Raw genomic sequence first — 57,671 nt, forward strand, 5'->3', positions numbered from 1 at the left:
TTAAAGCAGGGGATGTCATCACTGGTATTAATGGAGTAGCTGTTGCTACAAGAGATGAATTAATGGCATACCTGAAAGAAAATCCTCTATCAGATAAAGCAATTACCGTTTCGTTTTTACGAGATGGTGCTGAGAATACCGTTTCAGTTACTCCGGAGCTCTCAGGACAGGGATATGACCTTGGCCTTTCTTTAGATAGCAGCATAGTTAAGGTTAGTGGTCTGGATGTTATCAAATACAGTTATATAGAAGTGAAGTATTCGATTGTCAGTACCATTGATAGCATTGGTTTGCTGATCAGGCAAAAAGTATCGGCTGATGAGCTGGCAGGTCCCGTTGGCATTGTTGGTATGATAGGTGACATCGTACAAGGTACAAAAGACAGCGGTTTCACAGCAGTCTTTTTAAGTCTGGCAAGTTTTAGTATTCTTCTTAGCGCTAACCTAGGTGTTATGAATCTTCTGCCTATTCCGGCCCTGGATGGTGGCAGACTGGTATTCCTGCTGATTGAAGTATTCAGAGGAAAACCGATAGACCAGACCAAAGAAGGAATCGTGCATATGATTGGTTTCATAGCTTTGATGATTCTTATGGTATTTGTAGTATTTAATGATTTAAGCCGTATATTCTAATTATTAGGATCTGCAACTAGTACAGCAGTAGATCATGGTTGAATTTTAGAAGGGCTGCTGCTGATACAATTTGCAGCAGCCCTTTTTTGTGGTAGCTTAAGTCTGTCCAGCATATGTTAAAGAGGGGGATAGCATAATTTGGACTTCTGTAAGACTTGCGGTATGACGAGGTATAAGGTATAATGAAGTTCATTTTTATTTGCTTAACCATAGTGACCGCAGAGAAAAGCCAAAATACAACATATGCTGATTACCAGAAGAGATGGTTTAAGAGTAAAAGATGTGTATAGAACATTTGTGTTTACATGTGCGCTGTAGCACACAGACAGGAGTTTATATGAGAAAAGAGACAAAAGTTATAAGGATTGGCAATAAAGCCATTGGCGGAGGCAATCCGATTCTTATTCAGTCTATGACAAATACAAAAACAGAAGATATTGCAGCTACCATAGAACAGATAAATAAGCTGGAGGCTGCAGGCTGTGATATCATACGTTGTGCGGTACCTACCCTGGAGGCAGCAGAAGCGATAAAAGAAATCAAGAAAAGTATACATATCCCACTGGTTGCGGATATTCATTTTGATTACCGTCTTGCTATTGCCGCAATAGAAAACGGTGCGGATAAGGTAAGAATAAATCCAGGCAACATAGGTGGCACTGAGAAACTAAAAGCAGTGGTGGATGCTGCAAAGCTTAAGAATATTCCAATCAGAGTAGGAGTAAACAGCGGTTCTCTGGAAAAAGAGCTGGTAGAGAAATATGGTGGGGTAACGCCGGAGGGACTGGTGGAGAGCGCACTTGATAAGGTACATGCCATTGAAGCCATGGGTTATGATAATCTGGTAATCAGTATTAAATCTTCGGATGTCTTAATGTGTATCAAAGCGCATGAATTGATTGCAGATAAGAGCAGCTATCCTCTGCATGTTGGTATTACAGAATCCGGAACCTTGTTATCGGGAAATATCAAATCAGCGGTGGGACTTGGTGTAATGTTATATGAAGGTATCGGTGATACCATCAGGGTATCTTTGACCGGTGACCCTGTTGAAGAAGTAAAATCAGCGAAACTGATACTGAAAGCCCTTGGTCTTAGAAAAGGCGGTGTAGAATTGGTATCCTGCCCTACCTGTGGAAGAACCCAGATCGATCTGATAGGTCTTGCAGGACAAGTAGAAGCAATGATACAGGAATTCGACCTGGATATAAAAGTTGCAGTTATGGGGTGCGCTGTAAATGGACCCGGTGAGGCGAAAGAAGCAGATATTGGAATTGCAGGAGGCCGGGGGGAAGGAATTCTGATTAAAAAAGGTAAGGTAATAAAAAAAGTTCCTGAAGATAAGCTGTTAGAGACCTTACGGGAAGAGTTACTGGCCATGAAAGCAGCTTTATAATAAGTTCAGCAATTTAGCAGGAAAGAGGCGTAACACATGGGAATGCTTTTTTTTGAAGTATTCGATCAACTTCATGATATCCCGCAGGAGTACACGAACCTTTTCAAAGAGGTTACCGTCGAAAAAGTCTGCGTTTCCAAATCAAGGTCTGAAATAAAAATATATTTGGACAGCAGCAGACTGATCCAGCGAAGAGAGATAAAGCGAATGGAGCAGCTGGTGAAGCAAAGATTGTTTGCTTCAACACCGGACGCTGTCTGTTTTCAGGAGAATTACCAGCTGTCGGCACAATATACTCCCAAGAATCTCTTTGACGCATACAAAGAGAGCATATATTCGGAGTTCAGGGAGCGAAGTATCCTGGAATACAATATCTTTGAATTGTCTGAGATTAATTTTGAAGACAATAAGATAATTTTTACTTGTGAGGATAATTTTCTGATAAGGAAAGTAGCTCCTGATTTTCAAAAGCATTTAACCTGTATTTATGAGAAATTCAATCTGAAGGTAGCAGTCGTATTTGATTATTATGAACCGGCAGTCAAAGAAAAACAACAAGCCTACGAATTTGTTAAGGTAGCAGGCGTTTCGGTAAAGGATAGCCAGGATGATGATAATGAAGCAAGTAGCAATCATGGAAATAACAGTGACGGTCAGGCGATGGAGCCGTCAAATGATAAAGCTGTTAAAGCCGTAAAAGAAGAAAGCAAAGGCGAAAAGAGTAAGAGCGGCGGCTTTCATTTCGGAGAGAAAGAGAAGCCTAAATATACTCCCAAAAAGGTTATCAATGATCCTGATATTATCTTTGGAAGAGGTTTTGAAGGCGAGGCAATTCCTATTGCTGACATCCAGGATGAAATTGGTGAGGTAGTAATCAGAGGTCAGATTTTAAATACAGAAGTAAGAGAGCTTCGAAATGAAAAGACACTATTTATATTTACGATTACAGATTTTACGGATTCCATCTCTGCTAAATTATTCTTAAAAACAGAAGAAGCTGCAGAAGTTACCAGTGTTATTAAAAAAGGAAAATTCTTCAAGTTAAAGGGTATGGCTTTGCTGGATAAATACGACAGAGAGGTATCCTTAAGTTCCATCGTAGGTATCAAAACAATTCCTTCCTTTACGGTAAAACGAATGGATACCAGTACGGAAAAACGTGTTGAACTTCATGCCCATACAATGATGAGCGATATGGATGCTGTTGTGGATGCCAAAGAATTAGTAAAAAGGGCATTTGAATGGGGACATAAAGCTATTGCAATTACAGATCACGGTGTGGTTCAGTCTTTTCCAGAAGCCAATCATGCTCTTAGCAAGTGGGATTATCCGGAATCTGAATGGGACAGATTAAAGCAATTTAAAGTAATTTATGGTGTTGAAGCCTATCTGGTAGATGATTTGAAAGAAATCGTCGTTCATCCAAGAGGGCAGACATTATCCGATACATATGTGGTGTTTGATATTGAAACCACTGGTTTCGGACCGGTCAAAGACAAGATTATTGAAATTGGTGCTGTCAAAGTAAAAGATGGTTCCGTTATTGATAAATTCAGCACTTTCATAAATCCGGAAATCCCTATTCCACAGAGAATAGAGGAATTAACAGGAATAAATGACGACATGGTTATCGGGTATCCGACAATAGATGCAATCTTGCCGGAGTTTCTTGCCTTCTGTGAAGGAACGGTTCTCGTAGCCCATAACGCTTCCTTTGATGTGAGTTTTATTCATAAAAAAGCGGAAGCACTTGGAATTGAAACAGATTTTACTGTAATTGATACGGTGGGAATGGCCAGGATGCTGTTGCCTAATCTGAATAATTATAAATTGAATACAGTTGCCAAAACCTTGAGCATTTCACTGGAAAATCATCATAGAGCAGTTGATGATGCAGGAGCAACAGCTGAGATATTCATGAAATTTCTTCCGATGTTAAAAGAAAAAGGTGTTACGGTCTTGGATGAAATTAACCCCTTAGGCAAGCTTACGCCGGATGCTATCAAAAAATTGCCGACCTACCATGCAATTATCCTGGCCCAGAGTGATGTGGGAAGAGTGAATCTATATAAACTTATTTCCTTATCACATATAGATTACTATCAGAAGAGACCGCGTATTCCCAAGAGCTTATTTATGGAGAACAGGGAAGGGCTGATTATTGGCTCTGCCTGTGAAGCCGGTGAGTTATACCAGGCGATACTAAGAGAGCAGCCCCAGGAAGAAATAAATAAGCTGGCAGAGTTTTATGACTATCTGGAAATCCAGCCCTTGGGCAACAATGAATTTATGATTGAGAGTGAGAAAATCAACATAAATTCCATGGAAGAGATCATGGATATAAATCGCCGAATCGTCAGACTGGGTGAAGAGTTCAATAAACCGGTGGTGGCTACCTGCGATGTGCATTTCATGGATCCGGAGGATGAAATCTACAGAAGAATTCTGTTATATGGAAAAGGAATGAAAGACGCGGATAACCAGGCGCCCTTGTTCTTTCGCACTACAGAGGAAATGCTTGAGGAATTCGCTTATCTGGGAAGAGAGAAAGCATATGAAGTGGTCGTAACCAATACCAATCTGGTTGCAGACAGAATTGAGAAGATATCTCCGGTGCGTCCGGATAAATGTCCTCCGGTAATTGAGGATTCCGATAAAACACTTAGAGATATCTGTTATAACAAAGCACATTCCATGTATGGTCCCAATCTGCCAAGACAGGTGGAAGAAAGACTGGAGCATGAACTTCGCTCTATTATAACCAACGGTTTTGCCGTTATGTATATCATAGCACAGAAACTGGTATGGAAATCCAATGAAGATGGTTATCTGGTAGGTTCCAGAGGTTCGGTAGGCTCCTCCTTTGTTGCCACCATGTCCGGTATTACGGAAGTAAATCCTTTGGCAGCACATTATTATTGCAGTCACTGTTTTTATTCTGATTTCGAGTCCGAGGAAGTAAGAGCCTACGCAGGCAGCAGTGGCTGTGATATGCCGGATAAAGCCTGCCCTGTATGCGGAAATCCGCTAAGCAAGGACGGACATGATATCCCCTTTGAGACCTTCCTTGGGTTTAACGGCGATAAGGAACCGGATATCGATCTTAACTTCTCTGGAGAATATCAGAGTAAAGCCCATGATTATACAGAGGTCATCTTTGGTGAAGGTCATACTTTCAGAGCAGGGACGATTGGTACACTGGCAGATAAGACTGCCTATGGTTTTGTACTTAAATATTATGAAGAGCATAATCAGCATAGAAGAAAAGCAGAAATTGAACGCATAGTTGGCGGCTGTGTAGGTGTAAGACGAACCACCGGACAGCATCCCGGAGGAATTATCGTACTTCCCCATGGGGAAGAGATCTACTCCTTTACCCCGGTACAGCGTCCTGCAAACGATATGACTACGAAAACCATAACCACTCATTTTGATTACCATTCCATTGATCATAACCTGTTAAAGCTTGATATTCTGGGGCACGACGATCCGACCATGATTCGTATGTTAGAAGATCTTACGGGAGTGGATGCGAAAGGGATAAGGCTGGACGAGGAGAAAGTACTTTCTCTGTTTGACAACCTGAGTGCCCTGGGGATCAAGCCGGAGGATTTAGGAGGCTGTGATCTAGGATGTCTGGGCGTTCCGGAATTTGGTACAGATTTCGTTATGCAGATGCTTCGTGATACAAAACCGAAGAATTTCTCAGATCTGGTGCGTATCTCCGGATTATCCCATGGGACGGATGTATGGCTTAACAATGCTCAGACCCTTATTACAGAAGGAAAATGTACCCTTGGTTCTGCAATTTGTACCCGTGATGATATTATGACTTATTTAATCAATACGGGTGTGGACAGTGGTCATTCCTTTAAAATAATGGAGAGTGTACGTAAGGGTAAGGGACTGACAGCAGAAATGGAAGAGGAGATGCTTGCAGCCGGAGTTCCTGATTGGTATATCTGGTCCTGTAAAAGGATTAAATATATGTTCCCCAAGGCTCATGCGGCAGCTTACGTTATGATGGCCTTCCGTATTGCATATTTTAAGGTATATTATCCTTTGGCTTATTATGCAGCTTATTTCTCAATACGTGCCTCGGCTTTTAACTATGAATTGATGTGCCTTGGCAGAGAACGCCTGGAACGTCATATGGCAGATTATAAGCGAAGAGGAAATGAGCTGAGCAAGAAAGAGCAGGATACCTATAAGGATATGAAGATTGTTCAGGAAATGTATGCAAGAGGATTTCAGTTCGTTCCAATTGATATCTATTCGGCAAAAGCTCATCATTTTCAGATTGTAGACAACAAACTGATGCCTTCCTTAAGTACCATTGACGGTTTGGGAGATAAGGCAGCTGATGCGGTAGTAGAAGCAGCTAAAAATGGTAAATTCCTCTCCCGGGATGATTTTAGAAGCCGTTGTAAGGTAAGTACCACAGTAGTGGATTTAATGAATGATTTGGGGCTGTTTGGAGATCTTCCGGAGAGTAATCAGATATCCTTAATGGATTTCCTTCAATAAAAGTTTAATCCATGGCTTTGGAACAGCAAGAAAGGCTGTTTAAGCCATGGGTTTTTTAGTACTGTTTTTCAGCTGTCTGTCGGTTAAAAAAAGGTTGTATAGTGCTATAAGAAGAGCGATTACTACAATAAGAGAAGCACTTATCGTGAGATTGGCATTTATAAAGTCCGTAAAATAGTTTATCGTCACCAGGAGAATTCCCAGAATACAAAGAAACATACCTGTACGTGTAAAAATAAGAGCTTTTTTCATTATAAACCCAGCCTTTCGCAGTTTTTTTCGTTGATAAAAAACGGAAATGAAGTATTTCAATAAATGAAGATGTGTTAAGAATACCATTATATGGAATGAAATGCAAATGATTTCATATTCTTCAGTGCGTCTTATGGTGTTCTTTAGAAAAGCTGTGATGGAATAACATCAGCATCGGATTGTAGCCTTTTGATTTTATTGACAAAGAACTAATATCTGCTTATAATAAATTACTAGTACTACCTTGCATAAATTTCACATGATTCAGCACCCTCTGTTTGCACTGATTTTGCGTTATCGTCAATCAGTGTTGGAATTGCTGCGCCTCATTCCTCTGCCTTGCATTAACTAAAAATCAGGTATTGTTATGAAGTGGAATTTACGCAAGTCAGTACCAGCGGACTTATATTTGCTGAATTCAGTTTATTTTCGGAATAAACGAAAACCAGGCTTATATACAATTATAAAAAAACATAAATGAATTAAGAACCATTATTTATACACAGGAGGCAAATAGTGTGAAGGCTTACGGAGTAAATGAACTGAGAAAGATGTTTCTGGATTTTTTTGAAAGCAAAGGTCATCTTAAAATGGACAGCTTTTCTTTGGTTCCCCAGAATGACAAAAGTTTATTATTAATCAATTCAGGTATGGCACCTTTAAAACCATATTTTACAGGTCAGGAGTTACCGCCAAGAAATCGTGTAACCACCTGCCAGAAATGTATTCGTACCGGTGATATAGAGAACGTTGGTAAAACTGCAAGACATGGTACGTTTTTTGAAATGTTAGGAAACTTCTCTTTTGGTGATTATTTTAAAACAGAAGCCATTCATTGGTCCTGGGAGTTCTTAACAGAGGTGGTTGGTATAGATCCTGACCGATTATATCCTTCTGTATATGAAGAAGATGATGAAGCTTTTGAAATCTGGAACAAAGAAATCGGTATTGCACCGGAGAAAATATTCCGCTTTGGTAAGAAAGATAATTTCTGGGAGCATGGTGCTGGCCCTTGTGGTCCCTGTTCTGAGATTTATTATGACCGTGGTGAGAAATATGGATGCCACAGTGAAGACTGTACGGTAGGCTGTGATTGTGACCGTTATATTGAAGTATGGAATAATGTATTTACCCAGTTTGAGAGTGATGGCAATGGTAAGTATACAGAGCTGGTACAGAAAAATATAGATACTGGTATGGGGCTTGAAAGACTTGCAACAGTAACACAGGATGTGGATTCCATATTTGATGTAGATACGATCAAAGCCCTTCGCGATAAAGTATGTGAAGTAGCAGGCGTTACTTATAAGAAAGATCCTAAGACAGATATATCTATACGTCTGATTACTGATCATATTCGTTCCGTGACTTTTATGATTTCTGATGGTATTATACCCTCCAATGAAGGCAGAGGTTACGTTCTTCGCAGACTTTTAAGACGTGCAGCCCGCCATGGAAGGCTTCTTGGAATCAAGGACCGATTCCTTGCAACCTTAAGCACTACTGTAATTACTGAATCCAAGGATGGTTATCCAGAGCTGGAGGAGAAAAAAGACTATATCTTAAAGCTTCTTACCATTGAAGAAGATAATTTTAATAAAACCATTGACCAGGGACTTAAACTTCTTTCTGATCTGGAAGAAGGCCTTGTAAAGGATAAGAAGAATATCCTTTCCGGAGAGGACGCTTTCAAACTCTATGATACTTATGGATTTCCTCTTGACTTGACAAAGGAAATTCTTGAAGAAAAGGGATTTGCTATAGATGAAGATGGTTTTACAGCAGCTATGAATGTACAGAGAGAGACTGCTAGAAGTGCCCGTGCTGTTACGAATTACATGGGAGCGGATGAGACCGTTTATTTACAGCTGGATCCCGGACTTACTTCAACTTTTGTGGGATATGAGAAAGATGAAGCAGATTCAAAAATTAATGCTCTTACAACGGAAACTGAGGTTGTTACGGAGCTGGTGGCAGGTCAGAGAGGTACAATTTTTACAGCAGAAACTCCTTTTTACGCAACCAGTGGCGGTCAGGCAGCAGATGCCGGGCTTATTACAACTGCCGATGCTGAGTTTGAAGTAGAAGATACCATTAAACTTCAAGGCGGTAAATTAGGTCATGTGGGCGTTGTGACAAAAGGTATGTTCAAAACGGATGAAACTGTTCATCTTGCTATCAGCAAGGAGAAACGAGGTGATACCAGAAAGAACCATAGTGCTACCCACTTGCTTCAGAAGGCACTTCGTCTTGTACTTGGCTCCCACGTTGAACAGGCTGGCTCCTTTGTAAATGAAGAGAGACTTCGCTTTGACTTTACGCATTTTTCTGCTCTTACAAAAGAAGAAATTAGTAAGGTAGAAGCTCTTGTAAATGAACAGATACAAACAGCATTGCCTGTAAATACCAATGTTATGACCATAGAAGAAGCTAAGAAGACCGGAGCCATGGCGCTGTTTGGTGAAAAATACGGAGACAGTGTAAGAGTTGTGACCATGGGTGAGTTCAGCAAAGAGCTTTGTGGTGGTACCCATGTTGCCAATACCAGCTCTATTCTGATCTTTAAGATTATTTCAGAAACAGGAGTAGCTGCCGGTGTAAGACGTATTGAAGCTCTTACCGGTAAAGGTGTATTTCGTTTCTATGAAGAGCTTGAGAGTGAGCTTATGAAAGCTTCCAGGACGGCTAAGACAGAGCCTGCACAGCTTTCAGCCAAGATTGAAAGTCTTCAGGAGGAAATGAAGGCACTGCAGTCTGAAAATGAGAAATTAAAAAACAAACTTGCCAAAGATGCACTGGGAGATGTTATGAGTCAGGTGAAAGAAGTAAGCGGTGTGAAACTTCTTGCTGCCAGAGCAGAGGGTGTTGATGTTAACAACCTCAGAAATCTTGGTGATCAGCTGAAGGATAAATTGGGTGAAGGCGTGATTGTTCTGGCTTCCCCTGTGGAGGATAAAGTAAACCTTATTGTTATGGCTACCGATACAGCTATCGCAAAAGGAGCTCATGCGGGTAATCTTATCAAAGAGCTTGCTGTACTTGTAGGCGGAGGCGGTGGCGGTCGTCCAAATCTTGCACAGGCAGGGGGAAAGAATCCTGCAGGTATTGACGCATTGATTGAAGCAGCGCCTAAGGTGCTTGAAAAACAGATACACTAAATATAATGGCTTTGTTCGGGGGTTTCTGAACCGGACAGGGCCATTTTTTATGTTTTATGTAATAAGATTTGATGTCAGAATGAGTTTTTCGCAAGGGGACGGCGAATGGCACAAAGCAGAAAGAACTCATGCTTCAATTCCAAGGTATAAGAAGTCCTAATTCTCTGAAGATTTTGTGCTGGTCATAATGTAAAACAGATAACTCGCTGCGCTCAGACAATCTGTTTTACATTATAGCACAAAATCTTCAGAGAAAAGGACATCTAATACCTTTCCATAGGCGCATTCGTTCTTTCTGCTTTGTACCATTCGCCTGACTTTATTGAGAAGTAAGCCTTTTATACTTGGTTTGTTATAGGTTAATGGAGCTGGTTATTGCAGCAGAAAATGTAAAATATTAACAGTATAAAATATAATTGTTACCAGCAGAAAATAAGAGTTGTTACCAGCAGAAAATAAGAGTATTAAGCAGCTAGACAGTAGGTAGTACATAGTAGATAGTAATAGTGTTACACAGCTGACACTAAGGTTGTTACTTTGCGCATTAAGAGGTGGTTGACAAAGATATAAAATTACCATAATATTTTATTTGGGACAGAAGGCACTATATAGAAGAGAGAAATTACATACTGTTCCGCTATATGGAGGATAAGAGTGAAAGATAAGCATAAGCACTTTCACTCCCTTGATTTTTACACACGATAAAATACGCAGATGGGAGTATAAAGTGAAAGTAGATTATAATATCAAGAGGGTCAACAAGTTTAATGTATTGCTAATATGGGGTTTGTCAACAATACTGACCGGACAGGCATTTATTTCAGTGGGAGCAGATTATGGTATTAAGGTACTTATTGCAACCTATGCGGCAGTTGCATTTTCCACTTTGATTGGGTTTATCAGCAGCAGATCCCCGAGTATGGAGAATATTTGCGGTGTTTTGATTCCTTTCTCCGTTGTTTTGTCAGCCAGTTTTCTTTGCCATATAATGGATGGTGCAATAACCATGAGAGTCTTCCTGATATATACGGGGACTTTTGCTATGGCAACGCTATATTTCAAAAGATCAGTACTTCTTTTCTTCGGCGGATTATTTAATATATTTATTATAACATTTTTCATCTTTGATCCCCAGGGATTATTAGGTGACTCACATTCAGTAACAGAATTTATTACAAGAATATTTTGCTTGAATCTAATGATGTTTATATTTTTCTTTCTTACAAAATGGGGCAGCGGTTATATTGATTCTGCGCTGTTAAAGGAAAAGGAAGCACTTTTGATGGCAGAAAGACTGGAAGAAACGCTTTCTGTTATTGAGAAAAATACACAGTTGCTGGATGATTCCGTTGCCAAGGCATATAAACATATGCAATCCATTGAAATGGTTAGCGGTCAAACTACCCATGTAGTAGAGAAAATAGCGGATGGAGTATCAAAGGAAGCTGAAAGTACCAGTGATATAGCAGGTAAGGCTGCCGTTGCTACTGCGGTTGTAAAAGAGACAAAAGAAATATCCCTGCGGGCAATGAACTATTCCAGCGAAATGAAGGATATCATAAGGAAAAATTCTGAGGGTATTGATGAAATGCTTCAGAATATGCAGACTGTTGAAAATGCAGTAGGTACTGCTATGAGTACCGTTGTAGACCTGCAGACAAGTATGGAACAGATTAATCAGTTTATGTCAAATATTACAGCGATTGCAAGACAAACGAACCTTCTTGCCTTGAATGCAGCCATTGAGGCTGCCAGGGCAGGAGATGCTGGTAAAGGTTTTGCAGTAGTAGCAGAGGAGGTAAGAGACCTTGCTGAAATGAGCTCAACGACCGTAAAGGAAGTGCTCCTGGTAGTTGACAAGCTGACAGAAGCGGCAGTTCAGACATATGATAAAGTACAGGATGGTAAAGAAGCCGTAACCGCCGGTACAGAAATAATTGTCGAGGTAAAAGAACGTTTTGATGTACTTGAAGAGAATTCCATGCATATCAATAATGAAATAACAGAGCAGGATATTAAAATTACAGAGATTAATAATACCTTTGCCTCTATTTTATCAGAACTGGAAAACATTTCTTCACTTTCTGCAGATCATGCTGCATCTACAGAAGAGATACTTGCTTCTATGGAAGAACAGAATCAAAGCATTCGAATAACCAATGAAGAAATGTCTGCTATGAGTGAATTGAGTGAGAATCTTCGCAATCATTTAAAGAAGTGATTAAATCGATTATAGTATTAAAATTTAATCGAAAAGTGTTGTAAACACTGGTATTATAAGGTATTACACCATCCCAGCAGGACTGTAAGATGTCAGTGGCAGTGAAAGTAATTGTTCGAATATTAAAAAATATATTGACAAAACATGAAGTAACCAATATAATTATCCTAGTGCTATTCAAAAATATACCCAAACAGTTGTATAGGCACAATACACAACTGGAGGGAGGTTAGGTGTGAGACTATGTCAAATGTTATTGTAAAAGATAATGAGACTTTAGATAGTGCTCTACGTAGATTCAAGAGAAACTGTGCGAAGGCAGGCATTCAGCAGGAAATCCGTAAAAGAGAGCATTATGAGAAGCCGAGCGTAAGACGTAAGAAAAAGTCAGAAGCTGCTCGTAAGCGTAAATTCAAATAAGTAGAATATCTAGTAGATTTATCTGCTTAAATAACCCTTGAACAGGCGTTCAGGGGTTTTTATTTTGCCCAAAATTATAAATAGAAACATAAAACTGTTTCTATTATCGGATATATGGCAGCAAAAGACGCTGCCTTTTATCAGAAATTTGAAAAGCAATTTCTGATAAGTCATATAATAGAAACCAAAAGCATGTTTCTATTATCGGATATACGGCAGCAAAAGGAGCTGCCTTTTATCAGAAATTTGAAAAGCGTTTTCTGATAAGTCATATTATACGTATATCTCTGCCATTTTACCCATATATTCTATCATAATCCAGAATAATATGGAGTCTTTGAGATGCAGCATAAATTCAAATCAAAGCATGATAAAAACAAAGAGAGCTTAAATAAAGAGCTTTACAGCCATATAAATAAAAGTAAGAAGAAAGAAGAGGCAGAAAGGAGAACCTTCCTGGAGGAGGTTTCTGAACGGTTGAAACTACCAGCCGATATCCTCGCAGGTGCCCCTATCGTAACTGCCATGGGAAGAAATGAGGTATGCATCGAGAATTATAAGGGGATTCTTGAATACAATGACAAATTGATCAAGATTCTGTCCAAAGTGGGTACCATTCGTATAGAAGGTAAGAATTTAAATATTTCATATTTTACAAATGACGAAATGCGTATAACCGGTCTGGTATCCGCCATAACATATATAACACAGAAAGACTCTTAGTACATAACCATTAATAGACGGCAGTCTATGAAATCAGGAAGGATAACATATACTGTGTAAAGATGCAAAAGATGTAATAACAATATCGGAGGGTGTCAGATGGTATTATTGTTTATTCGTTGGCTGCAGGGATATCTGTTGGTACGGTTAAAGGGTATGTCTACGGAACGTTTTATAAATCTGTGCAGTAATCGTTTTATTTTCTTGTGGGATTTAAAGGTTACAGATAATGAGTATGAATTTAAGATCAGATTGAAGGATTATTATAAGCTGAAACCTTTTGCCAGAAAAACAGGTACATTACCTTATATAAGAAAAAGATATGGTCTGCCTTTTATTATACATACTTATAGAAAGAGAAGCGGTTATGTGGCAGGATTTCTGCTTTTTGCAGTTATGCTATACATATTATCCCTGTTTATTTGGGATATTAATGTTTCGGGTGGATATACCTATACACAGGAAGCAATGGTTAAATTCCTAAAAAACAATGAGATATACCCGGGACTTCAAAAAAAGCATATCAACAGCCAGGCAATTGAAGATCTTATAAGACACAGCTATAATGACATAGGCTGGGTATCTGCAGAAATAAAGGGTACAAGGCTGATAATCAAGATTACTGAGACAAATATGCCGGCACCTGCAGTAACAGCCACAGAAAACTGCCATATCGTCGCCTCTAAGGATTGCATTATATCACAGATTGTCACCCGCACCGGAGACCCTTTGGTTGGTATCGGAGATGTGGTAAAAAAAGGTGATATAATTGTATCTGGAGTGGTTAATATTATAGGTGATAATGAAACCCTGGTTCGAAAAGAACCAGTTATTGCAGATGCTGATGTTATTGGTAAGACTTTTTATGAATACAAAGACAAATTTTCCCTTAATTATATTGATAAGATTTATACCGGTAGTGAAAAGAAGTCTTACAGTTTATCATTTTTCCTGAAAAAAATAAATTTATACAGACCTAGAATTCCCTATGAGAAGTATGATATAATTGGGAATGAGTTTACGCTTCATTTAAATGATGAATTCTATCTTCCTGTTTCGCTGACAGCAAATCGCTATCTTGCATATAATGAAGAAAAGAAAAAATACACAGAAGCAGAAGCAAAAGCATTAGCAGAAATAAAATTAAAAAGATTTATAAAGAAATTAGAAGAAAATAATGTTATAATACTGGAAAATAATGTTGAAATAGCCGTCAAAGGGAATGTCTGTACAGCAAATGGCAAACTTGTGGTATTAGAATCTGTGAAAGATTTTAAAGCTATTGATGACAGTGAGTGGAGGATTATTGATACGGATGAGTCTGATAGAAACGATAATTGATGTGCCTCTGGAGCATGAAAAAAATGTATTCGGCCAGTTCGATGCTTATGTAAAGATGATTGAAAGAACACTAGGTGTAACTATTATAGTCCGTGACAGTGAGATTAAACTAATCGGAGAAAATGATAATGTAGCCAAAGCAAAAAGTGTATTTATGAATCTGCTGGAATTATCCAAAAGAGGAAATGTTATAACAGAGCAAAATGTCAGTTATGCGCTGTCCCTTAGTCAGGATAATAAAGAAGCAGCTATAGTAGAGATTGATCAGGATCTTATTTGCCATACCATATCCGGGAAACCGATAAAGCCTAAAACCCTGGGACAGAAGGCATATGTTGACCTGATCCGAAAAAAGATGATCACTTTCGGCGTTGGCCCTGCTGGTACCGGTAAGACCTATCTTGCCATGGCTATGGCAGTAACTGCATTTAAGAATGATGACGTCAGTAAAATCATTCTTACCAGACCAGCCATTGAAGCAGGAGAGAAATTAGGCTTTCTTCCCGGAGATTTGCAGAGCAAGGTGGATCCTTACCTGAGGCCTCTTTATGATGCGCTGTATCAAATTATGGGAGCAGAAGGATATTTAAAAAATACAGAAAAAGGATTAATAGAAGTTGCTCCTCTGGCATACATGAGAGGACGTACCTTAGAGAATGCCTTTATTATTCTGGATGAAGCTCAGAATACAACACCGGCGCAGATGAAGATGTTCTTGACCCGTATAGGCTTTGGTTCGAAAGTCGTGATAACCGGTGACTTATCCCAGAAGGATTTGCCGAGTGGAACCCAGTCTGGATTAGATGTAGCTCTAAAGGTGTTAAATAAGATCGAGGATATTGGTTTTGCTTATTTAACCGGCCAGGACGTTGTAAGGCATCCTCTTGTGCAGAAAATTGTTATGGCTTATGACAGCTATGAAAGTAAAATAAGCAAAACTGAGCTGAAAAGTGATAAATATGCAAAGAGAGGCCCGAAAGGGACCATAGCCAGAAATTCTGAAAAGCCATACCGAAGAAAAAGACAGAACTAGTACTGCCGTACAAAGCAGGTGAATAGGTGAATATATGACATCTGATAAGAAACGAAGCAAAGGTAAACCTGATGGAATGCCAATCTATCTGATAGCAGCTATCGTTGCGATAGCTGTGCTGTCAGTGGCATTTCATATTCATGTACCGCTCATAAGCATTATTAGAGGAAGTATTTATGCAGTTCTTATTGTTATACTGCTTATCTTGTATATAGACAGTATCAAAGAGAAAGACAGATATAGTTCCCGCATTACCGAAATCTTTATAGGAACTGTTATGGTATCATTGCCTGGAGTATTACTCTTAAGGACAGATTTTATGCCTCTTTTGTTAACCGGTGTAGTATTTACCACAGTATTATTAAAGAAAGAAGCAGGGATTTTTTATACCATCATACAATTTCTATTCCTGTATGCCTCGAATCTGGCCTCTTTGGAAGAAAGTATTTTCTTGCTGGTAACAGGTATTCTAATCAGCCTGTTGACGGTTTACAGGGTTAATTTCATACAGCTTATCTATAAAGTGGCTCTGGTTTTATCCTTTGATGTTATTATGCTTTTGATAAATAGTAATTTTGTTGTGACGGATTTCCTGAATCTGCACAGCTTACTTACCCTGAGCGCTGTTTTGGCAGCCATTGTCCTTGGTGAAACAATAGGAGACTTCTATCTGAAAAGATTAAATGAGGCAGCAGTACAGGATAAAACCTTAAGTAAGAAACCAACAGTAGAAGAGGTTATAAAGGAGGACTTTGCTCTCTGCAGAATGTTAAAGGAGTCGGACAAGCTTTATGAACACTCCCGGCAGATAGCTATGATTGCAGAGCAGGCAGCGGCTGTAGCCGGCTTGGATAAGAGTATAGCCAAAGCAGGGGGACTGTATCATGAAATCGGAAAGCTGAAGGGAAAGGACTATGTGGCCGAAGGCTTAGCTTTAGCAAAGACCTATCAGCTTCCGGATGCTGTTACCAATATCATAGCTTCACATAACCTGAAATCAGACAAGCCCACATCTCCGGAAGGAGCATTGGTCATGTTTACAGTGAGCCTGGTGGCAGCAAAGGATTACTTCCTTGCGGATAAGAAAGAGGAACAGACAAAGGAAGAGCTGGTTGAGCTTATGGAGAAATTTACGGGTAACTTATTTACCATGCGGCTGGAGAAAGAAAGCTTAATGAATTCAGGATTGACAATTAAGCAGTACATACAGCTGAAGAAGTTCTTTCTGAACTATTTTACACAGATGGAGGCAACAATTGACACTGAATATTGAATATGAAACAGAAATTAAATTAGAAATAGATTATGAAACCATTATCTCAAAAGTGGTGGATATGGCCATGGATACGGAGGAGTGTCCTTATGAGGCTGAACTAAATGTTATTCTGACCGATAATGAGGAAATAAGAAATATCAATAAAAGCTATCGAGAGGTAGATGCACCTACGGATGTCTTATCATTTCCTATGGTCGATTATGAAACACCGGCGGACTTTTCTCATTTGGAAGACAATTCTGATGATTATTTCAACCCGGAAACCGGTGAGCTGCTCTTAGGGGATATCATAGTTTCTGTTGAGAAGGTAACGGCACAGGCCCAGGAATATGGACATTCCGAGGAAAGAGAGTTGGGGTTCCTGGTTGCCCATAGTATGCTCCATTTGTTTGGATATGATCATATGGAGGAAGAAGAGCGAAAGGCAATGGAAGAGAAACAGCGGATAATACTTGATAAGCTGGGAATAACGAGGGAAATGCTATGAGAAAATTTTTGCTATTGGTAGTATTGGCAGTGGTCTTGATTGCCGGCTGCAGTAAAAAAGAGAAAGGTGATTCTGAGATAACCCCTACTCCTACAGAAGCTGCAACGGATACCCCTTCTCCAACGGCTGAACCCACAGAAGCTGTGGAAAACCATGACGGTGAGATGAAGAGTCTGCTTACGGGCCAGTGGGTACCGGAGGAGGTAGGCAAATTAAGACCTTATGCGGTAATGTTAAATAATATTGAATACGCTTCCCCCCAAAGTGGAACAGAAGAAGCCTCTATTCTTTATGAAGCTTTAGCGGAGGGTGGCATTACAAGGCTAATGGGGATATATGAGGAATTAAATGACAAAAGGATTGGATCAGTCCGAAGTGCAAGACATTATTTTGTAAGTGTGGCAGATGAATACAATGCAATCTATGTTCACTATGGTGAAACGACTTATGCTACAAAAAAGATCAAAGAGTTGGGTATTGATAATTTAAGTGGTTTAACAGGTATCGGTGAAACCGTATTTTATAGAGATACTTCAATAAAGGCCCCACACAATGCCTTTGCCTCGAAGGAAGGTATCTTAAAAGGAACTGCTGCGAAAGGTTATAAGACAGAATACAGTTCAGATTATGAAGGACACTTTAAATTCTATGAAAAAGACACCGATTTAGTAAACGGTGAAGAGATTAATAAGGTGGAGCTTGGGTTTTCCAGTCTTTCCATACCGTATCTCACCTATGATAAGGAATCAAAGTGCTACTTAAGATTCCAGTTTGGTAAAGCTCATATTGATAAGAACACAGGCAAACAGCTTGCCTATAAGAATATCATCGTACAGCTGGTAAAGGAATGGAATAAGGATAAAAACGGATACCAGACCATGGATATTGAAAATGCAGAAGGCAAAGGCTATTATATTACAAACGGACAAGCCGTGGATATAACCTGGAAGAAAAATGAGAGTACCAAGAAAATGAGGTATTATGACAAAACAGGAGAAGAACTTACCATTAATCCCGGCAAAACCTATATTGCATTGTTTCCTGTTGACAGGGAAGACCATATAAATATGCTGAAGTAATAAAAACAGCTTGGCTTATTTAGAAATAAATTGAAAGGTTTTAAATAGAAATGGAATCAAATAATGGTGCTTACCAAGGAACAAAGCGAAAACAAGAAAGCAAAAGCAGCAACTTTTTAGTTCAGGGGAGTATTCTGGCAGCAACCTCACTGATTGCCAGAATTATTGGAGTAGTCTACCGAATACCGTTAACCAACCTTATCGGGGATGAAGGGATGGGGTATTATGGATATGCATTTAATATCTACAATATTGCACTGATATTATCGTCCTACAGCCTTCCACTAGCAGTATCCAAGTTGGTAGCGGCAAGAGATGCCAAGAAACAGTATCGTAATTCCTATATGGTATTTATGTGCTCCTTAGGTTTTGCAATAGCAGCAGGAACACTGTTCTCCCTGATAATTTATTTTGGTGCTGATTTTCTGGCAGGAACATTCTTTAATCTGCCGGCGGTGGCAATACCCTTAAGGGTACTGGCGCCTACCATACTGGTATTTGCCATTATGGGTGTTTTAAGAGGGTTCTTTCAAGGGAAGAAAACGATGCTGCCAACCTCGTTTTCACAGATTGTTGAGCAGATCGTAAATGCTGTAATAAGTGTTGCAGCGGCAGCATATTTGATGCATAGTCACAGTGCTTCACAGAAAATAGCAGCCTACGGAGCAGCAGGCGGTACCCTTGGTACATTAATTGGTGCCATTGTTTCCCTTTTATTCCTGGCATTTATATTTGCATTATATAAGCCAATTGTTGACAAACAATTAAAAAGGGATATCGGAGCTTCAAAGGAGACGGTAAAAGAAATATTTGGAGCATTAGGAATTACAGTATTACCGGTTATATTAAGTCAGACTGTCTATCAGATAAGTTCTCTTCTGGATGGTTCTGTATTTTCCTATGTATTGGATGGGAAAGGATTTAATGATATTCAGCGTTCCGAATTATGGGGCATCTACTCCAATAAGTACAATATGCTTATAAATGTTCCCATATCCATAGCAACTGCCATGGCAGCGGCAATTGTCCCAAGTATTGTAACCTCCAGAGAAGAAGGAGCAAATCTGGTTGTGAAAGAAAAGGTGCATGATACCTTAAAATTTAATATGTTAATTGCAATACCAAGTGCTTTCGGGTTAGCGGCTCTGGCGTCACCTATCCTTAGATTGCTGCTTAAGGATGCCAACCTGCTTCCTGCAAGAATGCTTACCATAGGGTCCATCGCGGTTGTATTTTATGCTTTTTCAACTCTTACAAATGCAGTTCTGCAAGGAATCAATAATATGCGGCTGCCGGTTATTCATTCCGTCATAGCTTTGGGTATACATATTATCGTTCTGTATTTACTGCTACAGTTTACCGGACTTGGTGCTTATGCACTGGTAATCAGTAACATAGTATTTGCTTTAGTCGTCAGTATCTTAAATTGGATATCGGTAGCAAGACTGTTAAGCTATAAACAGGAGATTAAGAAGACTTTTATTATTCCTACTGTTTGTTCAATCTTCATGGCAGGAGTTGCCTATCTGGTATACTGGGTTAGTTATAGTGCTGTTAAGAGCAATGCCATAAGCACTCTGCTGGCTATAATATTTGCAGTAATTGTTTACGGTGTACTTCTGCTTGTATTTAAGGCAGTGACTGAATCTGAACTCGTTAAGATGCCTATGGGAAGAACCCTGGCACGAATTGCAGTAAAGCTTCATCTTTTATAATCCAATCCATTTGCAGCATGTATAAACCTGATTTTACGGTGAATACTTATTGCAAAGGAGTGATATCAGTGAGATATAAAAAAGCAGTTACCTATTTCCTGACTTTTTCAGCTATAGCGTGCATGTTTACGGCCACCTATTATTTCAGCTATAAACAAGCTTTAAGAGACTTTAACGAAAGTGCGGTAGAACGCAATAATGATTTGATTAAAGAACTGGAGAAACAGGGATATTTAACCAATACTGTGAAACAGGGCGAAACACAAGCAAATGATCAAGGAGCTTTAAGTGATACAGAGGATGGGCAGGAGGATGCCAAAGCAGCCAGTGCAACAGCAGATACAGTCTTACCTTCTACCCAATATACTTTGCAGACCTATGATTTAAAAACAGGGCAGCTTAGCGAAGAGGAACTTCCCACACCAAGTTATTTGATTGGTCTTACAAGAGAAGAGGTTATTACTTACTTAACAGATTATCAGGCGGATTTATCTTTAAATGAATTTGAAAAAGGGCTGGTATCTTTTGAACTGGTATCCTTTTCAAAAGATTCGATTATACTCCGTAAAACGTACAATTCGGATTCCGTAGAGTACAAATATTACTTAAAGGCAGTAAATGGTTACATTGTGGCCTATTACGGCGACCAGAAAACGGTGTACGATTATACCGGTGTAGCTGTTGAGAATCTTCCCTTGGAGGACAGGCTGCATCTGGAAAAGGGTATATTTATTAAGGATCTTGATGAATTGTATGCTGTATTGGAGAACTATTCAAGCTAATAAGTATGATAATCAGGTTTTGCATTGGTTTCCGTTGAGAGTGCTATTACAGAAAGAGCAGCCTGACCAGTAACAACTGCAGCCGGCGATAAAAGGCTTACGAACAAGGCAGGATTTTCCTGGTATTGATTTGTATTCACTATAAAGTTGCCGGCTGCGTTTCTATTATAATCCTTGGAAAATCTGTATATAATTTATATATAAATTAAATTATCGGTTATTAGCACCGGTATAGAAACAAAATCTTACAGAGCAGAAAGCTTCTTCTGTAAATAGTCCTGGTTTCGTTTAGCCTGTATAGAATCGGGTTTATGTTTTAAAGCTCTGTTGTTAAATTGAAGCGCTTTTTTATAATCGCCTAAACGATCATAGCATACAGCACATTCGATGAGAGGTATATAAGCCCAACAGTCTGGTTGCATAAAACCCCAGCAATTTTTGGGCATTTTCAAAGTCAGTATTAATTGAAACCAGTAAATTGCTCTTTCATATTCCTCTTTTTCCTGATAATGGTATCCGATTTGGCAGCAAACTTCAGCACGAGGAGTATCATAAAGAAAACTCTTAAAAAGAGTGGTGAGAGCAAGGGTATCCAGATTTATTTCGAAATAGCATTTGGCTAAGTCGCTGCAAGCAGCTATATTATCTTCGAGCCAGCCCATATTAGTATCCAGGAAAAGCTCATATTGGTTGATGGCTTCTTTTATTCTATTATGATCTTTTAATTCTCTTGCGTAATAATACGTTCCTCTGGGAGAAAGATAACCCTTTTCTTTTAGATATCTTTCATAAATTTTAAGATTGCGTCCACTTTTAAGGGCTGTTTTCCGCTTTTTTCCATGAATGATACGAATATTGCTTTCTCCTATAGGTCCGCTGGTATCAAGATATTCATGTACCGGCTCATTCCACTGGAAGTTACAACTTTTTTTTGTTAATCGTTCACGGTAGTAACTAAAAGTCTCATTGCCTTTAGAATCTAAGCCAGTTACATATTTCATCATAATCGCATTATATTCGGAGGATATATTTTTTTTGAGTTTCTTTAGTTTTATGACATCTTCAGGTAGCAGGTAATCATCTGCATCAAGCCATAGAATATATTCCATGGTGGCAAGCTCATAAGAATAGTTTCTTGCAGCAGAAAAGTCATCTATCCATTTAAAATCATACACTTTATCTGTGTAAAGTGAACAAATTTCCTTTGTTTTATCTTTAGAGCCGGTATCGACTATTATAATTTCATCCACAACACCATATACAGAATTCAAGCATCTTCTGATATTTTTTTCTTCATTTTTCACAATCATAGCCAAGCTTATGGTTACCATTGTACATCCTTAAAAATAATATTGTTATATTATATGGTTAAATTAATTATAAGTGAATACTAAACTGTTAAAAATATTTACAAACTGGGGTCTGCAATCGTAGGCCATAAGATGTCCTTTACCATGCTGAAAGAACGGTAATTAATGATACATTTACATAAAATAATCAACCTGTATTGGGAAAATTTGTGTTATAATAACATTGTATCAGGTCTTTACATTGCAGTCAGATTCTAAAGCCTGCTTTTGTAAAGTGATGCTATAAAAATACATCAGGTGTTCACGTAATCCTCATAAGTATTGTAATTACAATACATGTGGGGATTTTTGGGCTGTTAATAAAACCGATGGTGAGTAGCGGTATGAAGGGGATGGAATATGATAAAAGTATTTTTGGTGGAAGATGAGGTTGTTATTCGGGATAGTATACACAAAATCATTCCCTGGGGAGAATATGGGTATGAGCTGGCAGGAGAGGCTGGAGATGGAGAACTGGCCCTTCCTTTAATACGAAAGATTAAACCGGATGTACTTATTACGGATATAAGGATGCCCTTTATGGATGGACTGGCTTTAAGCGGACTGGTTAAGAAAGAACTTCCGGCAACTAAGATCGTAATAATAAGCGGATATGATGATTTTGAGTATGCCAGGCAGGCAATATCAATTGGCGTGGAGCGGTATCTGTTGAAACCGATTACCCGGAGCAGCTTTCTGGAGGTATTAAAAGATATCATGAAAAAATATGAGGAAGAGAAGCTGCAAAGAAGCTACTACGAGAAATTCAAAGCTGAGCTTCAGGATTTTGAACTGCATTCCAGAAGGGATTTTTTTGATACGCTGGTAACAGGAAGTGATAATATACAGACGATCTATCAAAAGGCAGAAAAATTGCAAATCGATATTGGGGCACAAAGCTATAATATCATTCTTTTTTCCGTAGATTCCATACAGGAGAATCAGATATTTCCTGATATCTATACAAAAGAAACGGCAAAACTGCAAAGCTCTCTGGAGCAATTATTTCATGACACGGATGACTGTATATTGTTCCGTAACCAGCTTTTCAGTTATGCAGTGCTGGTCAAAGGGGAAAAAGAAATAGAAGAGAAGACAAATGGATGTGTAATCAGGCTACAGAAATTCTTCAATGGGATCAGCAAGGAGATTGATTGGTTTATTTGTACTGGAAAAGCAGTGGATCGTCTAAGTCAACTACCGGAGAGTTATAAGGAAGCTATGCATAATTTTGCTCTGCGATATCTGAATAAATTTCGCGTTACGGCATTAGAGGAAAAAAGCGGAGGGACGGAGGAATCAGAATCCATGGACATAAAGAATATTGATGCCAATGTCCTGAGTCCGGAAGTCATACATAATTTCTTAAGTCATGCTCTTGCCAACGAAGTAAATGATTTTGTAAAAGATTATTTCCAGATGATAGGGGAGGAAGCACTTAAGTCTAAAATATTCAGGCAGTATATACTTTTAAATATCCATTTCAGTACTGTCTCTTTTATCCAGAAATTGGGATTTCAGAAAGAAGAATTGAAAAGCTATATTCCCATTATCTGTACAGAAGGCATGATATCACTGAAAAAGGGCTTGGAGATTATTACTGAGATCTTGGAAAAAGCAATTCTACTGCGGGAAGAAAGTGTCAGAGGCAGGTATAAGAGCGTACTTGAGGTGGCAGTGGCATTTATTCAGGAAAACTATACGGATGATATGCTATCCCTAAACAAAGTCGCTTGCGCGGCCAATGTCAGTGCAAATCATTTCAGTGCGCTTTTCAGCCAGGAAATGAAGAAAACCTTTATCGAATATTTGACAGAACTAAGAATGAATAAAGCGAAGCAGCTTCTACGCTGCACGGATATGCGCTCTGGTGAGATTGCTCTGGAAATCGGATATAAGGATTCTCATTATTTCAGCTATTTATTCAGAAAGACACAGGGACTGACACCAAGTGATTACCGTAACCAAAAGGGAGGAAGCTGATGAAATGTCAGAAGGTAAGGCGGAAGATTCATGCAACAAAGACAAGCCTTGACAAGAAATTACGGCATATTGTATTGATAATGCTTTTGCCTCTTGGGTTTTGGATGCTGTTGTCCCTGCTGATAATCCGGTATTACGAGATGCAGTATACCCAGATTACCTATAATGTGAATGTCAGCAGTAAATTCAATATGGATTTTAAAAGTACCATTGATTTAAAGATGTATCACTATACCGTGGGAAGTAAGCAGCAGGCGGCACTCCCCACACAGGATGTAGAAGATGCAATTGATCTTGCGGATTCCTTAAGACAGACAACCTATCGGAAAGAAAGCAGACGTACTTTGCAAAACATTCTGGATTATTGCGATAATTTAGAGAAGAAGATGTTTATGATTGCTGAGACAAAAAACTACGACAGCAGACAGCAGCAGCTGGAGAACAATATCTATGTACTGACTCGGCTTATACAAGCTAAAATGATTGATTATATCTATTACGAAGCCGGTTATATGACTACCCTGGAGCAGAAAATGACAAAGGATATCCGCACTGTAACGCTGCTTGCCATTTTATTCGTATGCCAGACGGTTATGCTTTTGTTTTATTACGGACTTCGGTTCTCTAAAAGCATTACAGAACCGATCAGCAGATTGTGCTGCAATGTCAAGCTTGTTGGAGAAGGTGAATTTTCTGTTCCACAGATTGATACAGGATATACAGAGATAGAACAGTTGAACTCTGGAATTCAGCAAATGGCAAGCAGAATCGATATTTTGCTGGAGAATGTGAAAAAGGAAGAAAAGCTTCAGCATAAGACACAGCTGCAGCTTCTTCAAGCGCAGATAAATCCCCATTTTTTATATAATACACTGGATACCATTGTATGGCTTGTGGAATCGGAGCAGAATGAACCGGCAGTATCCATGTTAACAAATCTGTCAGTGTTTTTCAGGACCATTTTATCAAAGGGTAATGATATCATCAGTCTGGAAGAAGAAATTAAGCATACCCGAAGTTATCTTGACATACAAAAAATCAGATACCAGGATATCCTGGAATATGACATCAGGCTTCCGGTGGAACTAAGTACCGTTCTGGTACCCAAGCTAACCTTACAGCCGCTGGCAGAAAATGCACTGTATCATGGCGTAAAGGAGAAAAGAGGAAAGAGTACCATTCTTATCGATTGTCAGTTGCAGGGAGAAGAGGTGCTCCTTACAGTGACAGATGATGGCATTGGGATGCAGCCGGATAAATTAAATGCCGTCAGATCTGCACTGGAAAGTTCAGAACGTATCGGATTCGGCCTTTTGGCAGTACATGAGAGAATAAAGCTTTATTTTGGAAATTCCTTCGGAGTGTCAATCTCCTCAGAGTATGGAAGAGGAACAACTGTTAAAGTGCGAATTCCCCAAATAAATCAACTTTCTCCGTAAAATATTTACCTTCGTTTGAAAATCAATAAATATTCCAACGAAAATCGTAAGATAATAAATGGGAAAATTCGGATGGTTATATATAATAGAATATATCAAACAGGAAGTGTATAAAAACTTCTTGCACCGGATGCAGAGGAGTTCAGAAAGGTGCAATGAGTTTTAAACCATCTCCTGACAAGAAAGAGGAGGATATATAATGTTAAAAAGGTTTACAGCAGTTTTAATGATTTTCTGCCTGGTTTTTGTTTTGGCAGCCTGCGGGGATAAGAAGGAAGCCACACCAAGTGATTCTTCTTCTGCAAAAGAATTGATAACAGTAGGTTTTTCACAGGTAGGTGCGGAATCTGACTGGCGTACTGCCAATACAGAGTCTATGAAATCCACTTTTAGTGAAGCAAATGGTTTTGAACTCATATTTGACGATGCACAGCAAAAGCAAGATAACCAGATTGCAGCAATTCGGAATTTCATACAGCAGGAAGTTGATTACATAGTACTGGCACCGGTTACTGAGACTGGTTGGGATACCGTATTACAGGAGGCTAAGGATGCTGGGATTCCGGTAATCATTGTTGACCGTATGGTAGATGTATCCGATGACAGTTTGTATACGGCCTGGGTAGGTTCTAATTTTGAACTGGAAGGCAAGAAAGCTGCAGGCTGGCTGGATGCGTATCTAAAGGCAGCAGGTAAAGGAGAAGAGGAAGTAAATATCGTTGATATTCAAGGAACGATCGGTGCATCTGCCCAGATTGGACGTACTGCCGGTTTAGAAGCAGGGGTTGCTGCTCACAGCAACTGGAAGCTGCTTGCCAAAGTAAGCGGTGAATTTACACAGGCAAAGGGACAAGAGGTTATGGAATCCTTGCTGAAGCAATACGGAGACCAGATTGATGTAGTATATTGTGAGAATGACAATGAAGCATTTGGTGCAATTGATGCCATTGAAGCAGCAGGGTATAAAGTAGGCAGTGACGGAGATATGATTGTTATGTCCTTTGACAGTACCAATGCCGGTATGACAGATACCTTAAGCGGTAAAATAACAGTAAATACGGAATGCAATCCTCTTCATGGTCCACGTGTACAGGAAATAATAGATACACTTCAAAAGGGTGGAACCGTTGACAAGCAGAAATTTGTAGATGAAGGAATATTCTCCTATGATAATTCTGTTACCAGTATTAAGGTAGACGGAACAGATTATCCGGTAACACAGGTGACGGATGAAGTTATAAAAGCCCGTTCCTACTAAATAAAGTGTAGTTTAAGGTGCGGTATGGTTGATTCTAGGGATGGACAGTACCGCACCTTATTTTTGAGAAAGGCAAGGTTACAGGTCAGTAAATATGTACTGCCTTGTGTAAACAGTGAGTATTGAAATAGGTAAACTGTAGGCAGGGAAGTACCAGTGTAAACGAAAGCAGGTGCAAAAGTTAGAATGGGTCCTGAGAGTATTGTAATCATGAAGGATATCAGCAAGAGTTTCCCAGGTGTAAAAGCTTTATCACATGTGAACTTTACCTTGCGAAAAGGAGAGATTCATGGGCTGATGGGAGAAAATGGTGCCGGTAAATCTACCCTGATCAAGGTTCTCACCGGTGTTTACGAGCTGGATACAGGGGAAATACATATGCAGGGAAAGGAGACTCCGGTAATCATCCATTCTCCAAAAGAAGCGCAGGAGAATGGAATCAGTACGGTGTATCAGGAGGTGAATTTATGTCCTAACCTTACAGTGGCAGAAAATTTATTTCTAGGCAGAGAACCAAAAAGAGCCGGACTAATTCATTGGAAAACCATCAATCAAAAAGCTGAGCTTCTCTTAAAGAAGCTTGGTATAATGGTATCTCCAGTCATGCTCCTTAAGGATTGTTCCATTGCCATTCAACAGATGGTCGCAATAGCCAGGGCTATTGATATGAAGTGCAGAGTGTTGATATTAGATGAACCTACGTCCTCCCTGGATGAAGAAGAAGTCGTAAGACTTTTTCAGTTAATGAAACACTTGAGGGAAGAAGGAACAGGCATTATCTTTGTAACCCATTTTCTGGAGCAGGTTTATACAGTCTGTGACCGTATAACCGTATTGAGAAACGGGGAATTGGTTGGAGAATATGAGACGAAACAGCTGCCCAGAGTACAATTAGTGGCAAAGATGATGGGAAAAGACTTTGATGAGCTTGCAGATATAAAAGGGGAACAGACAGAGTCTATAAGAGAAGAAACGCCAATGATTGAAGCGGAACAGCTGGTACATGAAGGAAGTATTAAACCCTTTGACATAGCTGTACACAAAGGAGAAGTCATAGGACTGACGGGGCTCTTGGGATCAGGGCGTTCGGAACTGGTTCGCACCATTTATGGTGCCGATAAAGCGGACGGAGGTAAGCTTAAAGTCAATGGAAAAGTGGTAAATATAAATTCACCTCTTGATGCCATGAAGCTGGGAATGGGATACTTACCGGAGGACAGAAAAGGAGAAGGTATCCTTATGGACTTATCCCTGCGGGAGAATATTATTATCGCCTTACAGGCAAAAAGAGGTATGCTAAAGCCCATGAGTCGAAAGGAAATGGAAGAGGCAGCAGATAAATATATGGATATTCTGCAGATAAAAGCAGCCAACAGGGAAACACCCATAAAGAACCTCTCAGGAGGCAATCAGCAGAAGGTTATACTGGGAAGATGGCTGCTGACCAATCCGGAATATCTGATTCTTGATGAACCTACACGAGGTATTGATATAGGGACGAAAACCGAAATTCAGAAACTGGTATTAAAGCTTGCAGAAGAAGGCAAGGCTGTAACTTTTATTTCCTCGGAAATTGAAGAAATGCTAAGAACCTGTTCCAGAATGATTGTAATGCGGGATGGCAGGAAGGTAGGAGAGCTTAGCGGTATGGAACTTAGTCAGGATACTATTATGAAAACCATTGCAGGAGGTGAGAAGACAGATGAGATATAAGATAAAAATACTTACAGGGCACAGGCTGTTTATGCCTTTTTTATGCCTGGCAGTGGTTTTATTGGTAAATGTCCTAAAGACTCCGGCCTTCTTTCAGATTTCCATGAATAACGGAGTTTTTTATGGTTATATGGTAGATATTATAAACCGTGGTTCTGAACTGGTGATACTTGCAATAGGTATGACGCTGGTAACAGCAGCTTCTGGTGGGCAGGATATCAGCGTTGGGGCAGTAATGGCTGTGGCAGCGGCTTTTTGCTGTCAGATTCTTTCTGGTGGAAAGGTATCTACAAATACTTTTGAAAATCCACTGCTTCTGGCGGTGCTGGCAGCTTTGGCTGCTGCTCTTCTGTGTGGTGCCTTTAACGGTTTTCTGGTAGCAAAACTACATATTCAGCCAATGGTCGCTACGTTAATATTATTTACGGCAGGCAGAGGGATAGCCCAATTAATTACAAAAGGCCAGATTACCTACATACGAGTGGACACTTATAAGGTTTTAGGCGGATATATTGGAAAATGTCCCATACCTACACCGGTCTTCTTAAGTACGGCAGCTGTTATCCTGATTGCAGTAGTTGTAAAAAAGACAGCTCTCGGTCTTTATATAGAAAGTGTTGGTGTTAATGCCTCTGCTTCCAGACTGGTAGGCCTTAACTCCTCTTTGATTAAATTCCTGACTTATGTACTTTGTGGTATATTAGCAGGCTTTGCAGGTATAATCGCTTCCAGCCGTATCTACTCAGCTGATGCAAATAACATAGGACTGTATATGGAAATGGATGCTATTCTGGCAGTGGCTTTAGGGGGGAATATCTTAAGCGGAGGTAAATTCAGCCTTATCGGTTCAGTAATTGGTGCTTATACCATTCAGGCACTGACCACTACCCTTTACGCCATGAATGTATCCGCTGATCAGCTGCCCGTATACAAAGCGGTGGTGGTAATAACCATAGTAGTGCTGCAAAGTCCCGTTTTCAGAAAATTCATGGGAAACCATAAATTGAATGTATTACGAAAAAGGGAAGAAAGGCATGGTTATTGATATGGTAAAATCGAAAAATAAAAGTAAGCTTCAAAGCAATACTTTCCTCTTGTTAATAACCATAGGACTTTTTCTGGTGATGTATGTGGCCGGAATGTTTCTTTATCAGGATAAAGGATTTGCGAAACCTCAGATGTTCTTAAATCTTTTTATATCCAATGCAGGGCTGATCGTAATTGCCTGTGGCATGACGTTGGTCATGATTACAGGAGGTATTGATATTTCCGTGGGTTCAGTTACTGCACTGGTCTGCATGGCAGCAGCTTATCTTATGGAAAAAAAAGGTGCCAGTACCTATACAGCTTTGGTAATGGCTCTGGCTATCGGAATTTTATTTGGACTGGTGCAGGGATATTTAATTGCCTATCTGGAGATACAGCCATTTATTGTAACATTGGGAGGTATGTTCTTTGGCAGGGGAATGACTGCCGTAGTCAGTACGGAGATGATATCGATCCAAAATAAACTGTTTATGAAATGGGCAAACTACAAAATCTACCTGCCCTTTGGTACGGTTAATAAAAAGGGTGTTTATCAGGCGGCTTATATCTATCCAACGGTATTAATCGCAATAGCAATTGTAGTGGGAATCACAATAATGCTTAAGTATACCAAATTCGGTCGTAAACTCTATGCCATTGGCGGGAACCAGCAAAGCGCTTTGATGATGGGGATTAACGTGAGAAAAACAAAACTTCAGGCTTATGTTCTGGATGGGTTTCTGGCAGGTCTTGGTGGTTTTCTCTTCTGCCTGAACAGCAGTGCGGGTTTTGTGGAACAGGCAAAAGGAATGGAAATGGATGCGATTTCAGCTGCTGTTATTGGTGGTACACTTCTCAGCGGTGGTGTGGGAACAGTTGTCGGAACTTTATTTGGGGTATTAATAAAAGGGACCATCACCAGTCTGATAACAACCCAGGGAACCTTATCCAGCTGGTGGGTTAGGATAGTATTGTCCGCTCTACTTTGCTTCTTTATTATATTGCAATCAGTAATTGCATCAGCTAAAAGGAAGAAAAAAAAGTTTTCGGTATTTGGCGGGAGTGATTCCTTTAAAGCGTTTAAACAACTTAATAAAGTAACTTAAATCATTAAAACCGCAGGCATAAGCAATCTCAGTTATGCTGTCCTCTGATGACAGCAGCTGGCAGCAGGCTCTCTCAATACGGTAATTGTTCAGATATTCGAAAGGGCTTTTGTGGGTCATTTCCTGAAAAAAACGGCAGAAATATTTGGGAGACATACCGGCAGCTTTCGAAAGCTGCTCCAGGGTCAGACTGTTTTGATAGGATTCCTCCATAAGTTCCAGAACCTGTTTCATCAAATGAATTCTTTTGTGGTTTCTTTGCGTTTCAGAGTCCGTTGAATAATAATGATTTTTCGTAATACTTCCAAGTATCAGATATAAAAGTCCCTGGGTAATTAACTCACAACCTAGGGCTTTTTCTTTTAAGGTATCAAAAAGACAGTTCAGGTGCTGCTTTAATAAAAGCTGCTCTGTAAAATTTATATTCTGTAAGGAATTCAATTTTTGTAAGGAATTCATATTCTGTAAGCTGTTAGGATTCTCTGAATGGATATTGTTATTATCAATGGGAGCAGCTGGATAATATTCATTGATCAGATAGGTATGATTCATGATTTCTTTGATGTAACGATTACAGGCATTCTCTTTTTTCACAAGCATGTTCATGTCAAAAACAACGCATTGATAGATGCAGTCTGTCGGAGTCCCTCCATGAAGGGTACCGCTGTTCAGAAACAGAATATCCCCTTTCTTAGCCAGGTGCTCCCGCTCGTCCAGAGTAACAACGAAGCAGCCTTCTAAAATACGAATAATTTCATATTCCATATGCCAATGGTAGGACATTATGTATTGGGGATGATTCGGATCAACATGATAGAATTCTATTGGAAAATCAAAGGTTCCTCTTTGCTTGCTCTCATTGTAGCCCAGTTTCTGCATAAAACCTCCAATGTGAATATCGTTATATTTTTTGCTATTATAACACAAGAATCTGCTTACCGGCAACCGTATAATGAAATTACAGTATTATATGCGAGCACCTTCAACAGGCAAAACGCAAAAGGTATTTTACGAAAAAAATGTATGCCGCAAAAAGCGGCAGAAGGAGATTATTTATGGCGAAGAACAGATTAATTGGGGATTATCCGGTAATTGGAATCAGACCAACTATCGACGGAAGAAGAGGTGCTTTAGGAGTAAGAGAATCTCTGGAAGAGCAGACTATGAACATGGCAAAAGCAGCGGCAAAATTATTTGAAGAGAATATCAGATATTCCAATGGGGAGCCGGTGAAAGTTATTATTGCGGATACTACCATTGGCCGTGTTGCAGAAGCCGCCGCCTGTGCAGATAAATTCAAAAAGGCGGGTGTGGACATTACCCTGACAGTCACTCCCTGCTGGTGTTATGGCTCTGAAACCATGGATATGGATACCAAAACAATAAAAGGAGTATGGGGCTTTAACGGTACGGAAAGACCCGGCGCAGTGTATCTTGCAGCTGTTCTGGCAGGTCATGCACAGAAAGGTCTTCCGGCATTTGGTATCTATGGGCATGATGTACAGGATGCTGCCGATACAGAGATACCAGAGGACGTGAAAGAGAAATTGCTCCGATTCGGTCGTGCTTCTGTTGCAGCAGCAACTATGAGAGGCAAATCCTATCTTCAGATTGGTTCTATCTGCATGGGTATAGCGGGTTCTATTATTGATACCGATTTCTTTGAAGAGTACCTGGGGATGAGAGTGGAATCTGTTGATGAAGTCGAAATAATTCGTAGGATGACAGAAGAAATCTATGATAAGGCTGAGTATGAGAAAGCACTTGCCTGGACCAAAGAACACTGTAAGGAAGGTTTTGATAAAAATCCCGAGGAATTGCGAAAATCACCGGAAGAAAAAGAGAAGGACTGGGAATTTGTTGTTAAGATGATGTGTATCATAAAAGACTTGTTTAACGGAAATTCCAACCTGCCTGATTACGCAAAAGAAGAAAGTGTAGGTCATAACGCAATAGCAGGCGGTTTCCAGGGGCAGAGACAATGGACGGATTTCTATCCCAATTGTGATTTTCCGGAATCTCTGTTGAATTCCTCATTCGACTGGGAGGGTGCAAGAGAACCCTACATATTAGCTACTGAAAATGATACTTTAAATGGTGTTGGTATGCTCTTTGGTAAGCTACTTACTAATACTCCTCAGATTTTTGCAGATGTAAGGACCTATTGGAGCCCTGAGGCAGTTAAGAAAGCAACCGGTTATGAACTGGAAGGTATTGCGGCAGAATCCAAAGGATTTATCCATCTGATTAATTCCGGTGCTGCCTGCATAGATGCCTGCGGTGAGATAAAAGATTTGAACGGCAATGGTATAATGAAACCCTTCTGGGAGATGACAGAGGCAGATCAGGAAGCCTGTTTAAAGGCAACTACCTGGAATGCAGCAGATACAGGGTATTTCAGAGGCGGCGGTTACTCCTCCAGATTCCTGACCAGAAGTGAAATGCCGGTAACCATGGTTCGTATAAACCTCGTAAAAGGCATAGGACCTGTACTTCAGCTGGCAGAAGGTTATACCGTTAATCTGCCCGAAGAGGTATCTGATAAATTGTGGAAGAGAACAGATTACACCTGGCCCTGTACCTGGTTTGCTCCAAGACTTACCGGAGAAGGTGCATTTACCTCTGCTTATGATGTAATGAATAATTGGGGAGCCAACCATGGTGCCATCAGTTATGGACATATCGGTGCAGATATTATAACTCTGTGTTCTATATTAAGAATTCCAGTTAATATGCACAATGTCCCTGAAGAGAAGATCTTCCGTCCTGCGGTATGGAGTGCTTTTGGTATGGATAAGGAAGGACAGGATTACAGAGCCTGCCAGAATTTTGGACCTTTGTATAAGTAAAAGGAAGCATAGGTGTACCAAGGTACACAGACAGGAGTTTTATGAAGAAGGTTATTGCGTTTGACCTGGGGGCCTCCAGTGGCAGGGCTATGGTCGGTGAACTTTCAGATAACAGGATTACTATCAGGGAAATCCACCGATTCCTAAATGAACCAGTGCAGGTGAGAGGAACACTGTATTGGGATGTTCTGAGGCTCTTTCATGAGATGAAACAGGGGCTGGTAAAAGCTAAAGCTGAGGGTGAGATTACCAGCCTTGGAGTGGATACCTGGGGAGTGGATTTCGGTTTGCTTGATGATAAAGGACGGCTGCTTGAGAATCCGGTCCATTACCGGGATGTCCGAACAAAAGGAATGCTAAAGGCAGCGGAAGAAAGAATCCGCCTGGAGGAACTATACCAGATTACAGGTAATCAGCTAATGGAAATAAATACAGCATTCCAGCTTCTTTCCCTGGTATCTGATAAAGAAGCTGCTTTGCAGAGGGCAGATACGCTTTTGCTCATGCCGGATTTATTCAACTATATGTTTACGGGAAAGAGATATGCCGAATATTCCATAGCTTCTACGACACAATTATTAGATGCAAAAGAGAGAATATGGTCTGAGAAGGTTCTGAAAGCCCTGGGAATTTCAGAAACGCTGTTGCCGGAGATAATACCCAGCGGTACCCTTTTGGGAACAATAACAGCTGAGATCAAAGAAGAGTTAAATGTTTCATCCATAAATGTGACAGCAGTAGCCGGACATGATACCCAGAGCGCATTGGTTTCAGTACCTGCCAGAGAGAAAGATTTTCTCTTTATAAGCTGCGGTACCTGGTCTTTAATGGGAACAGAACTGGACAGTCCTCTGATAGATGAGAAATCCGCCGGATACAATTTTACCAACGAAGGAGGATACGGGGGTAAAATATCCTTCTTAAAAAATCTCACCGGTTTATGGCTGGTGCAAGAGAGCAGACGCTGGTGGGAGAAGGAGGGGACTGCCTACAGCTTTTCAGAGTTAGAGAAAATGGCCGAAAGTACAGAAGCTTTTCAGAGCTTTATCGATACGGACAGTGAAGAATTTGCATTGCCCGGAAATCTTCCGGAGCGGATTCGTGAATTTTGCAGAAAGACTGGTCAGAAGGTTCCTGAAACACCAGGAGAGATCGTGCGCTGCATCAATGAAAGCCTTTCCTTCAGATATCGGACGGTGATGGAGGAAATAACAGACTGTACCGGTTTGGCCTATGACAGAATTTATATGGTAGGCGGAGGAATCAACAGTAAATTATTATGCAGGATGACTGCCTGTGCCTGTAGGAAGGAAGTAGTTGCTGGACCTTCGGAAGCTACGGTCTATGGAAACATTGCCCTTCAATTAATTGCCGCAGGAGACATAGAGAATCTTACAACGGCAAGAAGCATTATCGGCCAGTCCGCAGAAATCAGTATTTATCAGCCAATAAAACAGGAAGAGTGGGAGGCAGCATACAAGCGCTATAAGGCAGTAACCGGTAAGGAGAAATAAGAGTGAAAGAAAATAATCAATTGAAAGGATGTCACGTTTTGATTCTTTCGCTCCTTGTTATTTGTGACAGTATTGCAGGCCAGCCTGCGATATGCAATGGGTATCAATAATGTTAAAAGGAATTCCACCTGTTTTATCTCCAGAACTGCTGAAAGTTCTCTGTGAGATGGGGCATAGTGACAGAATAGTAATATCAGACGGTAATTTCCCAGCCCAGTCAATGGGAAAGGACAGTATTGTAATACGTTTAGACGGACATGGTGTACCTGAGATTTTAGAGGCCATACTCACAGTTTTTCCACTTGATACATATGTTGAAAAACCGGTAACTCTGATGGAAAAAGTGAAAGGTGATACCGTTGAAACACCCATCTGGAACACCTATAAGACAATAGTAGAAAAACATGATGGAAGAGGCAGTGATACCATCGGGCAGATGGAGAGGTTTGCATTTTATGAATCTGCAAGAACCGCCTATGCAATCGTGGCAACAGGAGAGAAGGCCTTATATGCCAATATCATGCTGCAAAAAGGTGTAATTTGATGACATGGGGTTATAGTCAAAACTATTCATAATAAAAGCGGCTGCTGCAGTATTAAATAATGCACCAGCCGCTAGTGTTTTCAATCAAGCCTCTATCTAGTAATAATAAGAATGGAATCTATTGACAATCATGAAGCAATTCTATATATTAATTGTAAATTGATGTAAAGGAATAGCTGCTGAATGAGAAATTCATTTTATAATAAATTAATAGCTTGTATGTTAGGTATTCTTTTGACAGCAATCATATTGGTCTGGTTCTTATATAATAATCTGGGATTATATCCTATGAGGAATCTGCAAATATCCCAAATTGAATCAATCACGCTATATTCATTGTCGTTAGAAAAGGCAGTACTGTCTGAAGATGAAAAGAAACAATTGATTAGTTATCTTAAACGAGTAGAGTTAAAGGGGAAAGGAACTCAGAAATTCAAGGAGTATGACGGGTGTAGGTTTCTAATGTTCCAACTAAATATGAAAGATTCCTCCAACATAGATTTTGCAGCAAGTAATCCATTCTATATTATTAACATAGAAAAAGGATATAAAGCAGATTATGAGCTATGTGAAAAAATAAGCCAATTGTATTTCAGTATGCTCGATAATCATTTTAAGTAAATACATACCGAATATAAAGCAGTTATAGGGTCTTATTAGAGATATAATGAAAATGGGAGGAGAATATAAATGCCTTTTATATCTTTTATTCTGCTGGTAATTGTTGCTTTTGTAAGTATTCTTTTTTGCGGCCTTTTTATCTACGTTCTGGTTCTGGCTATGAAAGCCCTAAAGCTATATATCGAAAAAACAGCCCTAAATAGGCTCTTAAACCATCTTCATAAATGATTGCATAAATATTTAGCGTTATGCACCTGTCTTTCAACATTTCAGGCAATTAGCAGAACCTGGAAAGAATGAATGCGCCTATGGAAATGTAATAGAAGTCCTTTTCTCTGAAGCTTTTGTGCTATATCCTTAAACAGATTGTCTGAGCGGAGCGAGTTATCTGTTTAAGGATATGTCCAGCACAAAAGCTTCAGAGAAATTAGGACTTCTTATACATTGGAATGACCGCATGAATTCTTTCCAGGTTCTGCTAATTGCCGTCCCCTTGTAAAAACCCGTCCTTTTACCATTCAAATTTTTTACAACTATATATTTTAAATAAATAATAAAAACCCTGTCCTGCATAATATTTACTTCCTAAAAGAAAAACATAAATTGAGTTTTAGTGTTGTTAAAATAATAAATAATGTGTATAATTAAGAAAAATATAGTACATTTTAGGAGGTCATTTAGCGTGACAGAGGATTATTCACCGAAGAAAATTGAAAAAAAGTGGCAGGACATCTGGGAAAAGAGCAATGCTTTTAAGACCGGAATAGATAAAAGTAAGCCAAAATACTACGCCCTTGTTGAGTTTCCTTATCCTTCAGGACAGGGACTGCATGTAGGCCATCCAAGACCTTATACTGCACTTGATATTATTGCAAGAAAGAGAAGACTGGAAGGCTATAATGTGCTATACCCCATGGGCTGGGACGCCTTCGGACTTCCTACAGAAAATTATGCCATTAAGAATAAAATTCATCCAAGGATAGTAACGGATAATAATATAAAGCATTTCAAAGAACAGCTTCAATCGCTGGGTTATTCCTTTGATTGGGAGAGAGAGATTAACACAACAGATCCGAACTATTATAAATGGACACAATGGATCTTCCTGAAATTATTTGAAAAAGGGCTGGCATACAAAGCAGAGATGCCGATTAATTGGTGTACCTCCTGTCAGGTAGGGCTTGCAAATGAGGAAGTAGTAAATGGAGTATGTGAACGCTGCGGCAGTGAAGTCGTACACAAGGTTAAGAGTCAATGGATGTTAAAGATCACTGCTTATGCAGATCGTTTAATTGATGATCTTGACCTGGTGGATTATGCAGACCGTATCAAAAACCAGCAAAAGAACTGGATTGGCCGTTCAGAAGGAGCCGAAATAGATTTTAAACTGGTGGGAGCAGATGAAACCCTTAAGATCTTTACCACAAGACCGGATACCTTATTTGGTGCTACTTATATGGTAATCTCACCTGAACACGGTTTATTGGATAAATACCAGAGCAAAATCGAGAACTGGGAAGAAGTTATGGCTTATAGAGAAGCAGCAGCCAAGAAGTCAGACTTTGAAAGAGCAGAGCTTGCCAAAGACAAAACCGGTGTTGAGGTCAAAGGAATTACTGCTGTTAATCCGGTTACCGGGAAAGAAGTACCGGTATGGATTTCAGATTATGTCCTTATGACCTATGGAACAGGTGCTATTATGGCTGTTCCTGCACATGATACAAGAGACTGGGAATTTGCGAAAAAATTTGGTCTTTCCATAATTCCGGTAATTGAAGGCGGTAATGTAGAAGAGGAAGCCTTTACAGAGTATAATGGAAAGTTAATCAATTCTGATTTCTTAAATGGCTTAATGGTTACAGAAGCCAAGAAACGTATGACTGAGTGGGTAGAAGAAAAAGGTATCGGTAAGAAGACCGTAAACTTTAAATTAAGAGATTGGGTATTCTCAAGACAGAGATACTGGGGAGAACCAATTCCTCTGGTTCACTGTGAGAAATGTGGTTTTGTACCCGTTCCTGAAAGTGAATTACCGCTGCTGCTGCCTGAAACAGAAAGCTATGAACCCGGAGAAAATGGTGAATCCCCTATTGCCCGTATGACAGACTGGGTAGAGACTACCTGCCCTCATTGCGGCGGACATGCTCACAGGGAAACAGATACCATGCCTCAGTGGGCAGGCTCCTCCTGGTATTTCCTTCGTTACATTGATCCTGATAATATGGATGCTTTTGCTTCCAAGGAAGCCCTGGATTACTGGTTGCCCGTTGACTGGTACAACGGCGGTATGGAGCATACCACACTTCACCTGTTATACTCAAGATTTTGGCATAAATTCCTTTATGATTTAGGATTTGTCAGTGAGCCGGAACCTTACAGAAAGAGAACCTCTCATGGTATGATACTTGGTGAGAATGGTGAGAAGATGTCCAAATCCAGAGGAAATGTAATTAATCCGGATGATATCGTAAATGAATTTGGTGCGGACACACTTCGTACTTATGAGATGTTCATTGGTGCATTTGAATTAAGTGCTGCCTGGTCTAATGATGGTGTAAAGGGCTGCCGTAGATTCCTTGAGAGAGTATGGAAGCTGCAGGATCTTGTAACCGAAGAAAAGGGATATTCGAAAGAATTAGAGATTAAGATGCATCAAACCATTAAGAAAGTCAGCCTGGACTTTGAAGGTCTCAAATTCAATACGGCTATTGCTGCATTAATGTCCTTAATTAACGATTTTAATAAGGTTGGTAAAATAACGAAAGCGGAGTACCGTACCTTCCTGATTCTGTTGAACCCTGTAGCACCTCATATGACAGAAGAACTCTGGAGCCTGGCTGGCTTTGAAGGTAATCTGTTTGAGACTACCTGGCCGGTATGGGAAGAAGAGAAAACCATAGAAAGTCAGTTGGAAATAGCAGTTCAAATAAATGGTAAAGTAAAAGCTACCGTATTGATAAGCAGGGGAGAAGAACAAGATACTGTGAAGGAAAAAGTAATGGGAACCGAAACCGTTACGCAATTCCTGGAAGGAAAAACAATCGTAAAAGAAATTTATGTTAAAGATAAAATCTATAATATTGTAGTTCGTTAGTATATAAAACATGTTTAAATGAGAAAATACCTCTAAAGGTATCAAGTTAAGCAGGTTATCGGGAGGGGACATGAAGAAAGTTTTAATTGCTGACGATGCTATATTTATGAGAAAAGTATTGGCAGATATACTTGTGAAAAACGGCTATGAGGTAGTAGGTGAGGCTTCTAATGGCAGAGATGCTGTAGAGAAGTATCTTTTACTGAAACCTGAATTTGTGACAATGGATATTACAATGCCTGGAATGGACGGAATAGAAGCCCTTCAGACAATAAAGAGAATTGATAAGAACTGTAAGGTAATAATGGTATCAGCCATGGGACAGGAAGAAATGATTAATGATTCCATTCGTGCCGGTGCCAAAGGATTTATCGTGAAGCCTTTCAGAGAAGGTGATGTTCTGCAACAAGTGAAAAAGCTTAATTTTCTTTAAAATTTAGTGAAAGAGCTTACACAGATGACCTAAAGCCATCGGTGTAAGCTCTTTTTCTGACAGACGCTGTGATAATTTGCAAATCTACTTATCACAAACAAGTGAATAAACTTTTTCATACCAGTCCCCAATAGCATAACAGTCATTTCTCATGTTTACTAGTAATAAGAGACTACTTCTTAATAACTGGTATCCATATTTCGCTTTTGTAATCAGAAGAACTTAAGTCACCATTTGAGTACCATTCTATTTCTGGTGCTTCTGCATGCTCATAACCAGAGGTAGGAAACCATTCTGAAAAAATTCGCCCCCATATTTCTGCCATTGCAGTGGGCATAGGGCCGATGATTTCAAATATTGCCCATGTAAGAGATGGTATTTCTAGCCTGTACAAATTTTGGGGAGAATCTTTTTCTGTTATCGCGGCAATATAGTAATCAGTTGTATTATCTTCATACATTCCACTGTACACGCCTACTAACCCATTTCCAAGGCTGGCAATTTGAGAAAATGTTTCTTGAGGTGTTTCACTCCACATCTTAGCAATATTTTCACCCAATCCATTAATATGTGAAAACCTCTGTTTTAAACCTACAATCGTAAATGAATTTTTTTGCTCAATTCTGTAGTTCATCTCAACCACTCCTTTAATTGATAAGGAGAATGTTACACGAGGATACGCTTTTAACGATATACCTTTTTCTCTTGCTTTTGAAGGTGTAACTTCATGCATTGCCATAAACGCTCGAGAAAACGAGTCCGGCGAGTTATAGCCATACTTCAAAGCAAGATTGATTATTTTTTCATTGCTGTTCTGCAAATCAAAAGCCGCAAGCGTCAATCGGCGACGGCGTATATACTCGGATAGTGGTATTCCGATTAGAAAAGCAAACATGCGTTGAAAGTGATATTGGGAACATAATGCTATTTGAGCAATCTTTGCATATTCAATTTCAGCATCAAGATGATCTTCAATATAATCAATCGCATTTTTCATATTCTCAAGTGTATCCATTTGGTTCTCCTTTCAAGAAAAGTATAATATATTTTTTTTACCAATACCCGATAATATTTGCAAGAATTTGCAGGCAATGGTATTCAGGATTTACTTCATCAATTTTGATATTATCATTTCAATAAAGGCTTTGGAAATCTGCATTGCCTTATTTGATATAATTTGTAACGAATCAACTAGTTCTTTTTGGTATAGCTTCCAGATAGGACCAATGATAGCAGAGATAAGAATAAAAAGAAAGCACTGCATTTTTATTACAAAAATATACAGTGCTTCAAGATAAAAATAGCTTTGTCTACAATCAGAAGGAAATGTGTTATAACACACACACTTTTTCTTTGGGAGGTTTTACATACCTAATACAAAAATTTAGGTTATCTCATGAAGCCAGCGCTTGACCTGTGATTTTACTTTCTCTTTTTCTTCCTTGGAAGGATCTGCGAAAGAGATGGTTCCGATTACAGTATTGTCTTTTAATGCTGCGGCCAGTTTATCAAAGCATTTATCTGCACCGCCGCCTGCATGGCAGGCAAAGAAAGCCAGTTGCTTGTCTTTAATGGTCACCTGCTCCAGAAAAGAAGCGATAGGAGGTGAAAATGAACTTGCCCAGATTGGAGTTCCGATAAAAATTGTATCGTAATTGGATAAATCCGGCAGGTCATTTACCAGTTTGGGTTTTTCATGGAAAAGAACGCTCTTACCACCCCAAAAAAACTTGGTTAATCCTCCTTTTGGTATTTCTTTGTCCGGCTTTAACTCTATACAATCAGAATCTAATTCCTCTGCCAGGATGTCAGCAATAATCTTGGTGTTTCCTTCCAGAGAATAGAAAACAACTAATGTGTTCATCCTTTGCTCCTTTCTTGGTAATATTAGGTTGAACTAAGTGCTTGTTATTTTAATATTAAGCTAGATAAGCTGCGTCTAAGCTCTATACTTTTAATATTTAGAGAGAAAAATAAGTTCATCTAATAATACTCTTATAGTGATAATGGCCTATGTACGTTGTCTAACTGATATCTTATGCTAAAAGCTTTCTTTTGTCAAGAATATGTTAATTTATGGAACGGTAAGCCTTGCAAGAACTGGTATTTCACGTGTTTGCAAGGAGAATAGCGTTATGTTATAATAATCCTCAGAGTCTTTTAATGGCTAGAGATAAAGGTGTGTTTGGCACACAGATTGGAATTAGTATGGATATATATCAAATAGGCATCAGCCATAAAACTGCTCCGGTAGAGATCAGGGAACAGCTTGCGTTTTCCGGAAGTGAAAAAGAAGAGTACTTACGCCTGGTTAAGGAAGAAGATAATATCAGGGAGTGTGTATTAATAACTACCTGTAACCGGACAGAAATATATGTTACTGGGGATGAAACGGCTGCTGATAAAGCCATGGAACGGATGGCTGAGTATAAAGGTCTGGACCTAAAGGATTTAAAGAAATATTTTCTGCGTTATGAAGGCGAAGGAGCTGTTAAGCATCTTATGACCGTTGCCAGTGGTCTGGATTCTATGGTTATGGGAGAAGATGAAATCCTTGGACAGGTAAAGAGAGATTATGGACAGGCATATGAAGGAGGAAATACCGCCTACCTTTTAAATACCCTATTTCGTGAAGCAATTTCCTGTTCGAAAGCAGTTAAGACAGAAACCAGACTGTCAAAGACCCCGGTATCTGTAGGAACATTAACTGCAAAGGAAGTCATAACCTTTGAGACAGATAAGCGGAAGGCTAAAAAGGTTCTGATAATAGGTATATCTGGTAAGATGGGAAGCATCGTGATGAAGAATCTTTACGGAACTCCAGGGATTGGGATAGCTGGTACGGTTAGAAATCATCTATCAGGAGATGATGTGGAAACTCAGTATACAAGAATAGATTATTACGATTACAAAGACCGGTATGAGGCTGTTAAGGATGCGGATGTTATTATCAGCGCTACCCAGAGCCCTCATTATACCATTACCTTTAAGGAACTTGAAAATGTCCTGACTGATAAGAAGAAAAGATTATTCATAGATCTTGCAGTACCAAGAGATATTGATAAGGATATCAGAGGGATGGAAGGAATACAATTAATAGATATGGATTACTTTGAGGAATTGGCAGAGGAAAATAACAAGGTGAAAGAAGAAGAAGCGGTAAATGCTCGTAAGATTATAGATAAAAGAACAGATGAATTCATGAAGACTTTGATATTTCATGGATTTCTACCTGACCTTGAACGCATTAAGGGTAATCTGAAAGAGACCTCCTTAGAAACTTTGCTATATCATATGAAAAATCATGTCAACAAAGAAGAGCTTGGATCCCTTCTAAGAAGCCTGGAGCTTGCAGCGGAGGAACTAAAGCCATACGGCAAAAGGAGGGACAGGTAATGGCCTATTTCCCTATGTTTGTAGAATTAGACGGTAAAGAGTGCCTTATAATAGGCGGTGGTAAGGTAGCCCTTAGAAAAGCTGTTGCTTTACTTGATTTTAAAGCCAGTCTGACAATAGTTGCAAGCAGTATGATACCGGAATTTATAGAACTTGAGGCGAAGCATAAACCTTATATAAAATTAATAGAGCGAGATTATAAAGAAGAGGATTTACAGGAAGCCTTTTTGGTAATAGCAGCGACGGATGATAAGGAACTGAATAGAAGGATATCCCTAGCCTGTAAAACAAAAGGAATACCCGTTAATGTAGTGGATGTAAAAGAAGAATGCAGCTTTATTTTTCCCGCTTATGTAAGAAAGCAATCTATTACGGTGGGAATTACCTCTTCCGGTAACAGTCCGGTGCTGACACAACAGATTAAAAAGACGGTGGAGAAGAACCTGCCGGATTATATGGGACTCCTAGCAGATAAAATGGGAGATGCCAGAAAGCTGGTCAAAAGTGAATTTCACACGGAACGGGAAAGAAAACAGGTATATATAAGAATGGCAGAGGTTGGTGAGAAGAAAAAAGGCAATCTTACCGAAGAAGACATCTGTGTTATCATGAAAGAAATGAAAAAGGAATTACATCAGGATTGTAGTGATATAAAATAAGCTAATTAAAACTGTATATGTACCTTCGATTGAAAGAAAATATTGACAGGAAAGGTTGCCACAAAGATCGCATGATATCCGCGATATGCAATGGGTGTATAGAATGAAGAAGCTCAAGGTAGGAACACGAAAGAGTAAACTTGCACTGGTCCAGACTGAGACAGTAATAGCAGAGCTGAAAAGCCTCAGGACTGATCTGGAGTTTGAGATTGTTCCTTTAAGTACACTGGGAGACAGGATACAAAGCGTAGCACTTACCCATTTTGGAGGAAAAGGAGCTTTTGTATCTGAACTTGAAGAGGCCATGTTAAAGGGTGACATTGATCTTGCTGTACATAGTGCCAAGGATCTGCCTTTATCTTTTCCGAAAGGGCTGGATATTATAGGTGTTTCAAAAAGAGAGGATCCGAGGGACGTGTTGGTTACCCGTACCGGTGAAGAGCTTAAGGAAAAGGCCGTTATTGGAACCGGAAGTCCCAGAAGGAAACTTCAGCTGGAGGCAGATTATCCTTATGCTGCCAAGGAACTCAGAGGCAATGTAAATACAAGGCTTGGCAAACTTTCGGCAGGTGAATACGACGGACTATTACTGGCAGCAGCAGGACTTAAGAGATTGCAGGCAGATCAGCTTACAGAGTATGATTTTAAGTACTTGGCTCCGGAAAGCTTTATACCCGCAGCAGGACAGGGGATCATAGCTGTGGAGGGCAGAACGGAACAGGCATTATGTGATCTATTGGGCAGTTGGTCTGATAAAGAAGCCAGAGAGGCCTTCGAAGCTGAAAGGGAAGTTATAAAGCTTCTTGGAGCCGACTGTACAACACCTCTGGGTGTCTATGCGGATATAAAGAAAGAGAATATGACAATCCATGCCATTTTCGGTTATGGTGGAAATGCCATTGTTGTTAAAAGAGCAGGATTATCAAAGGATAGAATTATTCTGGCAGGTGAAGTGGCAGATGAATTAAAAAGAGCAGTCTTAAAGCAACCGGAATAGGAGGAGAGACAATGGATCGAAATAAAAATACCAAAGGGAAAGTATATCTTATAGGCGCAGGACCAGGAGATCCGGAGCTTATAACCCTAAAAGGTGAGAGACTCTTAAAGAGTTGCGAAACAGTGGTATATGACAGACTGATACCGGAATCGCTGCTTTACCTGGTACCGGAAAACTGTGAAAAAATAGATGTAGGCAAAACGCCGGGAGGAATTTCTGTCCATCAGGAGGATATTAACCGAATACTGGTGCGAAAAGCGGAGGAAGGCAAGAAAGTTGTTCGATTAAAGGGTGGTGATCCTTTTGTATTTGGAAGAGGCGGAGAAGAGATACTTGCACTGCAGAAAGCCGGCATCGACTTTGAGGTGGTACCGGGTATCAGTTCCTCTTTATCAGCACCTGCACTGGGCGGAATTCCAGTTACCCACAGGAACGTAAGCAGGAGTTTTCATGTAATAACCGGCCATCGTGACAAGGAGGAAGGAGACTGGGATTTCAAAAATCTTGCGAAAGTCGAAGGGACTTTAATCTTTCTCATGGGGATGGAGAGCATTAAGACCATAACGGAAGAATTGATTAAGGAAGGCAAGGACAGTAATACTCCGGCGGCAGTCATTTCAAATGCCGCCAGAGATAATCAGATAACCGTCAGAGGAACCTTAGGAACCATCTCTGCCATAGCCAGTGGAAGAAATATAAAGGCACCTGCCGTTATCGTGATTGGTGAGACAGCAGCGTATCATTTCTTATCCGGTAAGAAAGGGAACCTGTCCGGTGCTCGTATTGGTATAACCGGAACAGAAAGTTTTGTAAGAAAGCTGTCTGATGCCTTAAGGGAAGAGGATGCAGCAGTTATAAATTTGGGTTTTCTGACTGTTAAGAAACATACCAAATCACTGGAATTCAAAGAACTTATTGCCAGATTATTTGAATACACCTGGCTTATATTTACCAGCAGCAATGGGGTACAGATATTTTTTGATGCACTAAAAGAGGAAAAAATAGATTTCAGGCGTTTGGCAGCATTTAAAATTGCTGCGGTGGGACAGGGAACGGCAGATGCTATAGCAGGTTTCGGCTTTGCGGCAGATTATGTTTCAGACAAAGGCAATGGCGGAGCACTTGCAGGAGAACTGCTGCCCATTCTGACAGAGCAGGACAGATTATTACTTCTTCGGGCAGGGAATGCATCAGGAGATATGACAATCGTACTGAAGAATCATCATGTTATATTCGAGGATTTCCCGGTATACAGCCTGGTACCGGAGGAGTATAAGAAGCAGAGAGTGTTAAAAGAGCTTTCTGATGTTGACTATCTTATATTTGCCAGCAGCCTGGGAGTGAAAGAATTCTATCATGAGTTGCCGGAGAATCTGAGAAACTCCATGAAAGCAAAACTTGTATGTATGGGCGAAGCTACCAGGGACAGATTATCAGCCCTTGGTTATACCAAAATATTACAGGCGGAGAAAACAGCCATATCCTCGTTGGTGCAGACTGTTGTAAAGGATTATGCTGATAAGAAGGAGGAGACAGAATGATTAGACGAAGAAGATTGAGAGTTAGTGAAAATATCAGGGCTATGGTACAGGAAAACAGCTTAAGAATAGCAGAACTGGTGTATCCTATATTTATAATAGATGGAGACGATAAAAAGAATCCCATAAACTCCATGCCAGGAATCTATCAATACTCCATAGACAGATTAGGAGAAGAACTGGAACGAGTAAGAGCTTGTGGTATCAAGAGCGTGTTATTGTTCGGGATACCGGAGCATAAGGATGAGATCGGAAGCGAAGCTTATAACAAAGAAGGTATAATCCAAAGGGCAATCAGGCATATAAAAGCAAATTACAGGGAACTTACGGTCATTGCTGATATCTGTCTTTGCGAATACACAGACCATGGGCATTGCGGAATCGTTAGAAACGGACAGGTAATCAATGACGATACCCTGCTACTGTTATCAAAAGCTGCGGTAACCTGTGTGATGGCAGGAGCAGATATCATCGCACCTTCTGATATGATGGACGGACATGTTGAGGCTATTCGAAGAGCCTTGGATGAAGAGGGTTTTGTAAATACACCCATAATGGCTTACAGTGCGAAATTTGCATCCGGTTACTATGCTCCTTTCAGGGAGGCTGCTCATTCTGCACCGGGATTTGGAGACAGAAAGACTTATCAGATGGATTATGCCAATGGCAGAGAAGCTGTGAGAGAGATAGAAGATGATATCAGAGAAGGTGCAGATATCATCATGGTAAAGCCTGCACTTGCCTATCTGGATGTTGTTCAGTCTGCGGCACAAACGGGTTACCCCGTTGCGGTGTATAATGTCAGCGGTGAATATGCAATGGTTAAAGCTGCTGCAGCACTTGGCTATCTGGATGAAAAAAAGGTTGTCTTAGAGAACCTTATGGCAATGAAACGAGCAGGTGCTAATATTATTATTACCTATCATGCCCTTGATGCTGCTCAGTGGTTAAGTGAGTAGTTTGATAAAGTTACAAATGAGATATGAATTAGTACGGATGTAAGCGTGACCAGAAGCTAAAAGACCGGATGGCCTAGGAGACCATGCTGCATCAGCAGGTTTTTATGAGTGAAAGAAAATAAATTGAAAGGATGCCACGTTGAGATTTTTCGCTCCTTATATTGGTGGCAGTGTCGCAGGAAAGCCTGCGATATGTGATAGGTACAGTATGAAAGATCAGGAATCACAGAAGCTTTATGAAGAAGCTCTTCAATATATGCCCGGCGGTGTCAACAGTCCTGTCAGGGCTTTTCGTCAGGTAAATCGTAATCCGCTGTTTATAGAGAAAGGAAAAGGCAGCCGAATTTATGATGCAGACGGCAATGAATTTATAGACTATGTAGGTTCCTATGGACCGCTGATTCTGGGACATGCCAGAGAAGAGGTAGTAGAAGCCGTGAGAGAAGCAGCAGCTTGCGGACTTACCTTTGGAGCACCCACAAGACGTGAAATACGCCTTACGGAATTGATACAGGAGTGCGTTCCTTCAATGGAAATGGTGAGACTTGTAAACTCAGGAACAGAAGCAGTTATGAGTGCACTCAGGCTGGCCAGAGGTTATACGGGACGTAAAAAAATCATCAAATTTACCGGCTGTTATCATGGGCATTCCGACGGACTTTTGGCAAAAGCAGGTTCCGGCTTATTGACCCAGGCTCTGCCGGATAGTCTTGGAGTTCCAAAAGCATTTACAAAACATACGCTCCTGGCTGATTATAATGACACAGAAAGTGTAAAAGAACTATTTCATAAATACAAAGGAGAGATTGCAGCAGTAATTGTTGAGCCGGTAGCAGCTAATATGGGTGTTGTACTGCCGGAAGAGAATTTCCTCTCTTTTCTGCGAAAAATAACAGATGATAATGGAAGCCTTCTGGTATTTGACGAGGTAATCACCGGCTTCAGGCTGGCTTTAGGCGGCGCGCAGGAATATTTCCAGGTTAAACCAGACCTTACTACCCTGGGTAAGATCGTGGGAGGCGGAATGCCCATTGGGGCATATGGCGGAAGAAGAGAAATCATGGAGAAAATAGCTCCCCTGGGACCGGTTTATCAGGCTGGTACCCTCTCTGGTAATCCTCTGTCAACTGCTGCGGGGATTAAGACTCTTGAGCTGTTAAAGAGCTCTCAGGGCTTATATGAGGAACTGGCAGCGAAAGGAGAGCTGTTAAGGAGCAGAATCCAAACTGCCGGTAAAGGAAGAATCAAAGTGAATTCTATCGGTTCCCTGTTATGTATTTATTTCACGGAGGGAGAAATAAGAGATTATAACAGTGCTTTAACTGCCGGAGTAAAGGATTATGCAATCTTTTTCGAGTATCTCCTGGAGAACGGAATCTATGCGGCACCTTCTCAATTCGAGGCTATGTTCTTATCGGGAGCTCATACAGCAGAAGATGTTGAATATACAGCACAGACTATTGAAAAGTATTTTGGTTCGATATAAGAAAGACAGGAGGCATGGCCAATGAGCGGAATATATATAGTCGGAGGAGGAGCCTCAGGACTTTTTGCAGCAATTTGCGCAGCAAGAAGAAACAAAAAGGTTACGGTACTGGAACACAAGGACAAGCCGGGGAAGAAAATTCTTGCAACCGGTAATGGGAAATGCAATTATACCAACCTGGTCCAGAAGGAAGACTGCTATCGTAGCAGTAATCCATCTTTTGCCAGGGAAGCTTTAAGGGCTTTTAATGTGAACGCGACCGTTGATTTTTTTAAGGAGATTGGTATCTATCCCTTGGACAGAAATGGATATCTATACCCTAACTCAGGACAGGCCTCTTCTGTATTAGAGGTGTTATTGCTGGAGGCGGCGAGAACCGGTGTTACGATTGAATGTAATGCCCATGTACAGAAAATTGATAAGGGTCTCTCTGTCTATTTGGAGGATAGAAAATACCAGGCAGACGGAATTATCCTGGCAGCAGGGGGGAAGGCAGCACCTGCCCATGGCTCGGACGGAAGCGGACTTTCTATCGCCCGTGAATTAGGACATAACATTCTCACGCCTTTACCGGCACTTGTACAGTTAAAATCAGGGGCGAAATACTTTAAGATCCTCTCAGGTGTCAGAACAGAAGCAGAGGTCAGCCTGTATATTGAAAACCAGCGGAAGACATCTGAAAAAGGTGAGGTTTTACTTGCTGAGTATGGATTGTCTGGAATTCCGGTAATGCAGATAAGCCGTTATGCAGCAGAAGCACTTAACAGAGGAAGCAAAGTAACAGTTGTGCTTGATTTTCTTCCGTTTCTCACAAAAGAAGAATTAAAAGAAATGCTGTATTACAGGTTAAAGCGTAATGTGAAAGAAACCCTGGAGGAAGCTTTTCTGGGACTGCTAAATAAAAAACTCGCTTATGCTGCAATAAAGGAGAGTAAATTGGACCCTTATTATAGGATAGAGGATATAAAGGATTCTCAACTGACGATCCTTGTGAATCAGTTAAAAGAATGGAAAGTAACTATAACAGACACGCATTCCTTTGAACATGCCCAGGTAATGGCAGGGGGAATTGACACAAAGGAAATTAACCCCGTAACGATGGAGTCAAAACTTATAAAAGGACTTTACTTTGCAGGAGAGATAATAGATGTTGATGGTACCTGCGGTGGGTATAATCTGCAATGGGCATGGTCCAGCGGCCATGCGGCGGGTACACATATATAAGCTGGCGAAAAGGAAAAAAATAAAAAGCAGAAGTTTCGCCTACACAGAAAAAGAGGTAAGAGATGTTACAAATATCCCAGTTAAAATTAAGAGTTGGTCATAGTACAGGGGATTTATATAAGCTTGCGGCAAAAACCTTAAAAATAACAGAGCAGGAAATACAACAGCTTGTTATAACAAAGAAATCCATTGATGCCAGAAAAGAAGATATATTTTATGTCTATCAGGTAGAGGTACAGATAGCCGCTGAAGAGAAAAAACTTGCAAAACTAAAAGCGCCAAACGTAACCATCGCAAAAGCGGCTGGTTACGATTTTAAACCCTCCGGTATAAATAAGCTTTCTCAACGTCCTGTTATAGCTGGCTTTGGCCCTGCCGGATTATTCTGCGGGCTAATGCTTGCAAGAAACGGATACAATCCCATTATACTGGAACGTGGAGAAGAGGTTGACAGCCGTGTTAAATCGGTAGAAGAATTCTGGAAAAGCGGGAAGCTTAACAGAGAGTCCAATGTTCAATTTGGAGAAGGCGGTGCAGGAACCTTTTCTGATGGGAAGCTTAACACCCTTGTCAAAGACAAATGGGGAAGAAATCAGGAAGTTCTAAAGATCCTTGCAGAGCATGGAGCACCGGAGGAAATCCTATACCTTAATAAACCCCATATTGGCACGGATAAATTAAGAAACGTGGTGAAAGCCATCAGGGAGGAAATAAAAAGCCTTGGCGGTGAGGTGAGGTTCAATACCTGCCTTACGGATGTTAAGACTGAAAAAGGAACAATAACCGGAGTCGAACTAAACCATGAGGAGTTTCTTTCCTGTGATTGTCTGGTACTGGCATTGGGACACAGTGCAAGAGATACCTTTAAACTCCTTTGGGAGAAGAGAATGAAACTGACTTCGAAATCCTTCGCCATTGGACTTCGTATGGAACACCCGCAGATTCTGATCAGCCGGAACCAGTATGGCAACAGGTATACAGAGCTTCCTCCGGCAGACTATAAACTGACCCACAATGCTGTGAATGGCAGAGGGATTTATTCTTTTTGCATGTGCCCGGGCGGGTTTGTCGTAAACGCTTCCTCAGAAGAAGGTCGCCTTGCAGTAAATGGTATGAGTAATCATGCCAGAGATGAAAGGAATGCGAACAGTGCCTTAATCGTAACGGTTACTCCACCAGATTTTAAGGAACTGGTTCTGAAAGACGAGCAGGGCTTCAAAGAGACGTACGATGGTGTAGGTGCGGAGGAGAATCCTATGATAGGTGTTGAATTTCAAAGGATTTGGGAAGCAAAAGCTTATGAAGCCGGAAGAGGACGAATACCGGTGCAGCTCTATGGTGATTTCAAATGCAACAGGACAAGCAGCGGCTTTGGCAGCATAACACCGAATACCAAAGGGGAGTATAATCTGGCAAACCTAAGGGATTGTCTGCCGGAATATGTATCAACTGCACTGATGGACGGAATCCAGGCTTTTGAGAGAAGAATAGAAGGGTTTTCCAACGAAGAAGCTGTTTTAACCGGTGTGGAGACAAGAACCTCTTCCCCCCTTCGAATGGAACGGGATGAATTTTTTGAAGCCAGTATTAAAGGTATATATCCCTGTGGTGAAGGTGCTGGTTACGCCGGAGGAATCACCTCTGCGGCAATTGACGGAATCAAAGTATTTGAAGCGATTGCCTCCAAATATAAGGCAAATGAAGCATATAATTAGAATGATGTGGAATTATATGTATTCTGAGAGGGCAGCGTGGTAAAGGAATACAGTAATTTTTAACAAAATATACAAAGCGGATATTTACACCACATGGAAATTAATGTACAATAATAATAATTGTTATGAATATTAAGAGGGGCTGTCATCAGAGAGAGGATTTAAGCCTCGGGGAAGGATGAATCACAAGTGTCTTTAAGAGAACTGTTAAAGGATAAGAAAAGAATTGTTATTAAGATAGGATCATCTTCATTGACCCATGAAGAAACAGGACGTATCAATCTCTCTAAAATGGAGAAATTAGTACGTATACTGACAGATATCAGAAATCAGGGAAAAGATGTGATATTAGTATCCTCCGGAGCTATTGCTGTAGGAAAGGAAACGTTAGGCCTGCAAAAGAGACCAACTGAGAAAGTAGAGAAGCAGGCCTGTGCTGCAGTGGGACAGGCAAGACTGATGATGGTATATCAGAAGTTGTTTGCTGAATACAACCAGATTCCGGCACAAATATTAATGACCAAATATACAATGATTAATGATATCAGCAGAGCAAATGCTTTTAATACCTTTGAGGAATTGTTCCGAAAAGGTGTTATTCCAATTGTTAATGAAAATGATACTGTTTCTACCGATGAGCTTGAATTTGGTGATAATGATACTCTTTCCGCAATCGTTAGTGCGCTGATACAAGCTGACCTCTTAATACTGTTGTCTGATATAGACGGACTCTATACGGATGATCCGAAGAAAAATCCCCAGGCTGAGTTTATAGATTATGTCGAGCATATCGACACGAATCTGGATAATATGGCGAAGGATTCCTCTTCCTTAGTAGGAACAGGCGGAATGGCTACAAAGATCAGTGCTGCGAAGATTGCTACGGCTTCCGGTGCAGACATGGTAATAGCCAATGGTGAGGATGTCAGTGTAATCAGTGCTATTGTAAGCGGGGAGAATAAAGGTACCTTCTTTAAGGCTCATAAAGATGAAAAGTTCATATTATTGGACTATATCAGCACAAAACAATACTCAAAATAAAAAATAAGATGTATAAACAGCAATAAGTTTATAAACACAAATTAGAAGAGGAATGCATATGGAAGATTTAAAATTGACAAGAATAAATGAATTATACAAAAAATCTCAGGAAGCAGGACTTACGGCGGAAGAAAAAGAAGAGCAGGTGAAGCTTCGCGGTGAATATATCCAATCTGTGAGAAATAATCTAAGGGGTACGCTTAATCAGATAAGTATCTTAAATCCTGACGGGACGGTAACTGAACTATCAAAAAAGGATAAACATTAATGAAGAAAGAAGAGATAAGGCAGGAAATCAGAGAGCAGAAAGCATCCCTCTCCAAGGAGGTAATTGACCTGCAGAGCAGTATAATCAGAGAACAATTTCTGGCGTTAAGAGAATATAAGGAGTGCAGCCAGTTAATACTCTATGCAGCATTTAACCAGGAGGTCAATACACTGCCTTTGATCAGACAGGCACTCCTTGACGGTAAAAAAGTAGCACTCCCGAGAGTCATGAAGGAAACGATTGAATTTTATTATATCAACTCTATTTCCGATCTGGAAGAAAGCGCTTTTGGAATTCCGGAACCGGAGCCTGTTGATATACTTCAATTAGAAAAGAACTTTAATTTAATATTAGTACCGGGTCTGGCCTTTGACAAACAAGGAAATCGTATCGGGTATGGAAAAAGTTTTTATGACAGGTATTTTATATCCCACGAGGAATCTTTTCTAAAAATTTGCTTTGCCTATGGATTTCAAGTGTATGAGGAGATACCTTTTGAAGCACATGATGTTAAAATAGATATTCTCATAACCAAAGACGGCGTATTAAGAATATAATTCAAATGCTTATTATTCAGAAATTATTTAGTTCTATACATTAATATAGTCAGAAAAACTGGTTGTATCCTCCTATTAGGCAGTTCTGCTTTAACTTCGCTCATTGTGCTGAGCTGCCTGCACATAACTCATACAATCAGCTGTAAATAAGGCACAAGTGGTTTTCAAATATGAGCAGGGATATGTAATCGATTGTTCACAAATACGTTTTTTTGATAATCTATAAGCAAAAAAAGCAGAAAGGGTGATTTCATGGAGTTGGTAGAGATAGGAAAAAAGGCAAAAAAAGCGGCGACCCGTCTAAATACTCTCAGTCAGGAAAAGAAAATAGAGGGTCTGAAAGCAGCAGCCCAGGCATTAAAAAGTCATAGGGATAAAATACTAAATGCTAATATCTCAGACGTAGATAAGGCCAAAGAAAATGGTATGACGGATGCACTCATTGACAGACTGCGGTTAACGGAAGCCAGAATTGAAGCGATGGCGGAGGGGCTTATTGATATTGCAGCCTTAGAGGATCCTGTTGGTGAAGTTTTATCCATGAAAGAAAGACCAAACGGACTCTTGATTGGGCAGAAGAGAGTCCCAATGGGGGTTATCGGTATCATTTATGAATCCAGACCAAATGTTACAGCAGATGCTTTCGCTTTATGCTTTAAAACTAGTAATGCAGTAATATTAAGAGGCGGAAGCGATGCAATTCATTCCAATACTGCTATAGTAGATGTTATTCGAGAAGCACTTGCCCATACAGGTATAACAGAAGATGCCATACAGTTGGTTTGGGATACCAGCAGAGAAACTGCGAAACAGTTAATGTGCATGAATAAGTATGTTGATCTCTTAATACCCAGAGGCGGTACGGGGCTTATCAAAACAGTAGTAGAGAACAGTACCATTCCGGTAATTGAGACAGGAACCGGTAACTGCCATGTATTTGTGGATGAAACAGCCGACTTTGAAATGGCATTAAATATAATACACAATGCCAAAACCCAGCGTCTGGGGGTCTGTAATGCCTGTGAGTCACTGGTTGTGCACAGCAGTATAAAAGATACCTTTCTCCCGGTTTTATATGAAATGCTGCAAAAGAATCAGGTGATTATCAGAGGGGATGAAATCTCCAGAGAGATTTGTCCCAAGATAGAAGCAGCAACGGAAGAAGATTATGCTACCGAATACCTGGACAGAATCATTTCATTAAAAGTCGTGGATTCCATTGAAGAAGCCATAGAACATATTAATCAATATAATACTGGGCATTCAGAAGCAATTATTACAAAGGATTATAACAATTCCATGAAATTTCTGAACGAGATAGATGCAGCAGCAGTTTATGTTAATGCGTCAACCCGTTTTACCGATGGTGCAGAATTTGGGTTTGGAGCAGAAATCGGAATCAGTACTCAAAAACTCCACGCCAGAGGACCTATGGGGCTTCTTGCTTTAACCTCTACGAAATATATTATTTTCGGCAGCGGACAAATAAGGCCCTGAAGAAAGCCGGGTAAAAATAACGAAACGAATTAAGCTGCCTATGAAATTTGATTTATAAGGGCGTGTCAGAATATTTTTCAATAAAAAGACACATTCCAATAAATCCGGTTACATAGGCATTTTAGCAGTCAGTGATCATTCAATTTCATTACATTCGAAGAGGGGCAGATATGAATAAGCTGGAAAGACTGTTACATAAAGCAAAGAAACTGCAGGAGCCTGGAGCAGGAACTGTCCAGGAATATAATGAGACACTGTGGGATTTGGGACGGCAGGTATTAAATCTATATGTTAAAGGAAAGCTAAATATTGAAAAGAACAGTGTCTGTCAAATCCGAGACGAGAATGTATTAAATCTCAGCAGTTTTGTGAAGGAGGCCGGAAAATATCCACCGGCAGGAAAAGACCGTGAAGTTGATGAGTGTAGATTTACAGAAGCTATAGCATACTGCCATCTGGATTTATCAAAGGTGACGGAAGAAGCAGCCGGTAACAGATACCATGTTACTTACAGTTATTATCGTGGTGATAATAATCCCAGAGGAGTACCGGCAGCACTTGCAGATTTAATTTTGAGAGTATTTCGAATATGTAATTATTATGAGATTGATATTGAAACAGTCATTAATGAAAAACATGAACATTATAAGAAGAAATTAGATGAAAATAAGTATTTGCACTAGTAGGGGAGAATATAAGGTTATATATTCAAGGTAATATTTGTAATGCTGATATTATGGCAAGTATATGACTTACATTATAAATTAACAGGATGATATACAGTAGAAAGGCAGCATGTTATAATTTACCTGTATATGAATTAATAGGGGGAAGAAAGTTGGGGAAATACAGAAGATATTTTATTTTAGTTATTGTTATGGTAATATTTTATAGCTGGAGCAGTCTGGAACCACATGTTAGTGCAGCAGCTAACAGAACGAAAATTACAAAGTCCAATATAGCTGATGTAGAGAACAGTATACAGAGGAGTGTTATAAAAGGTTATCTATCTGATTATTCATGTGAGAGGATGAGAGCTTTATGTTAATATCATTATTTCTGATACTTTTCTATACATCAATAGGGTTTGTGTTTTTTCGATTGGCAGTATATTTTGGTAAGAAGATTCGGTTTCATAATATGTTTATTCATCTGAAGAGAGTCCTCTTAAGAATCAGATATAGATTTATGAAATAATGCCTGTAAGTGTTTTCCTGGGTAGCCTGCGCATATGCTGGTTACCCCGTTTTTGAGTTACTTGAGTATTGTATTTTCGGGCTACATAAGATATAATTTTAGGATGCGGCACCAGATAAATGTATATTGAAAGTTGAGAATATGGAATGAGCAGTGTACTTATGGATCTTGATGAATTTGATTTAAATAGCAAAGAACCTATAACCGAGCCGGAGCGCCAATATTATTTTATGGCAAAATGCAGGGAATGGGTAAGAAATAAAGAAAAAGAAATTAATCGTCCCTTAACCTTTTCGGTAGTTACCTTCGGGTGTCAGATGAATGCCAAGGACTCCGAGAAACTGGCAGGAATCCTGGAGCAGATAGGTTATCATCAGATAGAAGGAGAAGAGGCCGATTTTGTTGTTTACAATACCTGTACAGTAAGAGAGAATGCCAATACCCGTGTTTATGGAAGACTTGGATATTTGAACAGCTTAAAGAGAAAGAATCCCAATATGATGATTGCCCTGTGCGGTTGTATGATGCAGGAGGATGCAGTTGTAGATAAGATCAAGAAGAGCTACCGATTCGTAGATATGATCTTCGGAACGCATAATATCTTTAAGATGGCAGAACTTATGCATACCAGAATACACAGTAAGACCATGATAATCGATATCTGGAAGGATACCAATCTCATTGTGGAGGATCTGCCCAGCGAGAGAAAATACAAATTTAAAGCTGGTGTAAATATTATGTATGGCTGCAACAATTTTTGCAGTTATTGTATTGTTCCTTATGTAAGAGGCAGGGAGAGAAGCAGAAATCCCGAGGATATTGTAAAGGAAGTAAAAGAACTGGTAGCTGACGGCGTAATAGAAATTATGCTGCTTGGTCAGAATGTTAATTCCTATGGAAAAAGCCTTGAGGAGAAGACTACCTTTGCCGGTCTGCTTAAACTCTTGGAGGAAATAGAAGGACTTGAGAGAATAAGATTTATGACCTCTCATCCAAAGGACTTATCCGATGATTTGATTGAAGTAATGAAGAATTCAAAGAAGATATGTAAGCATCTTCATTTACCGGTTCAGGCTGGCAGTACCAATGTGTTAAAGAAGATGAACAGAAGTTATACCAAAGAAGATTACCTGAGCTTGGTTGACCGGATTAAGACCGCTATGCCT

At 39.9% G+C, this 57,671-nt stretch carries 46 protein-coding genes (2 of these 46 running past the window's edge); 40 read left to right on the forward strand and 6 right to left on the reverse strand.

Annotated features, from left to right (window positions below; all coding sequences use genetic code 11):
• The 3 genes from rseP to R2R35_RS21915 form a co-directional block, all read left to right on the forward strand.
• Positions 1-632, forward strand: the end of a protein-coding gene (rseP, locus tag R2R35_RS21905; RefSeq protein ID WP_317731985.1) for an RIP metalloprotease RseP. It extends 718 nt beyond the left edge of the window; 632 of the gene's 1,350 nt are visible here — the last part of the coding sequence; its start codon lies off the left edge, out of view; its stop codon occupies positions 630-632.
• Positions 633-969: 337 nt separating this feature from the next.
• Positions 970-2,028 (forward strand): flavodoxin-dependent (E)-4-hydroxy-3-methylbut-2-enyl-diphosphate synthase, encoded by a 1,059-nt coding sequence (gene ispG / locus R2R35_RS21910; protein WP_317731986.1) that lies wholly within the window; start codon positions 970-972, stop codon positions 2,026-2,028.
• A gap of 36 nt (positions 2,029-2,064) precedes the next feature.
• Positions 2,065-6,555 carry a PolC-type DNA polymerase III gene (locus R2R35_RS21915; RefSeq protein WP_317731987.1) on the forward strand — a complete coding sequence of 1,497 codons (4,491 nt, stop codon included), beginning with the start codon at positions 2,065-2,067 and terminating at the stop codon, positions 6,553-6,555.
• A gap of 39 nt (positions 6,556-6,594) precedes the next feature.
• Here the strand turns inward: R2R35_RS21915 and R2R35_RS21920 are convergent, their stop codons facing one another.
• Entirely contained in the window at positions 6,595-6,807 is a 213-nt protein-coding gene (locus R2R35_RS21920; RefSeq protein WP_317731988.1) for a hypothetical protein, read from the reverse strand.
• Between the two features lie 551 nt (positions 6,808-7,358).
• Between R2R35_RS21920 and alaS the strand changes: the two genes are divergently transcribed.
• The 11 genes from alaS (at position 7,359) to R2R35_RS21975 (ending at position 21,042) form a co-directional block, all read left to right on the forward strand.
• Positions 7,359-9,965, forward strand: a complete 2,607-nt coding sequence (alaS, locus tag R2R35_RS21925) for an alanine--tRNA ligase (protein ID WP_334309132.1) — start codon at positions 7,359-7,361, stop codon at positions 9,963-9,965.
• Between the two features lie 727 nt (positions 9,966-10,692).
• A complete protein-coding gene (locus tag R2R35_RS21930) occupies positions 10,693-12,186 on the forward strand; it encodes a methyl-accepting chemotaxis protein (protein ID WP_317731990.1) in 1,494 nt (497 codons plus the stop codon).
• Between the two features lie 243 nt (positions 12,187-12,429).
• Positions 12,430-12,606 (forward strand): 30S ribosomal protein S21, encoded by a 177-nt coding sequence (gene rpsU / locus R2R35_RS21935; protein WP_033166800.1) that lies wholly within the window; start codon positions 12,430-12,432, stop codon positions 12,604-12,606.
• Positions 12,607-12,948: 342 nt separating this feature from the next.
• Positions 12,949-13,329 carry a sporulation protein YqfC gene (gene yqfC, locus R2R35_RS21940; protein ID WP_317731991.1) on the forward strand — a complete coding sequence of 127 codons (381 nt, stop codon included), beginning with the start codon at positions 12,949-12,951 and terminating at the stop codon, positions 13,327-13,329.
• A gap of 99 nt (positions 13,330-13,428) precedes the next feature.
• Complete coding sequence (gene yqfD / locus R2R35_RS21945) at positions 13,429-14,670, forward strand: sporulation protein YqfD (RefSeq protein WP_317731992.1); 1,242 nt, start codon at positions 13,429-13,431, stop codon at positions 14,668-14,670.
• Entirely contained in the window at positions 14,645-15,703 is a 1,059-nt protein-coding gene (locus R2R35_RS21950; protein WP_317731993.1) for a PhoH family protein, read from the forward strand. The genes yqfD and R2R35_RS21950 overlap by 26 nt, the downstream gene beginning before the upstream one ends.
• 34 nt (positions 15,704-15,737) lie before the next feature.
• Positions 15,738-16,976, forward strand: a complete 1,239-nt coding sequence (locus R2R35_RS21955) for an HDIG domain-containing metalloprotein (protein WP_317731994.1) — start codon at positions 15,738-15,740, stop codon at positions 16,974-16,976.
• Entirely contained in the window at positions 16,960-17,466 is a 507-nt protein-coding gene (ybeY, locus tag R2R35_RS21960; protein ID WP_317731995.1) for an rRNA maturation RNase YbeY, read from the forward strand. The genes R2R35_RS21955 and ybeY overlap by 17 nt, the downstream gene beginning before the upstream one ends.
• Positions 17,463-18,545 carry a DUF3048 domain-containing protein gene (locus R2R35_RS21965; protein WP_317731996.1) on the forward strand — a complete coding sequence of 361 codons (1,083 nt, stop codon included), beginning with the start codon at positions 17,463-17,465 and terminating at the stop codon, positions 18,543-18,545. Before ybeY ends, R2R35_RS21965 begins: the two co-directional genes overlap by 4 nt.
• Before the next feature lie 50 nt (positions 18,546-18,595).
• Positions 18,596-20,260, forward strand: a complete 1,665-nt coding sequence (locus R2R35_RS21970; protein ID WP_317731997.1) for a putative polysaccharide biosynthesis protein — start codon at positions 18,596-18,598, stop codon at positions 20,258-20,260.
• Positions 20,261-20,328: 68 nt separating this feature from the next.
• The gene (locus R2R35_RS21975) at positions 20,329-21,042 is read left to right on the forward strand and encodes a BofC C-terminal domain-containing protein (RefSeq protein ID WP_317731998.1); all 714 of its coding nucleotides are present in this window, start codon (positions 20,329-20,331) and stop codon (positions 21,040-21,042) included.
• Here R2R35_RS21975 and R2R35_RS21980 read toward each other — a convergent pair.
• The gene (locus tag R2R35_RS21980; protein ID WP_317731999.1) at positions 21,039-21,182 is read right to left on the reverse strand and encodes a hypothetical protein; all 144 of its coding nucleotides are present in this window, start codon (positions 21,180-21,182) and stop codon (positions 21,039-21,041) included. The genes R2R35_RS21975 and R2R35_RS21980 overlap by 4 nt on opposite strands.
• A gap of 105 nt (positions 21,183-21,287) precedes the next feature.
• The gene (locus R2R35_RS21985; RefSeq protein WP_317732000.1) at positions 21,288-22,373 is read right to left on the reverse strand and encodes a glycosyltransferase; all 1,086 of its coding nucleotides are present in this window, start codon (positions 22,371-22,373) and stop codon (positions 21,288-21,290) included.
• A gap of 378 nt (positions 22,374-22,751) precedes the next feature.
• Between R2R35_RS21985 and R2R35_RS21990 the strand changes: the two genes are divergently transcribed.
• The 6 genes from R2R35_RS21990 to R2R35_RS22015 all read left to right on the forward strand — a co-directional run bounded on the left by R2R35_RS21990 (position 22,752) and on the right by R2R35_RS22015 (position 30,916).
• Positions 22,752-24,374: a helix-turn-helix domain-containing protein gene (locus R2R35_RS21990; RefSeq protein ID WP_317732001.1), complete on the forward strand. Its 1,623-nt coding sequence runs from the start codon at positions 22,752-22,754 to the stop codon at positions 24,372-24,374.
• A complete protein-coding gene (locus R2R35_RS21995) occupies positions 24,374-25,813 on the forward strand; it encodes a sensor histidine kinase (protein WP_317732002.1) in 1,440 nt (479 codons plus the stop codon). The genes R2R35_RS21990 and R2R35_RS21995 overlap by 1 nt, the downstream gene beginning before the upstream one ends.
• A 199-nt stretch (positions 25,814-26,012) precedes the next feature.
• Entirely contained in the window at positions 26,013-27,071 is a 1,059-nt protein-coding gene (locus R2R35_RS22000) for an ABC transporter substrate-binding protein (protein ID WP_317732003.1), read from the forward strand.
• A 186-nt stretch (positions 27,072-27,257) separates the two neighbouring features.
• Complete coding sequence (locus R2R35_RS22005; RefSeq protein ID WP_317732004.1) at positions 27,258-28,784, forward strand: sugar ABC transporter ATP-binding protein; 1,527 nt, start codon at positions 27,258-27,260, stop codon at positions 28,782-28,784.
• Positions 28,774-29,829, forward strand: coding sequence for an ABC transporter permease (locus R2R35_RS22010; RefSeq protein ID WP_317732005.1), 1,056 nt, complete (start codon positions 28,774-28,776; stop codon positions 29,827-29,829). Before R2R35_RS22005 ends, R2R35_RS22010 begins: the two co-directional genes overlap by 11 nt.
• A gap of 1 nt (position 29,830) precedes the next feature.
• Positions 29,831-30,916: an ABC transporter permease subunit gene (locus R2R35_RS22015; RefSeq protein ID WP_442872304.1), complete on the forward strand. Its 1,086-nt coding sequence runs from the start codon at positions 29,831-29,833 to the stop codon at positions 30,914-30,916.
• Here R2R35_RS22015 and R2R35_RS22020 read toward each other — a convergent pair.
• Positions 30,830-31,795: an AraC family transcriptional regulator gene (locus R2R35_RS22020; protein ID WP_317732007.1), complete on the reverse strand. Its 966-nt coding sequence runs from the start codon at positions 31,793-31,795 to the stop codon at positions 30,830-30,832. The genes R2R35_RS22015 and R2R35_RS22020 overlap by 87 nt on opposite strands.
• Positions 31,796-31,971: 176 nt before the next feature.
• Between R2R35_RS22020 and R2R35_RS22025 the strand changes: the two genes are divergently transcribed.
• The 6 genes from R2R35_RS22025 (at position 31,972) to R2R35_RS22050 (ending at position 39,971) form a co-directional block, all read left to right on the forward strand.
• Positions 31,972-33,765, forward strand: a complete 1,794-nt coding sequence (locus R2R35_RS22025; RefSeq protein ID WP_317732008.1) for an L-fucose isomerase — start codon at positions 31,972-31,974, stop codon at positions 33,763-33,765.
• Positions 33,766-33,806: 41 nt separating this feature from the next.
• Positions 33,807-35,279, forward strand: a complete 1,473-nt coding sequence (locus tag R2R35_RS22030; RefSeq protein WP_317732009.1) for a rhamnulokinase — start codon at positions 33,807-33,809, stop codon at positions 35,277-35,279.
• A 109-nt stretch (positions 35,280-35,388) separates the two neighbouring features.
• A complete protein-coding gene (locus R2R35_RS22035) occupies positions 35,389-35,823 on the forward strand; it encodes an RbsD/FucU family protein (RefSeq protein WP_317732010.1) in 435 nt (144 codons plus the stop codon).
• Between the two features lie 183 nt (positions 35,824-36,006).
• A complete protein-coding gene (locus R2R35_RS22040; RefSeq protein WP_317732011.1) occupies positions 36,007-36,444 on the forward strand; it encodes a hypothetical protein in 438 nt (145 codons plus the stop codon).
• Positions 36,445-37,078: 634 nt separating this feature from the next.
• Positions 37,079-39,538 (forward strand): leucine--tRNA ligase, encoded by a 2,460-nt coding sequence (gene leuS, locus R2R35_RS22045; RefSeq protein WP_442872258.1) that lies wholly within the window; start codon positions 37,079-37,081, stop codon positions 39,536-39,538.
• Between the two features lie 70 nt (positions 39,539-39,608).
• Positions 39,609-39,971 carry a response regulator gene (locus R2R35_RS22050; RefSeq protein WP_317732013.1) on the forward strand — a complete coding sequence of 121 codons (363 nt, stop codon included), beginning with the start codon at positions 39,609-39,611 and terminating at the stop codon, positions 39,969-39,971.
• A gap of 172 nt (positions 39,972-40,143) precedes the next feature.
• On the opposite strand, the gene R2R35_RS22055 is transcribed toward R2R35_RS22050, so the two are convergent.
• Complete coding sequence (locus R2R35_RS22055) at positions 40,144-40,986, reverse strand: AraC family transcriptional regulator (protein ID WP_317732014.1); 843 nt, start codon at positions 40,984-40,986, stop codon at positions 40,144-40,146.
• 369 nt (positions 40,987-41,355) lie between these two features.
• Positions 41,356-41,835 carry a flavodoxin family protein gene (locus tag R2R35_RS22060; RefSeq protein WP_317732015.1) on the reverse strand — a complete coding sequence of 160 codons (480 nt, stop codon included), beginning with the start codon at positions 41,833-41,835 and terminating at the stop codon, positions 41,356-41,358.
• A 299-nt stretch (positions 41,836-42,134) separates the two neighbouring features.
• Between R2R35_RS22060 and hemA the strand changes: the two genes are divergently transcribed.
• The 14 genes from hemA to miaB form a co-directional block, all read left to right on the forward strand.
• Positions 42,135-43,367, forward strand: coding sequence for a glutamyl-tRNA reductase (gene hemA, locus R2R35_RS22065; protein ID WP_317732016.1), 1,233 nt, complete (start codon positions 42,135-42,137; stop codon positions 43,365-43,367).
• A complete protein-coding gene (locus R2R35_RS22070; RefSeq protein ID WP_317732017.1) occupies positions 43,367-44,026 on the forward strand; it encodes a precorrin-2 dehydrogenase/sirohydrochlorin ferrochelatase family protein in 660 nt (219 codons plus the stop codon). The genes hemA and R2R35_RS22070 overlap by 1 nt, the downstream gene beginning before the upstream one ends.
• A gap of 103 nt (positions 44,027-44,129) precedes the next feature.
• Positions 44,130-45,023, forward strand: coding sequence for a hydroxymethylbilane synthase (gene hemC, locus R2R35_RS22075; protein WP_317732018.1), 894 nt, complete (start codon positions 44,130-44,132; stop codon positions 45,021-45,023).
• A gap of 11 nt (positions 45,024-45,034) precedes the next feature.
• Positions 45,035-46,564, forward strand: a complete 1,530-nt coding sequence (gene cobA / locus R2R35_RS22080; RefSeq protein ID WP_317732019.1) for a uroporphyrinogen-III C-methyltransferase — start codon at positions 45,035-45,037, stop codon at positions 46,562-46,564.
• Positions 46,561-47,520: a porphobilinogen synthase gene (gene hemB, locus R2R35_RS22085; protein WP_317732020.1), complete on the forward strand. Its 960-nt coding sequence runs from the start codon at positions 46,561-46,563 to the stop codon at positions 47,518-47,520. Before cobA ends, hemB begins: the two co-directional genes overlap by 4 nt.
• Before the next feature lie 208 nt (positions 47,521-47,728).
• On the forward strand, positions 47,729-49,006 hold the full coding sequence (gene hemL / locus R2R35_RS22090) for a glutamate-1-semialdehyde 2,1-aminomutase (RefSeq protein ID WP_317732021.1): 1,278 nt from the start codon (positions 47,729-47,731) through the stop codon (positions 49,004-49,006).
• A gap of 21 nt (positions 49,007-49,027) precedes the next feature.
• Positions 49,028-50,230 carry an NAD(P)/FAD-dependent oxidoreductase gene (locus R2R35_RS22095; RefSeq protein ID WP_317732022.1) on the forward strand — a complete coding sequence of 401 codons (1,203 nt, stop codon included), beginning with the start codon at positions 49,028-49,030 and terminating at the stop codon, positions 50,228-50,230.
• 62 nt (positions 50,231-50,292) lie between these two features.
• The gene (locus R2R35_RS22100) at positions 50,293-51,945 is read left to right on the forward strand and encodes an NAD(P)/FAD-dependent oxidoreductase (RefSeq protein WP_317732023.1); all 1,653 of its coding nucleotides are present in this window, start codon (positions 50,293-50,295) and stop codon (positions 51,943-51,945) included.
• Positions 51,946-52,134: 189 nt separating this feature from the next.
• A complete protein-coding gene (gene proB / locus R2R35_RS22105) occupies positions 52,135-52,986 on the forward strand; it encodes a glutamate 5-kinase (RefSeq protein ID WP_317732024.1) in 852 nt (283 codons plus the stop codon).
• Between the two features lie 58 nt (positions 52,987-53,044).
• On the forward strand, positions 53,045-53,254 hold the full coding sequence (locus R2R35_RS22110; protein WP_317732025.1) for a DUF896 domain-containing protein: 210 nt from the start codon (positions 53,045-53,047) through the stop codon (positions 53,252-53,254).
• The gene (locus tag R2R35_RS22115; protein ID WP_317732026.1) at positions 53,254-53,811 is read left to right on the forward strand and encodes a 5-formyltetrahydrofolate cyclo-ligase; all 558 of its coding nucleotides are present in this window, start codon (positions 53,254-53,256) and stop codon (positions 53,809-53,811) included. The genes R2R35_RS22110 and R2R35_RS22115 overlap by 1 nt, the downstream gene beginning before the upstream one ends.
• Positions 53,812-54,063: 252 nt before the next feature.
• Positions 54,064-55,308, forward strand: coding sequence for a glutamate-5-semialdehyde dehydrogenase (locus R2R35_RS22120; protein ID WP_317732027.1), 1,245 nt, complete (start codon positions 54,064-54,066; stop codon positions 55,306-55,308).
• Positions 55,309-55,478: 170 nt separating this feature from the next.
• Positions 55,479-55,991, forward strand: coding sequence for a hypothetical protein (locus R2R35_RS22125; protein ID WP_317732028.1), 513 nt, complete (start codon positions 55,479-55,481; stop codon positions 55,989-55,991).
• A 660-nt stretch (positions 55,992-56,651) separates the two neighbouring features.
• A protein-coding gene (gene miaB / locus R2R35_RS22130; RefSeq protein WP_317732029.1) for a tRNA (N6-isopentenyl adenosine(37)-C2)-methylthiotransferase MiaB crosses the window boundary here: on the forward strand, positions 56,652-57,671 show its 5' portion. 432 nt of this gene lie beyond the right edge of the window; only the first 1,020 of its 1,452 coding nucleotides appear in the window; its start codon is at positions 56,652-56,654; its stop codon lies off the right edge, out of view.

This window comes from Anaerocolumna sp. AGMB13020 (assembly GCF_033100115.1).
GTDB lineage: Bacteria > Bacillota > Clostridia > Lachnospirales > Lachnospiraceae > Anaerocolumna.

What these genes read in the sequence shown, in the direction of transcription:
- alaS (WP_334309132.1), top strand. Translation starts at nt 7,359, where the DNA reads ATGTTTCTGGATTTTTTTGAAAGCAAAGGTCATCTTAAAATGGACAGC.
- R2R35_RS22095 (WP_317732022.1), top strand. Translation starts at nt 49,028, where the DNA reads ATGAGCGGAATATATATAGTCGGAGGAGGAGCCTCAGGACTTTTTGCA.
- hemB (WP_317732020.1), top strand. Translation starts at nt 46,561, where the DNA reads ATGATTAGACGAAGAAGATTGAGAGTTAGTGAAAATATCAGGGCTATG.
- R2R35_RS21920 (WP_317731988.1), bottom strand. Translation starts at nt 6,807, where the DNA reads ATGAAAAAAGCTCTTATTTTTACACGTACAGGTATGTTTCTTTGTATT.
- R2R35_RS22015 (WP_442872304.1), top strand. Translation starts at nt 29,831, where the DNA reads ATGGTAAAATCGAAAAATAAAAGTAAGCTTCAAAGCAATACTTTCCTC.
- R2R35_RS22060 (WP_317732015.1), bottom strand. Translation starts at nt 41,835, where the DNA reads ATGAACACATTAGTTGTTTTCTATTCTCTGGAAGGAAACACCAAGATT.
- yqfC (WP_317731991.1), top strand. Translation starts at nt 12,949, where the DNA reads ATGCAGCATAAATTCAAATCAAAGCATGATAAAAACAAAGAGAGCTTA.
- ispG (WP_317731986.1), top strand. Translation starts at nt 970, where the DNA reads ATGAGAAAAGAGACAAAAGTTATAAGGATTGGCAATAAAGCCATTGGC.
- R2R35_RS21995 (WP_317732002.1), top strand. Translation starts at nt 24,374, where the DNA reads ATGAAATGTCAGAAGGTAAGGCGGAAGATTCATGCAACAAAGACAAGC.
- yqfD (WP_317731992.1), top strand. Translation starts at nt 13,429, where the DNA reads ATGGTATTATTGTTTATTCGTTGGCTGCAGGGATATCTGTTGGTACGG.
- hemL (WP_317732021.1), top strand. Translation starts at nt 47,729, where the DNA reads ATGAAAGATCAGGAATCACAGAAGCTTTATGAAGAAGCTCTTCAATAT.
- R2R35_RS21950 (WP_317731993.1), top strand. Translation starts at nt 14,645, where the DNA reads ATGAGTCTGATAGAAACGATAATTGATGTGCCTCTGGAGCATGAAAAA.
- R2R35_RS22005 (WP_317732004.1), top strand. Translation starts at nt 27,258, where the DNA reads ATGGGTCCTGAGAGTATTGTAATCATGAAGGATATCAGCAAGAGTTTC.
- R2R35_RS22070 (WP_317732017.1), top strand. Translation starts at nt 43,367, where the DNA reads ATGGCCTATTTCCCTATGTTTGTAGAATTAGACGGTAAAGAGTGCCTT.
- R2R35_RS22100 (WP_317732023.1), top strand. Translation starts at nt 50,293, where the DNA reads ATGTTACAAATATCCCAGTTAAAATTAAGAGTTGGTCATAGTACAGGG.
- R2R35_RS22000 (WP_317732003.1), top strand. Translation starts at nt 26,013, where the DNA reads ATGTTAAAAAGGTTTACAGCAGTTTTAATGATTTTCTGCCTGGTTTTT.
- R2R35_RS21985 (WP_317732000.1), bottom strand. Translation starts at nt 22,373, where the DNA reads ATGGTAACCATAAGCTTGGCTATGATTGTGAAAAATGAAGAAAAAAAT.
- R2R35_RS22025 (WP_317732008.1), top strand. Translation starts at nt 31,972, where the DNA reads ATGGCGAAGAACAGATTAATTGGGGATTATCCGGTAATTGGAATCAGA.
- R2R35_RS21990 (WP_317732001.1), top strand. Translation starts at nt 22,752, where the DNA reads ATGATAAAAGTATTTTTGGTGGAAGATGAGGTTGTTATTCGGGATAGT.
- R2R35_RS22030 (WP_317732009.1), top strand. Translation starts at nt 33,807, where the DNA reads ATGAAGAAGGTTATTGCGTTTGACCTGGGGGCCTCCAGTGGCAGGGCT.
- R2R35_RS22035 (WP_317732010.1), top strand. Translation starts at nt 35,389, where the DNA reads ATGTTAAAAGGAATTCCACCTGTTTTATCTCCAGAACTGCTGAAAGTT.
- R2R35_RS22055 (WP_317732014.1), bottom strand. Translation starts at nt 40,986, where the DNA reads ATGGATACACTTGAGAATATGAAAAATGCGATTGATTATATTGAAGAT.
- R2R35_RS22020 (WP_317732007.1), bottom strand. Translation starts at nt 31,795, where the DNA reads ATGCAGAAACTGGGCTACAATGAGAGCAAGCAAAGAGGAACCTTTGAT.
- R2R35_RS22050 (WP_317732013.1), top strand. Translation starts at nt 39,609, where the DNA reads ATGAAGAAAGTTTTAATTGCTGACGATGCTATATTTATGAGAAAAGTA.
- R2R35_RS21915 (WP_317731987.1), top strand. Translation starts at nt 2,065, where the DNA reads ATGGGAATGCTTTTTTTTGAAGTATTCGATCAACTTCATGATATCCCG.
- cobA (WP_317732019.1), top strand. Translation starts at nt 45,035, where the DNA reads ATGGATCGAAATAAAAATACCAAAGGGAAAGTATATCTTATAGGCGCA.
- R2R35_RS21965 (WP_317731996.1), top strand. Translation starts at nt 17,463, where the DNA reads ATGAGAAAATTTTTGCTATTGGTAGTATTGGCAGTGGTCTTGATTGCC.
- R2R35_RS22010 (WP_317732005.1), top strand. Translation starts at nt 28,774, where the DNA reads ATGAGATATAAGATAAAAATACTTACAGGGCACAGGCTGTTTATGCCT.
- hemA (WP_317732016.1), top strand. Translation starts at nt 42,135, where the DNA reads ATGGCTAGAGATAAAGGTGTGTTTGGCACACAGATTGGAATTAGTATG.
- R2R35_RS21955 (WP_317731994.1), top strand. Translation starts at nt 15,738, where the DNA reads ATGACATCTGATAAGAAACGAAGCAAAGGTAAACCTGATGGAATGCCA.
- R2R35_RS22115 (WP_317732026.1), top strand. Translation starts at nt 53,254, where the DNA reads ATGAAGAAAGAAGAGATAAGGCAGGAAATCAGAGAGCAGAAAGCATCC.
- R2R35_RS22040 (WP_317732011.1), top strand. Translation starts at nt 36,007, where the DNA reads ATGAGAAATTCATTTTATAATAAATTAATAGCTTGTATGTTAGGTATT.
- rpsU (WP_033166800.1), top strand. Translation starts at nt 12,430, where the DNA reads ATGTCAAATGTTATTGTAAAAGATAATGAGACTTTAGATAGTGCTCTA.
- R2R35_RS22125 (WP_317732028.1), top strand. Translation starts at nt 55,479, where the DNA reads ATGAATAAGCTGGAAAGACTGTTACATAAAGCAAAGAAACTGCAGGAG.
- hemC (WP_317732018.1), top strand. Translation starts at nt 44,130, where the DNA reads ATGAAGAAGCTCAAGGTAGGAACACGAAAGAGTAAACTTGCACTGGTC.
- R2R35_RS22120 (WP_317732027.1), top strand. Translation starts at nt 54,064, where the DNA reads ATGGAGTTGGTAGAGATAGGAAAAAAGGCAAAAAAAGCGGCGACCCGT.
- leuS (WP_442872258.1), top strand. Translation starts at nt 37,079, where the DNA reads ATGTGTATAATTAAGAAAAATATAGTACATTTTAGGAGGTCATTTAGC.
- R2R35_RS22110 (WP_317732025.1), top strand. Translation starts at nt 53,045, where the DNA reads ATGGAAGATTTAAAATTGACAAGAATAAATGAATTATACAAAAAATCT.
- R2R35_RS21970 (WP_317731997.1), top strand. Translation starts at nt 18,596, where the DNA reads ATGGAATCAAATAATGGTGCTTACCAAGGAACAAAGCGAAAACAAGAA.